Below are 47,000 nucleotides of genomic sequence, written 5' to 3'. Positions count from 1 at the left end.
ATCGTTCAAGCGCTGATCATCTGGCAGCCGGGGATCCCACGCGAGCTGCGGGCGGCCGAACAACACATCACCGAATCGATTCGCGCAGAGCATGCGGAGATATGTCAGCAATACGAAGTGCCCGGACTGTGAGGCTGATGGCCCCCTCTTTCTGGGGCACCGGTCGCACAACTTGCTGTTAACGTTTTGCCCGAAGGTGCCCGGAGCAGGGGGTTTCTGGCAGGGCTGCGGCGAACTGTGTTGAACTGCAGCCGATTACAGAGATTCTCGCCGATGCTGTTGCGTAACGGGGGCGGACACGGCTCGATGTGCAGCTTGCGTACGAACGGTTGCAGTATCGAACTCGAGGGGATCTCATGCGGATCAAGTCAGTGATTGTCGCCTGCGTCGCGGCGGGTATCGCCTTCACCGCCAGTGGTTGCGATCCGACCTCCACGCCCGGGTCGACACCCACCACCCCGGCGGCCAAAACCTCGCAGCCCACCGCCCAACCCGGGCAACCCACCCAACCGGGGCAGGCGACCGAGCCCGGCGGCAGCACCTCCGAAACCACTGCCGCGACCGGAAGTCCCGTCGCCGACCCGGCGACTCCCGCCGACACCGCACCCCCGAAGTGCGTGACCGCCCAACTCCGGCTGGACAAGGGAGTCGGCGGCCCGGTGGGCGGGGACTGGTTCCTGAGGTTCATCAACAACAGCTCGCGAACCTGTGTCCTGCAAGGATTCCCGGGCATCTCGCAAACCAACGGCCCCAGCGGTGACCCGGTCGGTGAGCCCGCCGATCGGGACCAGGGTCCGCAGGCGCCCGCGGCTGCCCCGGTCACGCTCGCACCGGGCGGAGCAGCCCAATTCGAGTTCATCACCTATCCCAAGCAGATCAATGACTGCGCGGCCGTGCGCACCTCCACGCTGCGCGTCTACCCGCCCGACAACACCGAGTCGCTGTGGCTGCCCTGGGACAACCTGATCTGCCCGAGCCCGCAGCGCATGCTCGTCGTCCGGGCCATCACGCCGATGTGAGCGCGGGATCAGGGGCGGTCAGCTCGTTTCCCTGGTGAGGGCGATGGTTGTCCAGCCGCCCACATGGATTCGGTCACCCGGCTGCACCGGGACGGGGGTTTTGGCGGGGATCGGGGTCGAGCTGTCGTTCATGCAGGTGCCATTGGTGGACCCGAGATCGGTGACGGTGACGGATTCGCCGTTCACGTGCAGGATGGCGTGTGAGCGCGAGACTGCGATATCGGCCGGAGCGATGGCCAGATCGATCTCGGGATGCAGGCCCTGCGTGGCGCTGTGCTTCCCGATGAGAATATCGCTGCCGTGCAGTGGGATTCGGCGCTCGGGGTAGTAGTCGGGGAAGTCGACCCGATCGACATCGGGCCCGTTCTGGGCGATCATGCGGTTGTAGTGCGCGAGGTCTGCGGTGACGATCGCGACCCAGATTGCCGCCGTGCCCTCGGCATTTCCCTCCGGAACGGTGCCGGTGGCCGCGGCGCCGACCTGAGGCCCCGGTGCGGGCAACGCCGAATCGTGGCCACAGTCCTCGCAGAAGCGGCCGTCGATCGCCGACCCACAGGCCGGGCATTGTCCGAGTTGTGGTGTGGCGGAAGGAGTCCCGGCTTCCGGTGCGGCGCCCGTCAGCGGTGACCCGCAGATATCGCAGTAGTCGGTCGCCGTCGAGGCATGTCCTTCGGGGCAGGTCGCCATTACGAACCTGACTCCTTGCGGACGCGTGCGGTCTTGCTGGAGCGCACATCGAGTGCCATCTCATCGGCCGCGTCGATATGGGCGCGCAGCCGCACCGTCCCCGTCCGATCATCTACCTCGACAACGGCTTTGAGCAGTTTCGCGGTGTTCTCATTACCGGATTCGCTGGCCAGCTGCACGGCCTGCCGCAATTTGGCGGTCGCGGTAGCGAGATCGCCCACCTTGCGCGCGGTCAGCCCCTCCTGCACGGCCTGAGCCAGCTCGGCCTGGCCGGTGTAGTGGGCCACCCGCCGGCTGATGCGCGCCGAAAGGTCGGTGTCGGTGGTCCATACCGCCTTCACCAGCCCCTGCCCCAGCACCTCGCCGTCGGCCACGAGACTGATTCGGGCAGCGAGCTTTTCGCGCCCGGCAGGGGCAGGCTCCACGTCGATCTGAATGTGATAGCCGCGTTCCTCGGCGCCCCAGGCGCCGAGCGGATACTCCCCGATCTGGGCGGAGGTCGCCATCCGGCGCGCGGTGAAGTCCGTGATCGACGGATCCACCTGTTTGACCATGCGCACCGACGCCCCGACCGGCGTCCACACCCGCAGCGTGAGTTCCGGAATCGTCTTCGCCATCGACGTCTGCATCATGGCGGCGAAGTCGGCGGCCAGCAGGTCCGGCGTCTTCACCACATCCAGCGTGCCGTGCAGTGCCGCCGCAATGGCCCGCAATTCATTGGGCTCCCAATCGGTTCCGACACCGCGGCAGTCGCAGGTGAACAATCCCTCCGAGGCCTGGATCTCCGCGGCGAGCTGCTGCGGCTTCTCGTGTTCGTTGCGGCCGTCGGTGAGCAGGATGGCGTGCGCCATGGCGGTCGGATGGTGCTGCGCGATCATTCGCGAGAGCCCGAGCCAGGTGCCCATGGCGGTGCCGCCGTGTGGCTTCAGTTTGTCCAGCGCGTGTCGGGCTTCGACGCGAGACCTGTTGTCCGCCACCGCGGTGACGCCGCCCTTCGGGTAGACGACCTCGGCCTTGTCGGTGCCCTCGACAATGGCGAACCGGGTCCCGTCGGCGATGACCTGCAGCGCGGCGAGAGTGGCATTGCGCGCGCCCGCGAACTTGTCGCCCGAACCCATGGAGCCGGAGCAATCGATGATCAGGATCTCGACCCGCTCGGCCGGGGGCGCGGCGACCATCAGCTCATCGGTGGTCTCGACCGAGATGACGGCGTCCACGGTGCGCACGCCCTCGGCCAGATACTCGTTCTGATCGACGCTGACCGAAATGCCTTTGACGGCAGGGGAACTCATGGTGCTTCTCCTGGTTGCTCGGAGAACGGAACGGGGATGAGCGCGACGGTGATGTTGTCCTTGCCGCCGGCGGCCAGTGCGTAGTCGACGAGGGCGCGGGCGGCGGGCATGGGTGCGTCGCCGGTGGCGATCTCCGCCAGCGCCGGGGAGTCGGCCAGGTAGTTCCAGAGTCCGTCGCTGCACAGCAGCAGCACGCCGGGCTCGCGGGCGTGCAGGGTGCGTACGCAATTGTCCGACCACGGCTCGGGTTCGCCGTCCGCGCCGAGCCAGCGCGTCAGCACGTGCGCGTGCGGGCTGTCCATGGCGCCTTCCGCATCCAGCGCGCCGGTGTCCACCATGGCCTGGGCGAGGGAGTCGTCGAGGGTGAGGCGCTGCGAACCCTCGGGGCCGGTCTGCAGCCAATAGGCCCGGCTGTCACCGACATTCGCGATGGTCAGGTGCGCACCGCCGGATTCGTCGAACTGCACCACGGCTCCGACATAGGTGCACGACGGCGACCGTCCTTCGCCGCCGATATCGCGTACCGCCTGTGCGGCCGCGCTGAGTCCGGCCATGACACTGTCCTCGGCGGGGTTGCCCGCGGCCAGGGCGGTCAGGCAGGCATCGACTCCGGTGCGCGCGGCCGTGCCCGAGGCGGCCTGCGGATCCTCGGAGGTCGAGACCCCGTCGCAGACGGCGATGACCAGAGCCGGTGGAGTACCGGGGTTCGAGCTCTCCAGCACGGCCACGGCGACCGCATCCTCGTTGTGCGCGTGCACATTTCCGCGATCGGTGACCAGGGCGACCGAACCGAGATCGGCCTCGAAGCGATCGTGTTCCGGGCCGCGCTGCCCGCAGACCAGGCAGAAACCGTCCGCGTCGAAATTCTCACCGCCGCAACCCTCACAGGCCGGCGCCGCCTCCGAGTCGTAGGTCAGCGTGGTGCCGGTGTACCGCTGCACGGTGGCGACGGCCGGGCGCACCAGACTTGTCGGACGGGTGTTGTCGCTGTTGGCCGTGGGCGCGGCCGTCGGCGGCAGGGCGATGCGCTGGATCCCGAGCTGTCGCCCGCACTCCTCACAGAAGCGATCACTCACCGCGGCGAAGGTGCCGCACGCCGGGCAGCGGGCGGTCACAGCGCGGTCCTCGGGCGAACGGCATTGGCCTGCTCCACAAGGGCGATGCGCTCCCACATGTCGTCGGTTTCGTGCGCGAGATCGCGATAGCAGCGTTCCAAACCGGTACGCACCCCCTGTAGATCGAGTGTCACCCCCAGCAGCGGGGAGTGATCGGTGGGTACGCGTCCCAGGCGCAGCCAGTACAGCGCCGCCTCGAGTACGCGCAGCCGGGCCTGTGCGGCCCGGCGTCGGGAATCCAGCGTGAGTCGTTCGATCCGCCCGCCGGCATCGCGCAGCAGGTGTTCGGTGAGCTCGCCCGGGCGTTCCACGCTGAGCAGCGTATCCACAGCCGCCACACCCGCTTCGGTGTGCACCGCCGAAGCCGGGTCCACCTGATCGAGCACGGTGACCGCGCCGTCGCGGTCGCGAGCCGAACGCCGCAGCCGCGCCAGCCCGAACGCGGCGCTGGTGTAGGAGTGGTCGGTCCGCCACACCGCCTCGTAATACCGGGTGGCATTGCGCAGCGCGGGCTCCGGATCCGGTTCGTCGCCACCGCGCGCCAGCAGTTCCGAGGTGACGGCCAGCGCCAGCTTGGGCGCCGGATCGCCGGGCAGCGCGGTGTACAGCGCGTCGAATTCCGCTGCGGCCGCGAACCAATTGCGGCGCAGCAGCATGGCCTGGCCGCGGAACCAGATCAGTCGCCAATCACCGGCGAGGGTCTGCTCCATCTCGTCGATCCGGCGCAGGGCGTCGGTGGCATCACCGAATTCCAGTGCGGCGCGGATCAATCGGAGTGGAATCTCCACCGATTCGTCCTTGCCGGTCACCACCGACAGCAGTCCCGCGGTCAGCTCACGCTCCAGATCCGCCGGTGTGATGGCGGATGTGCTCGCCAGCAGGGCGGCCCCACTGTCATTCGGGTCGATCATCGGAACCGGCAGTGCCGCAATGATGCTGCCAGGATCGTCCGGCAGCGCCTCACCGATGCCGAAGACGGCGCGTGGCGGTCCGAAGCGGGCGGAGAGTCCCGGCCGGGCGCGGCCGTCGTCGGTGGAGAGCACCTCCCGCAGCACACCGGTGAGCTGATCGGTCATCTCGTCTGTGCCGCTGAAGCGCTCCCGCGGATCGGGATGTGTTGCGCGCAAAAGGAATCGGTACAGCGACTCGTACCGCGCCAGCACCGGCTCGGTCTCGGGGCCGGGCAGCGGGCCCAGCTGCCCGTGCTCCTGCGGCACCTTGAGCAGCAGTACCGCCAGGGTCCGGCCCACGGTGTAGACCTCGGAGGCCACGGTCGGGCCGGTCTCGGCGATCTCCGGAGCCTGATAACCGAGCGTGCCGTAGATGGCGCTGTGCTCATCGCTCATGGCGATGACCGCGCCCAGATCGATGAGCTTGAGCTGCTCCTCGGTCTGCATCACATTGTCGGGCTTGAAATCACAGTAGGCCAGCCCGCGCGAATGCAGATAGCCCAGCGGCGGCAGCATCTCCAGAATGTAGGCGATGGCCTGCGCGGCGGGCAGCCACCCGCCCTCGGCCTCGCGCCGCCGGCGCAGCAACTGTTTGAGCGAGGTGCCGCCGACGTACTCCATGACGATGTACCCGGCCGGTTCGCCATCGGCGCCGATATCCTCGGCGAAGTTGTAGATGCGCACGATATTCGGATGGTCGACCTGCGACAGGAAGCGCCGCTCCGCCACCGCGGCCCGCATGGCATCGGCATCACCGGTATTGAGCAGCCCCTTGAGGACCACCGGCCGCCCGTTCACCTTGTGATCGAGCGCCAGATAGATCCAGCCGAGCCCGCCGTGCGCCAGCGGCCCCAGCACCTCGTACTGGCCGCCCACCACATCACCGCGAACCAGCTTGGGCGTGAAGGAGAATCGGGTGCGGCAGTGCCCGCAGAACCCCTCGGTGCGGCCCTGCTGTTCGCCTCGGCTGCGCCCGACCGGCCGATCGCATTTACCGCAGAACCGCTGGTTCTCCGGCACCACCGGATCGGCCATGACCGCCGAGGCCGGATCGATCGGCGCGACCGGCGGCACCGCGACCATGCCCGCCCCGAGCCGCCCGCGCGTACCGCCGGAGGAACTCGACCCGGTCCGTACGGAACGAACAGTGCTCCGCCTGGACCCGCCGACCGAAAGGGACTGGGAGCCCGCGGAACTACGGCTGCTCTGCGCGCCGGACACGGCCGTGGGTGCGGCGCTCGGCGCGGTTCCGCAGATCTCGCAGTACCCGTCGGAGACCGTGCCGCCGCACCCGGGTTCTGCGCAGACCAGCGGACCGTCAGGCGCGCTCGGCGACTGCTCGCCCCCGGGCGCCGCCGGTGCGGTGCCGCACACCGCGCAGTAACCGTCCTCAATCGTTCCCGTGCAGCCGGATTCGGTGCAGTTCACGGTCGTCTCCCCGATTTCTGAGCGATGAGCTGCCGGTAGTCGGTAATGGCCCGGGTGACGGCCGCCAGATCACACGGCTTGCGGGTCAGCAATCCGGCGGCAATCCGGTGGGAGGCCAAGACCTCTCGTTCCTCGCTGACACCGAGGCGTGCGGCCTTGGCGCTATAGGCGGACAGCCGTCCCCGGAGTTCGGCGCGGCGATCCAGCAGCCCCTGGGCCAGCTGCTCGGACTCGGTGGCGGCGGTCAGCGCGGTGGTTATGCGACCGCGCAACTCCCACAGTGCGGTGGGATCGCCCGGATCGGCCGCCAGTGCGGACAATTGCGCACCGAGTACCGCGCTGGTGTCGGCGTGCGCGGGCAGCGGGCCGGTGAGGATGGTGCGCTCCACCGCGATGCGGGCGAGGTGTGCTCGCTCGTAGGTCGTGCGCAGTGTCTCCACCTGCGTGCGCATACGGGTTATCGTCCCATCCCGGTCCGCGGCCATGGCAGCCAGCTCGCGGCGCAGCACCGCCGCATCCCGCATGCGGAGGGTGATCTCGGCGAGCCGGCGGTCGATCTCGGCCGGCGTGAGCGTCAACGGATCGGCGGTCGCGCGCGTGCTGAGATCATCGATATCGGCTGCGAGGGAACGCAGTTCGGGCACTCCGGTGCCGATTCGCCCGAGTTCCGCCCGCACCGGCGCGATATCGGTCATGACCCGGCTGTTCACCGCCTCGACCGCGTCGAGCACCTCCACGATCTGTGGGAAGGACTCCCGCATACGTGTCACGAGCTCGGTGAACCCGATGTGCACCACCTGCTCGCGCGGCCCGATCAAGGTCCGCTGCGCCAGCGGAATCGCGGTGCGCGCCACCTCCATCGGCTGCCCGCGCAACAGGATGGTGAGCTCCTCACGGTCGAGTGCGTCGAGCCTGCGCCGGGTGCGCGCCGCATGCGCCTGATCGAGAATCGTGCGCAGCCGGCCGAAGTCCTCCCACATCAGGTCCAGCGCCTCCTGCGCGGGCGCCCAGCGCTGTGCGGTGACGCCGGTGGGCGGGAATCGGCGCAGCAGGACCAGCCCGGGATGCTTGTCCAGATCGAACAAAGTGGAAGCGATGGCGTCGATTTCGCGTTCTCGCGCGGCAATGTCGCGGTCGATCTCGGCGACGGAGAGAATGTGCAGGGGATTCTCGGTCATTGCCGCTCACCCGATGTAGCGGGGCGCGGGCGGTGCGGGCACGGGGCCGAGCGCGGTCAATCGACTGTTGTAGAGCCGCTGCCAGGTACCGTCGCCGCGGATCCGCTCGAGGACACCATTGACGAAGCGCACCAGATCCTTCGAGTCCTGCTGTATGCCGACCGCATATGGGTCCTGCGCCAGCGCATCGCCCACCATGTCCAGATTCGGATCCTGCTGCTTGAGGCCGTACAGGATTGGCGTGTCGGTACTGACGGCGGCCACCTGCCCCTGCTGCAGGGCGGTGAGACAGTCGAGCCAATTGCTCATACCGATAACTGTCGGCCGTTGCGGGAGCGTGAGGATCGGATTGAGCGTAATGGTGCCGACGACGCCGCAGACCTTCTTGCCCGCAAGATCCGCCGTGGACCGGATTCCCGAGTTGTTCGGCACCAGCAGGCGCTGGTCGGAGACGAAGTAGGCAGAGGAGAACTCGATGCTCTTACGGCGTTCGCAGGTCGGAGTGAGGGTCTCCACCACGATGTCGACCTGCTTCTGCTGCAACGCGGTAATACGGTGCGCGGAGTCGAGGGGGTCCAGTTCGATGCGGTCCGGGTCGCCGAAGATGTCCTTGGCGATCTCCCGTGCGATATCGATATCGAAGCCCTCGATCCGCCCGGTCGCCGGATTCCGGAAGCCGAACAGGAACGAATTCTGATCCACGCCGACGCGCAGCGTCCCGCGCTTGAGGATGGTCGCCATGGTCGACCCGTCCGGCATATCACCGGGACGCGGCTGGGCGCCCGGGCGCAGACTCGCATTGGCATCGCAGGTATCGCTGCCGCGCTGATCGGGCGTGCTGGTGATCTCGGTGGCCCCCGGCGGGAGCAGGGTCTCGGCGGGCAGTTGCATGGGCTGCGAACTCGGGGCGTGCGCACCGCAGGACGTGACGAGCGCGACGACGCCGGCCACCAGCAGCATTCGAAAGCGCCTGCTCACAGGAACTCCTGTAGTCGCGGCCAGACTCCGGCGGCGACCGAGCCGGCCGCGACGAGCAGCAGGGCCAGGGTGCCGATCGGGCTCAGGAGGAAGGCATCGCCCGCGGCGTCCACACCGTCGCGCACCTGCTGACGCGTGGTATCGAGTTCGGCGCGCAGCGAATCGTCCAGCGCGCCGAATCGGAAGGCGGAGCCGTCGGGGCTGGTGCCGATGGCCTGCCGCACCGCGGCGCTGTAGTCATTGCTCCGATTCGAGGCGAGCTGGGTGTGATGCCCGTCCTGCCAGCTGGAGAAGGTCTGTGCGGCAGGTGATTCCGCGGTGACGACGGTCAGCAGCTGGTTCCGCAATTCCGTGGTCTTGGTGGTGAACACGCCTTCGCTCGTATCGATATCGCTGCGGGTGATGAGCTGCATGGTCTCCTCGGTGCGGGCCTGCTGCGCGAGAATCCGTGCCCGCGCGAGGGTTTCGAACCGCACGGTCGCACCCTTGGAGCCGGTGTCGATGACGCTGGTCGCGGCGATGCTCGCGGCGCCGATCCACACCAGCGCCACCACCGTCGCGACCGCCGCGGTGACCACACCGAGATTGAACCGGCGATTGGTGCGGCGTAGCAGTACTACCGATCCGGCGGTGAGCGCGATCAGCAGCACCAGTAGGGCCGCAACGCTGAGCAGCGGCAGCGTGGAGATATCACGCTGATCCTCGCGCAGCTGGGCGAGCCGATTCTGTTCCAGCTGCTGGGCATTGGGCAGTACCGACTGCTGCATGAGTACCGATGCCTGCCGCAGATACGCCGAGCCCACCGGCAGCCCCTGCCGATTATTGGCCCGGGCCGACTCGACGAGTCCGGTATAGGAGGGCAGTTCCGCGGAGATACGGGCCACGATCTCCCGCGTCTGGATATCGGAGGCGCCGGTGGTGGCATCGGCGAGCGCTGCCGCCGCGTCGGACAGAGCTTGCCGGTATTGCGTACGCACCCCGGGTGATTCGATGCCGCCGGACAGGAAGGCCGTGGAGGCGGCCGCGTCGGCCGCGGAGAGCGCTACATACAGTCGCTGCGAGGCATCGGCGAGCGGTTCGGTATGCCGCAGCACCGTATCGCGCCGAGTCTGCTTCTCGCTGAGCTGATTCGCGCACACCATACCGGCGGCCAGCGAAAGAATGACGAGTCCGGCGACCACCGCACTCAGAACGCCCGGCGCAGTGCGCGCGAAATGTCGCGCCCACTCCGCTCCATTGCGGACGGTCGTCGGTAGACGACTCCTGCGCACCCTGCCCCCGTTCACCGGCTCTGCTCTCCCCGTAGGGCGATGGTACGGGAGCCTGCCCGGTCGTGTCGATCGCGTTCCGACCAGTTGGAATTGCATTGTCGAGTCATGCATTTCGTGTGCTCGGACAATGTCGAACGGACCGTGAAATCCAGATTTAACCGCGCGTAATAGCCGGGAAACGTTGTGGCACAACACTTGGTTCACCAAATGTGACGCCAGACACCATTCGTCACAGCGATTTTAGTGCCGGAAGCGGATTGGTGCCTGCCCGCTCCCGCGGTGAGGAAGCGCTGAATCATGTCACCGTATCCCGATTGGCTGAACCCCGGCGACAATGCCTGGCAGTTGGTAGCTGCCACGCTCGTCGGACTCATGAGCATTCCCGGTATCGCCATCCTCTACGGCGGTATCGTGCAAAAGAAATGGGCCGTCAACACCATACTCATGGCCTTCACCGGGTTCTCCCTGGTCCTGGTCGTCTGGGTGCTCTGGGGCTTCAATATGGGGTTCGGCGAACCCGTCAAGATAGGGCCAGGAATACTGCGGGCCGCAATCGGCCACCCGCACACCATCCTCGGCTCGAATAATCAAGATCAGGCGGTGATTCCGCTACTCGACGGATTGATGCCGAAATTCCGTTTCTCTCAGACAACACTGGCGTACTTCCAGTTCGTCTTCGCCGGTATCACGCCACTATTGTTCCTGGGCAGCGTGATCGGCCGGATAAGTTTCAAAGTGTGGTTGATCTTCGTACCGCTGTGGACGACGCTGGCCTATTCGGTGAACGCCTTCCTGCTGTGGGGCGGCGGCTGGTGGTCGCAGATGGGTGCGATCGACTACTCCGGCGGCTACGTCATCCACTTGGCCGCGGGCACCACCGGATTCGTGGCGGCAGCGGTCATCGGCCCGCGGCTGGCACGGGACCGGGAGCGCGCTGTCCCGAACAATCTGCCCATGGCGGCGGCCGGCGCGGGCATTCTGTGGCTGGGCTGGAACGGATTCAATGGCGGGGACCCGTATTTCTCGGGCGCGGATGCGTCGCTGGCGGTGCTGAATACCAACCTGTGCACCGCGGTGGCAGTGTTGGTCTGGGTGCTCTGGGACATGTTCGCCGGCCCTTCGCGGCGGCCGAACTTCCTGGGCGCCATCAACGGAATGATCGCGGGGTTGGTCGCTATCACTCCGGCAGCGGGTTTCATCAACAGCTTCGGTGCGATGGCCATCGGCGTCATCTCCTCCACCCTGGTGTGGCTGTCGTGGAACAAGCTGGGGCGCACCCGGCTCTTCCGTAAGGTCGACGACACCCTCGGTGTGGTGCACACGCACGGTGTGGCCGGACTCGCGGGCGGTCTGCTGGTGGGTGTCTTCGCGGACCCGCATATCAAGGTGTATCTGGGCAATGGTGCGGATGTCTCCGACGCCACCTATGGTGGCTGGCTCTACGGCCACAATCCGAAACTCCTGCTGTGGCAGGCCGGAGCGGCGCTGACCATCATTGTGTGGGATGCCTTCATCACGGTCGCGATCCTGAAATTCCTGGGCTTGTTCATGAAACTGCGCATGCCCGACGATGTGCTGGAAATCGGTGACGTCGCTGCTCACGAAGAAGAGGCGTACCCGGACGAAACCCTGGTGAGCTCGCGGGCGGTGCTGAAGCAACCTGTCCGACAAGTGGAACCGGAGCCCAGCCAGGAGTCGTGATGACGGCACCGCTGCAACTCGGCGGCATGATCGGTTACTACACCATGGATCCCGGCGCGGAAAGCGACGCCAAACTGATCACGCTGGTGCTGCCACCCGGCTTGTTCGACGAGATCAAAAGAGCCCTGGCGACCTTCGGGGTACAGCGGATGGTGGTCACCCAGGTGTATCGCGTGGACGACCGCGACAACAAGGTGGAGAGCTATCGCGGCCGCCGGTTCGAGAGCGATGTCTCGTCCGGGCTCCGGATCGAATTGCTGGCCAGGACGGAGGATGTCACCGATCTGGTGCGAATGGTCAGCCGGATCGGCGCCAACTACGAATTCTCCAATATCCAGATCTGGATGATCGACGCCAGGCGACTGTGAGCCGAAAGCCGATGGGGCCGTGCACATCTGTGCGCGGCCCCATCGGCGTATCGCAGCTGCGTCAGGCGTTCACGGCGGCGACCTGAGCGCTCAGTGCATCGAGCACGCCCTGTGTGGTGGATACCAGGCCCAGGCGGGGGAAGATCTTCCCGACCGCGTGCTCATGGGAGGCCAGATCCCGGTCGGCGATGGCGTCCTCGACGACCACGACCGAATATCCGTGCTCCTGTGCGGCGCGAGCGGTCGATTCCACCCCGATGCTGGTGGCAATGCCGCCCAGCACAATCCCGGTGATGCCCCGCCGGCGCAATTGCAGATCCAGCTCGGTGCCGTAGAAGGCTCCCCACTGCCGCTTGGTGATCTGAATATCGGTCGGCTGGATCTCGAGGTCGTCGACCAGCACGTCCCAGCCCTCCGGCGGATTGAAGCCCTGGGTACCGGAATCGGTGGTCCGGCCCGGTGCGGCGTCCGCCCGATCGGCCGAGAACGAGACGCGCACAAGCACAACCGGCAAGTCCTGCTTCCGGAAGGCGCGGGCCAGCGCCACCGAATTCTGCACGACCTCGGCGGCGGTGTGCGGCAAGGTCTGCATGCCGACAACGCCCTGCTGCAGGTCGATCAATACGAGCGCGGTGCGCGGTTCCAGAATCGTCGAAGACACGAAGCGAATCCTTTTCTACGGATGCGAAACAGTGGTCACGGCTCGACCAGGCGATCGAGCAGCGGAATAGCGCCGAGCAGTGCATCCTGTTCGGCCGGAGAGAGTTTGGTGGCGATGGCGGTTGCGAGCCAGTCCTCTTTGGCCTCGTGCGCGCTTTCGAGCAGCCGCGTTCCCGCAGGGGTCAGTGACATGAGCACCTGACGCTGATCGGAGGGATGCGGTGACCGCGTCACCAATCCGCGCTCCTCCAGCGCACCGAGTGTGGTCCGCATGGACTGCGGCCGCACCTTCTCGGCGCGCGCGAGATCGGCCACCGACATGAATCCGTCGGTGCCGAGGCGGCTCAAAACCACGGCTTGGGAGGGGGTCACATCGATCTCGCCACGGGCGGTGCGCAGATGCCGCAGTAGTCTGCTGGTGACTACCCGCAAATCGGCAGCAGCTCCTGCCAGCTCCTGCGCTGACCTGCGTTTGCCGAGTTCATTCACCTGGCCAGCTTGCAGTACATCAGCAAAACTTGCAAGTTAACCTGTTCAGTTTGCGGAGAATGTCACGTCCGAACTCCGCCGGTCCCGTGCACGGGGCTCGGGCACAGTAGGGGAATGGTCAGGACGAATCCGCGAAGCGGCGATCGATGACGGCGCGCACCGAATTGCCGGCCGTTCGCGCCGCCCGCATCGCCGCACAGGATTGGCCCGCGCTCGCCGCCGAGCTGCACGACTACGGCCACGCGCTGATGGGCCCGCTGCTGACGGCCGCGGAATGCCGCAGTCTGGTGAGTCTCTACGACCAGGCGGATCGCTTTCGCTCCACCATCGATATGGCCCGGCACCGCTTCGGGTCCGGCCAGTACCGCTACTTCAACCACGATCTCCCCGAGCTCGTCCAGGAGCTGCGCGCCGCGCTGTACCCGAAGCTGCTTCCCATCGCCCAGGATTGGGCGACCCGCCTGCGCCGGCCGGGAACCTGGCCCGAGCGACTCGACGATTGGATCGCGCAGTGCCATGCGGCCGGGCAATCGAAATCCGCCCAGATCCTGCTGCGCTACGGCCCGGGGGATTGGAACGCCCTGCATCGGGACCTGTTCGGCGACATGATCTTTCCGCTGCAGGTGGTCATCGGTCTCGACGTGCCCGGCGTCGACTACGACGGCGGTGAATTCCTCATGGTCGAACAGCGCCCACGGGCGCAATCGCGAGGCGCCGCCGTCCGCCTCCCGCAAGGCCACGGCCTGATCTTCACCACCCGAGACCGCCCCGTGCGCAGCGCCCGCGGCTGGTCCGCCGCCCCCATGCGCCACGGCGTGAGCCTCGTCCGCTCCGGCCGCCGCCACACCCTCGGCCTCGTCTTCCACGACGCCTGATCCGCCACGATATTCGCGATGGTTTCCGGTACCTCACGCGAGGTACCATGAGCTGGTAATGGGTTACTACTGGTTACATCGAGCCTTACGAATGGCCGCCGAGCTGGGACTGTCCCGGGATGACATCACCGATGTCATTTACGGCCGACGTAAGAAGGTCGTTCCCGCCGGTGGGAACGACGTCGTGGCGCTCACCTTCTGGGGCCGCACCCGCACCGGGCGGGCGGTCATTGTGTGGACGCGGCGACTACTGGCCGACGACGACGATGCCTCGGCCGTCGCCGACCATCAGATCATCGGTATCACCGACATGACGCCGCAGCAGTTGAAGACGTTCACCGAATGGGAGGGCGAACAATGACACGCGAAATCCCCAGCACTGCAAATGAGTTCGCGGCCTGGACCGAAGGTATGGAATTCGATCAGGACGCGCTCGCCCCCGAGGGGCTACCGGGCCCGGCCGACAAGCCGGCCGACGGCATCCCGGTGAAGCGGTCCGTCAAGTGGTCGGTCGACCTCGACGAGCGGTTGAAGGCCACCGCCGAGGCGAAGGGCATCACGCAGTCCGAACTCATCCGCCAATACATGGAAATGGGTCTGGCCGCCGAGGGTTCCGGCATGGTCGTCAACCTCGCCGACGCACTGCGGGTACTGGCCACCGTCGCCCATCGGCCAGCCGCCTAGCTCAGCGCGCGATGCGGCCGTTCGCCTGCCGTATCCACGTGGGCTCCGGTCGTGGCCACACCCTGGACCTCGTCTTCCACGACGCCTGATCTGCTGCGGCACTCGCCCGAATCACGCACAGGGCTTCGGGTGAGTTGGCTCATCTCGGCGATCCGATTGCTGGAAGGTGTCTGATGCCATCCCTAGGGTGGTGGCATGTTGACCACGCTTGCCGTCGAGAACTACCGGTCGTTGCGCCGGTTGGTGGTGCCTCTGGGGCAATTGAATGTGGTCACGGGTGCCAATGGCAGTGGCAAGTCGAGCCTCTACCGGGTGCTGCGGCTGCTGGCTGATTTCTCGCGCAACGGTGCGGTCGCCGGGCTGGCTCGGGAGGGCGGCCTGGATTCGACGCTGTGGGCGGGGCCCGGGCGGACCGCGCGCGGGGGACCACTGGCCTTGCGGCTCGGGTTCGCGGGCGACGACTTCGGTTATGCGGCGGATCTGGGTGTGCCGGTGCCGGACGCGTACTCGATGTTCAATCGGGATCCGGAGATCAAGGCCGAGGCGGTGTGGGCCGGACCGGTGCTGCGGCCCGCGACCATGCTGGCCGAGCGTGGCGGTCCGGTGGTGCGATTGCGGGCGGACAAGGGCGGCTGGGCGATGGTGCCGCATGCGCTGAAACCCTTCGACAGCATGCTCGCCGAATTGGCGGACCCACAGCACGCACCGGATCTGCTGGTACTGCGCGAACGCATCAGAGGCTGGCGTTTCTACGACCATCTGCGCACCGATGTGGATGCGCCCGGCCGCACGCTGCAGATCGGGACCCGGACCATGGTGCTCGCGCACGACGGCTCCGATGGCGCGGCCGCGCTGCAGACGATTCGGGAGATCGGTGATGCCGAGGGCCTGAATCAGGCGGTGGACCATGCCTTTCCGGGCAGCGAAATCGAAATAGCCGGTCGGGACGGGCGTTTCGAACTACTGCTGCACCAACCCGGACTGCACCGCCCGCTCGGCTCCGCGGAACTCTCGGACGGCACCCTGCGCTATCTGCTGCTGGTGGCCGCACTGCTGTCCCCGCGCCCGCCGGAATTGCTGGTACTGAACGAGCCGGAAACCAGTCTGCACCCGGAACTACTCGGCCCGCTGGGCGAACTCATCGCCAAGGTCGCCGAGGACACCCAGGTGATCGTGGTGACCCATGCGCGGGAGCTGCGCAATGTGCTGGCCGCGCACGCCCCGGACCTGCACACCATCGAACTGGTCAAGGAAGACGGCGCGACCACGGTGGACGGGCTGCGACCATTGGCGGAACCACCGTGGCACTGGCCCAAGCGATAGCCGGGCATCGGCGGGCGTCGGAAGGCCATAGTGTGGGCGAGGTGAGTGTGGAGGGTGTGGGGGCCGCGGGACCACTGCCGCGTGGGCGGCACGGGCTCAGCCGCGAGCAGGTGGAGTCCTCCCAGTATCAGCGACTGTGTTCCGCCGTACTGGAGGCGGTGGGGGAGTTGGGGTATGCCGCCACCACGGTCGCCGACATTGTGAGCCGGGCACAGGTGGCACGCCGGACCTTCTACGCCGTGTTCGGCGGCAAGGACGAATGTTTCGCCGCCGCTTACGATCTCGCGGTGGGCAAGGCCCTGGACCAATTGCGGGACACCGTCACCGGAATGGTCGGAGTGAGCTTCGCCGACCGGGTACGGATTTCGTTCGAGATCTACCTCCGGGTGCTGGCCGCACAGCCGGCCGCCGCTCGCGCGCTGTATGTGGAGACCATGGCCGCCGGGCCCGGCCTGGTGGCGCATCGGGCCCGGGTGCACCGCCGATTCGCGGAATACATCATTGCCGTGGTGCGCATCGGTGTGCGGGACGGTGAACTCGCCGCGGAGCCGGATCCGGAATTGATCGATATGCTGCTCGGCGGGATCGATGATCGGGTGCGGTCCTGCCTGAACGAGCGCGATGCCTCGCACCTGCCGGAATTGGCCTCCCTGTTCACGCGCACGGCCATCGCCATCTCCCGCCCGCCCGCGTGATCGGGCTGTCCCACACCACAATCGGCGACCCGCTGACGGCGGGGAACCTTGTCATCTGACACAGAGACAGCGTCCCCGGTGGCACCGTACCCATACTGTCGCAAGCGAATTCGACGTAGTGGAAGAGGTTCTATGAGGCCGAAGGTGCGAGCGCTCGGCGGCGCCGTCTGTGCCGGAGTCACCGCGATGGGGTCGGCGCTGTCCGGTGGTGATGGACATCTCTGAGCCGCAGCTCCCGGGCGACGATCCGTTCTACCACTCACCGATACCGCTCGGCCGCGTCGCCCCGGGCACGATTCTGCGCTCGCGGGAGGTCCGGCTGGGCCTCTTCGGGCTGGTGCCGCAGAAGATCGCGGCGTGGCAATTGCTGTATCGCACAACCGATCTGCGCGGCGCTCCGGAAGCGGCGGTCACCACGGTGCTGCTGCCCTGGGGCGCCGACCCGGCCGAGCGGCGGCCGCTGGTGTCGTTCCAGTGCGCGATCGATGCCGTCGCCCCGATGTGCTTCCCCTCCTACGCATTACGGCACGGCGCTCGTGCACTCGGATCCATCCCACAGGTGGAGCTACCGCTCATCGCCAGTGCACTGACCCGCGGCTGGGCGGTGTCGGTGCCCGATCACGAGGGCCTCGGCGGGCACTTCGGCTCGGCCCGCGAACCCGGCTATCGGGCCTTGGACGCGGCGCGCGCCGCATTGCGATTCCCGGCCCTGGGGTTGGCCGCCGACACTCGAATCGGCTTGTGGGGCTACTCGGGTGGCGGTCTGGCGACAGCCTGGGCAGCGGAGCTTGCCGCTGGCTACGCCCCCGAACTCGATATCGTCGGCGCGGTCGCGGGATCGCCTGTGGGAGATCCCGCTTCGGCCTTCGTGCGATTGAACGCCTCGCCGTACGCGGGCTTCGCCATGGTGTTCACCGCCGGACTGCGGCGGGCCTATCCGCAACTGCGTGAGGTGCTGCGCAGTCATCTGTCGGCCGAGTATCTGGCATTGCTGGATACGGCCGAGCGCACCCCCACCCTCCCGCTGCTGGCCCGCTTCGCCGGACGCGATGCCGACCGCCATGCCCGCGAGGGGCTCGCGGCCATGCTGGACCATCACGAACTCCGCATCGTGCTCGACGAAATACGGCCCGGCGCACAGGCTCCCGCCATGCCCATGCTGGTATTGCAGGCGGTGTACGACGAGGTGATCGCGGTGGCCGATATCGATGCGCACGTTGGCCGGTATCTGCGCCGCGGCGCGCATGTCAAATATCTGCGGGACCGGCTCAGTATGCATCTGCCACTGCAGTTCCTGGGTGCGCCCACCATGATCGACTGGCTCGCCGATCGATTCGACGATCAGCCGCTCGGTCTGCCCGGTAGTGAGACGGTCTGGTCGGTGGCGCTGTCGCAGCGGTCGCGGGCACAGCACCTGCCGTTCCTGGCGTTGCTGGTGCGCATGCTGTGCGGCCGTCCGGTGCGGGGCCGCGCCGGCAGCGAGGAATTACAGCGCCGGATCGCGGTATGAGTATGTGTCCGAAGTAATCGCTAGCTGAGCGTGTGCTCGAAGTGCCTGTGCTGCTCCGCGTTTCGGTAGGTGCGAGCCACCAGCGCGGAGCGCAGGTACCACAGCCCCGCCGATTGGGCGGGATCGAAACCGGTGAGCTGCCCTATGCGCTTGAGCCGATAGTCGATGGTATTGGTGTGCACGCCGAGCCCGCGCGCGGTGCGGCGGCGGTTCAGATCATTGCCGAGGTGCCGGCGTAGGGTCTCCAGCAGCTCCGGGTACTCGTCGAGCGGATCCAGTAGCGCCCCGAGGTATTCGCGGCCCGGACCCGGCCGGGTCAGCTGATACTCCATGGCCAGATCGTCGAAGCGGTACAGACCCGGTTCGCACTGCAGCCGGTGCACCATATCCAGTAGTTCGTGCGCCTGATCGGCCGCCGCCGGAATCGCCTGTGTCGCAGCGTGCATGACGGTCGCCGTGACGGGCACCCGCGCCGTGGCGGACAGTCCGGCAACGAGGTCATCGAGAGTCGCAGGGTCGGTGCAGGATTCGGGCAGCAGCACGGTGCCGCCCTCGGTGCTCAACATCGGCAGCGCCCGTCCCGCACTGTGCACGGCCAGTCCGGATTGCAGGCGGCGCAGCGTGCGCCGAGCCAGCACCGCCGCATCGATGGCCGGTACGGCACTGCGTGGATGCGGCGGAATGTGCAGGGCCAGTACGAAATACGACTCCTCGATCTCGATTCCCGCCGACCGCGTCTTGGCCGTGGCGGGCTGCCCGCCGAGCAGCGCCGAGGTCACCGCTTGCACGGCGTTGTGGTGTTCGGTCAGCACCGCGGAGTCGACGGCCGCGAGCACCTCCAGCAGTCGCTCGAGGACATCGGCGGTGAGTTCGAGACAGGTCCGGGTGACGACGGTCGCGGGGGCTGCGGTGGTCGGCACAGCGGTGGTGGGTGTTGGCATGTGCGACTCCATATTTCAGGGAACGCTGGAGTTCCTACTGGAGGGTAACTGTAATGCCGGTCACCTATCGGGGCAAACAACTCAACTCTTGTGACATGGATACGTACGGCCGTATGCTTAATTCATGACAGTGATGGTGCACCCACTCATCGAGGCGACGGATCCCTATTGCCTGTCGCCCGTAGCGGCGGCCGCCCTGCTCCACGACGCGCCATGGCGGCGTTTCGCGTCGATCGGCGACAGCCTCTCGGTCGGTGCGGGCGATCCGACCCCCGGCTATCTGAATCTCGGTTGGCCCGAACGAGTTCGGCAGATTCTGCTGCGGGTGCGGCCGGACCTCGAATACCTCAATACCGGCCGGATCGGGGCCACGACGCAACAGGCGCTCGACGAGCAGAGCGCGCGGATCCTCGAATTCCGCCCGGATCTGCTGATCGTGCCCAGCGGCGCGAACGATATCGTCCGCCGCGAACCCGACTGGGCACAGATCGAGCGGACGCTGCGCCGCATGTGGGAACTGGCGGCCGGGACGGGAGCGCAGCTCGCCGCCTTCACCCTCGGGCGCGCCTTCGTCATCCCGGTGTTCCCTGACTGGCCGGACCGGCTGCGCACGCTGAACGCGATCACCCGCACGCTGGCCGCGGAGTTCGGCGGCGTCATTGCCGACTGCGAGGACCACCCGTTCAACGACCGCCCGAACCTGCTCAGCGCGGACCGGATTCACTTCTCCACCTCCGGCCAGGCGGTGATTGCGACCCTGGTGGTGCAACAGCTGGCCTACGTTCTCGGGTCGAAGTAGCCTCCCGGAGTACGATCGACCGTATGGACATTCCGCCGTCCGCCGATCAGATCACCGACAAACGCCTACTCCGCGGCGCGCGGACCCGGCAGGTGGTTCTCGGCCGAGCCGTGGACATCGCCTCGCTGGAGAATCTGGAGAGCCTCAGCTTCGGCCGGCTGGCCATGGATGTCGGACTCAGCAAGGCCGGCATCCAAACCCTGTTCCGCACCAAGGAAACGCTGCAGCTGGCCACTGTCGACCACGCGCGCCGCATGTTCATCGACGCCGTCGTCCGCCCCGCCCAATCGAAACCACACGGCGCACAACGCCTTCGGGAACTGATCGAACGCTGGATCGACTACGCCGAAACCCCGCTGTTCGCCGGAGGCTGCTTCCAGGCTGCGAATCTGAGCGAATTCGACAGCCGCCCGGGCCCGGTCCAGGATGCCCTCGCGAGCTATCAGCAGGAATGGATCTATGTCCTCTCGCACGAACTGCGCCAAGCCATCGTCGCCGGCGAAATCGCAGAACTGGACGCCGATCTCGTAGCCTTCCAACTCGACGCCATCCTCCGCTCCGCCAACACCGCCCTCCGCCTCGGCGACAAATCCGCCGTCGAGAAGATCCGCCGCACGGTGGACGGCGTCCTCGGGTGACCTGCTCGAGTTAGGGCGGCGAGTTCGAAGGGCGCGAACGTCTCGGTATCCTGTTAGGCGGTGGTGCGGCGAAGCCGCTGCACTGCAACGGATCCGGCGGATCGTCGAGAGGATCTGCGCGTCCGGACAGGCGGCGCAGCCGGTATTCCTCGTGCTCTGTAAGGCCGCTGTTGATCGGCCGATTATCTGGCTTGAATTAACTATAGTTAAGTGTCTACAGTCTGACTATGGTGAATTCAAGTCAGACTGTGGTGGGTGGATCCGCCGATCAGTCACAAGGTCGGGACAGGTCCGATCTCATCCTGCTCGTGCTGTGTGCGGCGGCCTTTATGGCCATGCTCGACGTATTTGTTGTGAATGTCGCGTTCACGGCCATCGGTCGCGGCTATCCGGGCTCTTCGCTCTCGGATCTGAGCTGGGTGTTGAACGGGTACACCATTGTGTATGCCGCACTGCTGATTCCAGCGGGGCGCATGGCGGATCGATTCGGTCGCAAAGCTGGATTTCTCGCTGGTCTGGCCGTTTTTACGCTCGCCAGTCTGGCGTGCGCCTTCGGACCGACGCTTTGGTGGCTGGTGGGCTTTCGTGCGCTGCAGGCTGCGGGGGCGGCGGCGCTGACGCCGACCAGCCTCGGTCTGCTGCTGACCGCCATGCCCGCGGCGCGTCGTGCTTCGTCCGTGCGGGTCTGGGCAACTTCGAGTTCGGTGGCCGCGGCGCTCGGGCCGGTCATCGGCGGAGGGCTGGTCAAGATTTCGTGGCAGTGGGTGTTCCTGGTCAATGTGCCCATCGGGGTGCTCGCTCTGATCGGTGCGATGGTGCTGCTGCCCGAGTCCAAAGATGCGGCCATCACTCGGATTCCGGACATACTCGGTGCGATCGCGCTCGCGCTGGCCTTCGGATCGTTGGCGCTCGCGCTGGTGAAGGGGCAGGAGTGGGGCTGGTCCGGTAATGCGACACTGAGCGCATTCGCCTGTGCTGCAATCGCGTTCGCCTTCGTGGTGCTTCGCGTGCTGCGCCACTCCGCTCCCATCGTGGATCCGGCCCTGCTGAAGGTGCGTTCCTTCTTCTATTCCAATGTCACCGCGCTGCTGTTCTGCACGGCGTTCGGGGCCGTCCTGCCGAGCGTGGTGCTGCGGCTGGAGAGCAGCGCCCACTACAGCGCTCTCACCACGGGTTTGGCGGTGGCGCCCGGTCCGGTGATGGTGCCGATCTTCGCCGCGGTGGGCCAGCGCCTGGCGCGCCGCGGCGTCTCCTCCGGCGCGCTGGTCGCCATCGGTAACCTACTCGTCGCGGTGGGCGCCGCGGTCATGGCGATCAGCGCCTCCGAGAATGTGTGCTATGTGACCGATCTGCTGCCCGGCTGGCTCATTATCGGTGTGGGCGTGGGCTTCTCACTGCCGAATCTCCTTGCCACCGCCACCGTCGATCTGCCACCGGCGCGGGTCTCGACCGGCAGCGCCGTGGTCAATACCAGCCGCCAGCTCGGCTACGTATTCGGCGTCACCATGCTCATCGCGATTCTCGGCACGGTGACGGCCGGCAGCGCCGACGCGCTGACCGGGTTCACCCGCAGCTGGTGGGCGATAGCGGCGGTCGGGCTGTGCAGTGCCGCTACCGCGCTCGGCATCGGCTCGATGAAACGCCCGGCCTGATCAGCAAGCCGGGGCGAGTTCGAAGAGCGCGAATATCTCGGCATCCTGGTAGACGGTTGTGCGGGCGATGCGACCGTCGGCCAGGGTGAAGATCTGCAGGGTGTGCAGGATGTAGTCGCCCGCCGGGTTCCGGACGTACGCCGCGACGGCGGGTTGGCCGTTGGCGGCGACGGGGAGCATGCGCCAATCGGTGCCGCGCAGTGCGAAGGCTCTGGCGAGGAAGGCGGTGTAGAAGGCGGGGCCGCGGTACCAATTGACGTAGGGCGGCATCTCCAGGATTACGTCGTCGGTGAGGAGTTTTTCGATCGCGGCCAGATCCGCGTTCCGGAAGGCGATGACATAGCGGTCGACCACCGCTCTCCGGTCGACCGGCTCGGTGATGTCATCTTCGTGAATACCGCTTTCGGACAGCGTCTTCCGGGCCCGCTGCAGGGCGCTGTTCACGCCGGCGGGCGTCATCTCCAGGGCCTCGGCGATCTGCGTGGCGGGCCAGTCGAGGGCCTCGCGCAGTACGAATACCGCGCGCTGCCGAGCGGGTAGATGCTGCATCGCGGCAATCAGCGCCAGGCGCAGACTGCCCTGTCCCGCAGCGACTTCCGCCGGATCCCCGATCATGGCATCCGGAATCGGCTGCAGCCACGGCACTTCGCCGCCGTGCACCAGTGCTTCGCGCGGGTCATCGCCGGGCGGACCACCCAACCCGGACGGGAGCGGCCGCCGGTTTCGCTGTTCCAGCGCTGTCAGGCAGGCATTGGTCGCGATCCGATGCAGCCAGGTGCGCAGCGAGGCCCGGCTCTCGTCATAACTGTCGCGGGCGCGCCAGGCGCGCAGCAGCGTCTCCTGCACCAGATCCTCGGCATCGTGCACCGATCCGAGCATGCGGTAGCAGTGCGCCAGCAACTCCCGGCGATAGGGATCGGTGCGGGTGATGAAATCCTCGGCCACCTCCCTGTTGTACGCGACCGCGGTGACAACTACGCGGCATCGATGAGTTTGTCCGCGCGCGCCGGTAGGTACTCACGAGCCGCTGAATCGGCGGCGCGGATTCGAGGAGGATCACCATGAACGACATTGCAGTGCAGACCGATGAGCGGGCCGCCGTACTTGCTGTGATCGACGGTATCTACGACGCCTGGGTGAACAATGACGCCGATGCGCTCGCCGCCAATTTCGATGTCGATGCCAACTCGGTGACACCGGGCTGGCTGGGCGTGGGCCGCGAGGCGGTCCGAGCGCGGTTCGCCGCCGCTTTCGCCGGGCCGTGGCAGGGTTCGCGGGTCGTGAACGAGCCGCCGACCGTGCGATTCCTGAATCCGGATACCGCAATTGTGCTGGGCCACAGCGCGGTACAGCTGGCCGGCGGGACCGATACCGAACCCCCGGTGCGTGGCACCTGGGTGCTCGCCCGCCCATCCGGGCAATGGCTGGTGCACGCATTCCACAGCTGCCCCGCCTGAGCGCCGAAAAGCCCCCTCCCCGCAGTGCGGGGAGGGGGCTGGGTCGAAATAGATCCGAACAGATCCGACGACTTACGGCACGACCTCGACCACGTCACCGGGGTTGAGGTAACTGAAGAACTGCTTGGCGCCGTCGGGCGTCATGCGAATGCAGCCGTGCGACTTCTTGTCCGTCGGCCCGATGTGGAAAGCGATGTCTCCATTGAAGAAAATCGCGTACTCCATCGGCGCCTGGTGCATGGTGCTCCAGTGGAACGGCTCCTTGAACGCCACCCGGAAGACACCCGGTGGGGTTTCGAAGCCCGGCATACCGTGGGAGATCGGGGTCGGGCCGAAGGTGACCTTTCCATTGTCCATCAGCCACGCCTCATTGGTGCCGAGCCGCAGGCAGGCGCGAGCCTGCGCCGAGCACGGCGCCACGGCCGGAAGTGACGGAATGATCGCCGGCACGCCCGGGACATCCGGACCGCCCGGCCACAGTGGATCGGCCTGTGCGGGTGCGGCCGTCAATCCGGCAGCCGCGACACCCACGAAGACAACTGAACGCGCTGCCAAGCCGAGGGAACGCTTGCTCATCATCGAGACATCTGACCTCTCTAGCCTTGCCCGCCACCCTGTCGACGCGGCTGCCAGGGCGAGGGGACATCACGTTGGCACAGCATGGGACCCGTTCACATCACGTGCACTACCGTCCTGTGACCCGATGAATTGCTCCATCAGGGTTGGCCTGTGACCGAAGTCGCAGGTCTGCTCGTGGCAGTACCGCCGCCCGCCAGCGACGGCAGGTCTTACATGGTTTCCATCGAGCTTTTAACGTCCGACGCAACTCGCCTAGACGGCACCACGGTTATCAATGATGGTCGGCAGCTTGGTTTTCGCCGCAGACCGATTTGAACAGATTATCAACGCTTCTCACGTTCTGATCCAGAACGCCACGTGATCATTCTGAAGGTTACAAGGCGAGATTTGGGGGACAACTCGCGACGGCGCGCCGACACGCGTGCGAATCACCGAACCGGCGGCAGGGTGCGTTCGTTCGGATCGGCCCAGGTGGGCATTTCGGCGCCATTGTTCGGAATGTCCGGTCGCGGGGCATTGCCGGACCCGCGAATCTGCTGTCCGGGCGGGGGATTGGTGCAGTAGGCCCAGCGGGCGAGGGTGCCGTCCTGCACCACATAGGGCGCGGTGTCCTTCGCCGAATAGTGGCACCACGGCCGGGGCCAGATATCGACGATCGTGTAGAACTCGTTGTCGTGCGCCGGCGCACCCATGGCCGAGGTCCCGATCACCAATGCCGGGAACAGCGCGTGGATGGCCGGAATCCGCAGCATCGCGGCATTCACGATCGCCGCGAGGGTGGTGGTGAGGCTCTGGATCGGGTCCGCATCGCGATCCAGTGTTGCCGAGGCGACGGCCAGCTGGCCCGGCGCGTGTTCCAGCAGCTGCCGCAATTCGGCATTGGCTGCATTCGCCTGATCGAACAGCAGCTGCGAATTACGGGTCAGTGTGCCCAGATCGGGCTGTGCGTGCGCGGTCGTGCCCGCGATCAGGCGCAGATTCTCGATGAGGTTCTCGGTCTGTGGCAGCAGCCGGTCCAGACCCGCCGTGGCCAGGCTGATGCTGTCGATGAGATGCCGGAGTTGATCGGGCCCGCCGCTGAGTGCGGTGTCGAGTTCGGTGAGGATGGTGCCCAGCTTGTCCGGATCGATCTGGGCCAGCAGGTCACTGGTATCGATCAGCGTCTCCGAGATCGGGGTCGGTGTGGTGATCCGCTTCGGATCGAAGTGAATGACCATGCCGTCTTTCAGAAATGGCGCGCCATCGGAGTGCGGCATGAAGTCGATGTACTGCTCGCCGGCCCCCGACAGCGCCGCCACCTTGATATCGGAATCGGCCGGAATCTGGTACCGGTCTTCGATTTCCGCCACCGCGGCAACCTGCGCGCCACTATCGATGATCGAGACGGATTTGACCTTGCCGACGCGATACCCGCGCCACGTCACGTCATTACCGGCCTGCACCCCGCCCGACCGATCCAGCTGCACGGTCACCGAGTACGAGCCACCCGGCCGTACCCGCGCGATGTCGAACGCCAGGTAACTGGCTCCGGCCAGCATCATCGACACCAGCGCGACATTCGATACGAGTGTCTTGTGGTTTTGCAGAATGCCCACGGGCCCGCCTTCATCGCCGATCACGGACAATTTGGTTCGGTGCACTGTGCTACGCACGCAGAGAGGCGCAGCAAACTCTTGGCGAAACTGCGGCAATACTATCCACGGCGGGGTCGCAGACCGAACCGGCACGGCGGGCGGCCGCTCGGGGATTGAAAATGGCTGGCGCGCTCGGGTAGTCGTCGGGCACTCTGGTCCGCATGTTCACGCAGCCCATCACCGCAACGCCCGCATTCGCGGGTGCGATGGCCGCTGCATACGTGGTCTCCGCATTCGGCGGCGCACGAAGCTGACCTTCTCCGGGATGTCCCGGGACCTCAGGCGGGGAAGGTCGCTCGCCGCTGAGGTCCCTCGAATCTCGCTGCTTCATCCAGCAGCCGCCAGACGGAGAAATCATCATGGCCAAGCAGGCCTACGTCCGCACCAAGCCGCATCTGAACATCGGCACCATGGGGCACGTCGATCACGGCAAGACCACGCTGACCGCCGCCATCACCAAGGTGCTGGCCGAGCAGGGCGGTGGCGCGTTCATACCGTTCGATCGCATCGACCGCGCCCCGGAGGAGATCGCGCGCGGTATCACCATCAATATCTCGCACGTCGAATACGAAACGGCCACACGGCATTACGCGCATGTGGACATGCCGGGTCACGCCGACTTCGTGAAGAATATGATCACCGGGGCCGCCCAGCTGGACGGGGCGATTCTGGTGGTGTCGGCGCTGGACGGCGTCATGCCGCAAACGGCCGAGCATGTGCTGTTGGCCCGGCAGGTCGGGGTCGAGCACATTGTGGTCGCCCTCAACAAGGCTGATGCCGGGGACAGCGAGCTGCTGGAGCTGGTCGAGCTCGAGGTGCGGGAGCTGTTGTCCGCCAACGGGTACGACGGCGCCGGGCTGCCCGTGGTCCCGGTGTCCGGGCTGCGTGCGCTGGAGGGCGACGCGCAGTGGTCGCTGGCCCTGCTGGGACTGCTCGATGCGGTGGACGAGTACATACCGATGCCCGTCCGCTACACCGACGCGCCGTTCCTCATGCCGGTGGAGAACGTGCTCACCATTACCGGTCGCGGCACCGTCGTGACCGGCGCCATCGAGCGCGGGCGCGTCCGCATGGGCGACCGGGTGGCGGTGCTCGGATACGGGGACAGCCTCGAATCCGTGGTCACCGGTGTCGAAACCTTCGGCCGGACAATGGAATCGGCGGAGGCGGGTGACAATGTGGCGTTGCTGCTGCGCGGTGTGCAGCGGGGGCAGGTCACCCGCGGGCAGGTGGTCGCGGCGGTCGGCAGCATAACCGTGCACACCGAGTTCACCGCTCGCGTGCATCTGCTCACCGCGGCGCAGGGCGGGCGGCGCACGTCCATCGTGACCGGATACCGGCCGCAGTTCTATCTGCGCACCGGCGATGTGGTCGGCGATGTGGTGCTGCCCGACGGCCGGGCGCAGCCGGGCGAGAGCGTCGATATGGCGGTGACCCTGGGCCGTCCGGTCCCGCTCGAGCCCGGTCTCGGCTTCGCGATTCGCGAGGGTAGCCGGACGGTTGCGGCGGGTACGGTTCTCGCCGTGCGCGAATAGTGCGGTTCTAGGCCCCGGGCAGCTGCCCGGGGCCTAGAATCCGTCGACCACCGCCCGCGCCGTCAGGGTGGTGTGTCTTGGCGTGCAACCGCACTCAGCAGATTCCATATTTGTTCACAGAATGCACATTTCGGACATTTGATCGAAATATTCTGTGAAGTCATCGCGAGTCACACCGCCCCCACCGGCGGTTCCGGCGTTTCCGACCAGGCGTGAGTCGGTTCCCGTACGGCTGGAACGCCCAGGTGCGCAGGTCAGCGGCCACCCATATCATCGGTCCTCGAATGCTGTATGAGATTTGAAGGGTCGGCGGAGGTTTGGTTTCGAGGACAAGCGGATGGATTGCTGGGGTGGGTGTCGGTCTGACCGCGCTGATTCTCGGATCCGCCGTGGCACATGCGGATACGGCAGTGCCGCTGCCGGACGGTCGAGAGGCACTGACGACCGCTACGGGCGTGCAAGTGGATCTGACCCGGACGAATGAACAAGCGGTAATCGCTCCCTCGCTGGCTGCCAATGGCACCTCGCGGACGGCGAGCGTGACGGGAGTGGTCTTCGCCAAGGTGGACAACGCCACCAAGGGCGCACTGGTGACCGGCTACCTGGTCGGTTGTCAGGTCGATCTGAGTGGGGGGCTCTCGCTCGGCGGAGATGTGTGGGTCTCACCGAGTTCCGTCACCCCCGAGCTCGCACCCAGCATCAGTCTGGTTCCGGGCGGGGTATCGGTGGTGAAGCTCGATACCAAACAACTCGACCCTGCGGCGAGCGCTGTCGGCATCGCGTATTCCGGTCGCGGCATCCAGATTTCGGGATGCGCCGGCTATGCGCAGGCACGCGCGTTCAGCACGTTGACAGTGCAAAACCAGCAGGGTTCGGCCGAAGTGACGCTGTACGGCGATCCGTTCAGTGTCGGGTGAGTAGGACAGGCACAATGCGGAATTCGATAGGAATCGCGATCGCGGCGTGCGGTTTTCTGCCCACGGTCCTGATCGCGGCCGGTCCGGCCGGAGCCGACACCCAGGTGGCGCTGCCGGATGGTCAGGGTCAGTTCACCGCTCCCGATGGTGTGCTCGTCCAGGTGGCCCGCAGTGGCGAGCAGGCCACACTGTCGGGATCGATGGCCGCGAGTCCGTTATCGCGTAATGCCATGGTGTCGGCCGTGACCTCGGTGACGGTCACGCCGCCATCCGGCGTCACCGTCACCGGTGGTCATATCGAGACCGGCTATCTGGTGGGTTGCCAGGTCGATCTCAATAGCAAGGTGACCACCGAGGGCAGCGGCAATACCGCGGGCAACGCGACCAAGCCCGGCCAGGGCGGTGGTGGCAACGCGGCCCCGGCCACCCCGGATGCGGGTGGCGGTGGCGGCGGTGGTGACAACGGCGGTGGCGGCGGCGACAACAGCGGTGGCGGGGGTGGTGGCGGCGGAGGTGGCGGCTACTCCGGCGGTGGCGGCGGAGGTGGCGGTGGGCTCACCGTCGGTACCGGTGACCTCGGCGCGGGAATCGCTCCCTCCGGAATCAGCCCGTACGCCGACCCGAATATGACGCTGTCGCTGAAGCCGGGCAAGGTCGCCACCAAGGCGATCCAGACCTACACCTTCACCGGCACCTCGGGCATCACCCAGTACGTGAACCACACGATCGCGGTCGACGGCTGTGCCGGATATGCCGAAGCCCGTTCGTACACAACGATTCTGGTGCAGGACAACGTCATGGACGTCACCCAGACGCTGTGGGGTCAGCCCTTCAGCCTCGGGTAGAACGCACCTCAAGCACGCGATCGCGGCGCCGCGGGAACCTCCGCGGCGTCGCGATCGTGCACGACGATGATCACCTCCGCCCGCTGCGCCGAGATCGAGCGCAGCTGATGCGGTGTGTCGGCGTCGAAGTAGAGGCTGTCGCCCTCGTTCAGCGTGATCACATTGCCCGGGATGGAGACCTCCACGGCGCCCCTGTGCACGAAGACGAATTCATCGCCGTGATGATCCACATGACTGGCGCCCGGTTCGGTGCTGGGCGTGACGACGAAGGGCTGCATCGCCTTTCCCACGATCTGGGTGGCCAGGGGCTGATAATTCGCCGGCCCGGTCGGCGCGGGCTCGGCGCGTTCACTGCTGCGCCCGATAGCCAATAATGCGCTGCGATCCGGATTCTCGGAAAACAGCTGGCTGACATCGGCATTCAGGACGTGTGCGATGCGTAGTGCCACCGCGATCGACGGTGTGCTCAGGCCGCGTTCGATTTTGGAGATGTAGCTCTTCGTCAGACCCGTGCGCTCGGCGAGGGCGTCCAGCGACAGACCCATTCGGCGGCGATGCGATCTCAGGAACGCGGACACATCCACTCCTCGTTGTCGTGCGCCCGGTTGCGCAGCAGGAAACTCAGGGTATCGTGATGACACAAGGTGTCCTATTGTGCACTATGTGTCCTGAAGGAGCTGGCTGTTGGCTACAACGATGAACCTCGGCAAAGCCGAACTGATGGCGGCCGCCGAGCGCGCCATGCGCACCGAAATACCGATCAGCGGCTGGACCGACCGGCAGAAGATCGCCCTGACCTGCCGGGCCCTGTCCGATGCCGGTCACGATTCGGCGCTCGCCGGGCAGATCTCGACCCGCGGACAAGCGCCCGGAACGTTCCTCACCCAGCAGCTGGGCCTGGGCTTCGACGAGATCACCGACGCCAATCTGCTGCTCGTGGACGAGGATCTGACCGTGCTCGAGGGTGCGGGAATGGCCAACCCCGCCAACCGCTTTCACAGCTGGATCTACCGCGCCCGGCCCGATGTGCACTGCATCGTGCACACCCATCCGCTGCACGTCGCCGCGCTGTCGATGCTCGAGATTCCGCTACAGATCTCGCAGATGGATATCGCGCCGCTCTACGACGACTGCGCCTTCCTGCCGGATTGGCCCGGCGTGCCGGTCGGCAATGAAGAGGGCGAAATCATTTCCGCGGCCCTGGGCGACAAGCGGGCGATTCTGCTCGCCCATCACGGGCAGCTCGTGGTCGGCGCCACCATCGAGGAGGCGTGCTCGCTGGCACACCTCATCGAACGTGCCGCGCAACTGCAGCTGCTCGCCATGGCGGCGGGCGAAATCAAGCCGCTGCCGCCACGTCTGGCCGCCGAAGCCCATGACTGGACGCTCCGCCCCAAACGTAGTGAGGCGAATTTCGCCTACTATGCGCGCCGGGTGCTCCGGCGTCATCCAGATGTGTTCGAGCTCGACAATTCGGAGTGATCAATGCCTGCAACTGTTTCTGGAATCGTGGCGTACCCGGTGACGCCGTTCTCGGGCGACGGGGAGAAGGTCGACGCCGCCGCCCTGCACATACTGATCGATCGCATGATCGACGCCGGCGTCGATGCGATCGCACCGCTGGGCAGTACCGGCGAGAACGCCTATCTCGACGATGACGAATGGACGGTGGTGGCAAGCGAATCCATCGGCCACACCGCCGGCCGGGTGCCGACCGTGGTCGGCGTCTCGGAGCTCACCACCGCGGGCACCATCAAGCGGGCCAGGATCGCGGAAAGCTGTGGCGCCACCGCGATCATGGTGCTGCCCGTCTCGTACTGGAAGCTCACCGAACGCGAACTGCGGCAGCACTTCACCGCGGTCGCCGAGTCGGTCGGGATTCCGGTCATGGTCTACAACAACCCGGGCACCACGGGCATCGATATGTCGCCGGAGTTCCTGGTCGGGCTGGTCGCCGAGGTCGACAACATCACCATGATCAAGGAGTCGACGGGCGATATCGGCCGGATGCACCGGATCGTCGAACTGGGCGGCGGCGAGGTGCCGTTCTTCAATGGCAGCAATCCGCTGGCGCGCAGCGCCTTCCAGGCCGGTGCGGCCGGTTGGTGTACCGCCGCACCGTGCCTGGTGCCCGAGCAGGTGGTGCAGTTCTGGAAGTTGCTGCGCGACAATGAGATCGAGCAGGCCGATGCGCTCTTCGCGCGGCTCGAGCCGCTGTTGCGCTTGCTGGTCAGCCGCGCCCTGCCCGCGACGGTGAAGGCGGGGCTGCGCGGACTGGGCTTCGAGGCCGGCGACCCGCGCCGCCCGTTGCTGCCACTGGAGACCGAAGTCGCCGATGAATTGGAGATTTTGGTCGCCGCCGTGCGCGATTGATGTCGGGCTCGAAAGATATATAGCGAAAATAGGGTCCGCCGATACGAATTCGACTTTCGTATCGGCGGCCCTTCGGCATGTCCTTTTCGGAATTACCCGGCGAAATTCCCGCGTGAGATCCTATTTACGACTCCTTAACGGCGAGCTGCTTGCCGGAAATGCGATGTGGTCACACTCGTGTGTGCCAGATATTCCCGGGGGAATGAACAAGGAAACGTCGCATGAGCTATACAGAAATCGAACCGTCGACACCGGTGACCGCACCGGCCACCGGACTTCGGACGGGAGCGCTGGGATTTCCCGCACTGCTGGCCCAGTCGGTGGCCCTGATCTCGCCGACGATGACCGCGGCCCTGATCATCCCGCTGGCCTTCTCCTCGGCCGGTTCCGGGACCTGGATGGCCTACCTCTTCGGCACCGGCATGCTGCTGTTCGTCGCCTACAACCTCAATCAATTCGCCCGGCGCTCCACCTCGCCGGGATCCATGTACGCCTATATCGGCCGCGGCCTCGGACCGGTCAGCGGTGTGCTGTCGGGCTGGACGCTCATCTGGTGCTATTTGTTCATCGGCATTGCCGGAATGACGGGATTCACCATATTCAGCCGAGAAGTTCTGAGCCTGCTGGGTATTCACTCCGCAATTCCCTCGGTCGTCTTCTTCGTCATTCTCGGAGTGGCAGCATGGGCACTGGCGGTGAAGGATGTCCGCCTGTCGTCGATGCTCACCCTGGCGCTCGAGGGTATTTCGGTCGTCTGCATTCTGGCCCTGGCGGTTGTGGTGGTCTTCGCGCACGGCGTGCACGTCGATACCGATCAATTGACCCTGCACGGCACCTCGCCGCGGGGGATGAGCCTGGCCGTGGTCGCCTGCATCTTCAGCCTCGTCGGATTCGAGAGCGCCACCGCGCTGGGCGGCGAGGCGCGCAGTCCGCTGCGCAATATTCCGCGCGCGGTGGTGTGGAGCCTGGTCATCGCGGGGTTGTTCTTCGTGGTGATGAGCTATGTCGAGGTCTACGGCACCCGCGATTCGAGCGCGAGCCTCGACACCCTGGCCATGCCGCTGAACACCCTCGCCGATCTCGACAATGTGGGCTACTTCAAACTGCCGATCGCCCTCGGCGCCATGATCAGTTTCTTCGCGCTGTCGCTGTCGTGCCTCAATGCCGGTGCGCGGCTGATCTATCCGATGGCGCGGCACTCGGTGTTCCCGGCGGCGCTGGGAAAGGTGCACGCCGCCAATGCGACACCGTCGGCCGCGCTCACCGGCTACATCGTGCTCATGGTGGCGGTACCCGCACTCTGGTCCTCGCAGACCGATGTCCTGACGATCTTCAATGACGCCGGCACGCTCGCCGCCTTCGGGTTCCTGCTCGCCTATTTCATGGTTGTGGTGGCGGCGCCGGTGTATCTGCGCAAACTCGGTGCACTCTCGCGGTCCGCACTGGCCGGCTCGGTGCTGGCCTTCGTCTTTCTGCTGGTGCCGACGGTCGGCAGCTTCTATCCGCTGCCGCCGTGGCCGGTCGATCTGTTCCCCTACATCTTCCTGGCCTACCTGATGGTCGGCGCAGCCTGGCTGTGGCTGGCCGCCCGGCGCCGTCCCGGCATTCTGGCCGAGATCGAAGCCGATCTCGAGGCCCCGGCCTGAGAGTCAGTGCGCACCCAGCGCATCGAGGATCATCGGATGGGCCGTTGTGAGGGCTTGTTGCCAATAGGGCCAGGTGTGTGTGCCATTGCCGATGTCGATGCGCGCGCCGATTCCCAACGCCGCGAGTCGATCTCCGAAAATCCGGGTGGCGGTCAGCGCCATCGCCTCCAGGCCCATCGCATTCACAGTATTGACGATTCCGTACGGCACGTCGGGCAGGCCGGGCACCCCATTGCCCGACGTGACGTATATCGGCAGGCCGCGTAGCGATTCGGCCTGGTCGGTGGCGTCATTGCGGGTCCAGGCGGGATCCCCGGACGGACCCCACATATCGTCGACATCGAAGTTGCCCTCGTCCCGCATGGCCGCGCGCATCGCTTCGCCCCAGAGCGGATACGTCGGATGCAAGAAGCCCGAGAAAGATCCGGCGAACCTGAACTGGTCGCGATGGTGGGCGGCAATTGTCAGTGCCGCATTGCCGCCCATGGAGGCCCCGACAATGGCGTCGTTGGTGCGCGACACCCCGTACTTCGCCAGGAAGGCCGGCAGCTCCTTCGTCAGGAAGGTCTCCCACTTGTAGGTTGTCGCCTGACGGTTGGTGCTGCTCGGCCGGTACCAATCGGTATAGAAGCTCGAGTGGCCACCGACCGGGAACACCAAAGTGACATTGTCACCGGCGAATTGGCGCAGCGCGTCGGTATCGGAGGTCCACTGACTGTGGTCGTTCGGCGCCCGGAGACCATCGAGCAGATAGAGGGCCGCGCTACCGCCGCGAGCCGCCCACTGCACCTGCACTTTGATAGGTCCCATGCTGGACGGCACCCAGAGATCCTGGGTACCGCCCGCCGGAGAGCGCAATATCGGTGCACGGTCCGGCGCCGCTGCGGCCACCGCCGCACCGACAGACGCCACCAGCACAGCTGTCGTTATGACAGTGACGGTCTTCCTCAACCAGCGATAAACCACCCGCTGTTTCCCGGTCAGTGCAGCTGTATCCACCCGTATACCTCCCACCTGCCTCTCTCAAAGTAACCGACAACACCCGAATCCCGCTGTCGCTCAGGCAAAGTCGCTGCTCTTCCGTGTCCCGACCCGAAAACGGCCACAAGCCGCCTATTCTGGCGCGATGCCTACCAGTTGCTGGAAGTTTGCTGCTGTTCTCGGGGTGGCTGCTCTCGCCTTGACCGGGTGCGCCGGAGATTCGACGAGCAACTCCGACAAAGTCGAAGTCGGGGTGCTGGTCATCACCATGTTCGATCCGGAACACGATGTCTGGCTGCAGCATGAGCAGTTGCCCACCACGGTCGAGGTGCCCGGCGCCTACCAGCCGGTGCGCTGCAATAACGATCACCTCTGCGTGGCCGAGACCGGCCAGGGCAAGGCGAATGCCGCCGCCACCATGATGGCCATCCTCGGCAGCGACAAGTTCGACTTCTCGAAGGCGTACTTCCTGACCGCCGGAATCGCGGGCAGCCCACCCGATCAGGCCACACTCGGCTCGGCCGTCTGGGCGCACCGGCTGGTCGATTTCGACCTCGGCAACCACCTCGACCCCGCCGAAGTCCCCGATGTTCCCTACGGCTTCCGCCCCGTCGAGGACTACAACACCGCCGCCTATGAGCTGAATGCGGGACTGGTGGACAAGGTCTTCGACGCCACCCGCGCTGTCGTTCTCGCCGACAGCCCCGAAGCCGCCGCCGAGCGCGCCGCCTACCCCGGCCAGGAAGGCCGCACCCCCGCGGTCATGAAGTGCGACACCATGACCGGCGACGACTTCTACTCCGGAAAACTCCTCTCCGATACCGCCCGCTACATCATGGACATCCGCACCAAATCCCAAGGCACCTACTGCACCACTCAAATGGAAGACAACGCCACCGCCACCGCCCTGAAGGCCCACGGCCACCTGAACCGCTACCTCTCCCTCCGCACGGTGAGCAACTTCGACCAACCGCACCCCGGCCAATCTGTCCTCGACCACCTGGACCATTCCACCGCCGGCTTCAAACTGGGCCTCGACAACGCCTACACGGTCGGCCGGGCGGCCACCGACTACCTCCTGAAGAACCCACCCCGGCAGTAGCGGTGAGCGGTCGATGGTGGCCGCGATTGTCTGGTATCCGAGCCTGTGGAACCCGGACGATGAGGGTATGGAACGTGGGCATTACGAGGATGATCACCGCGCCTTCGCGGAGTTGGCGCGGGGGTTCGTGCGCAAAGAGGTTGCGCCGCACTATGTGGAGTGGGAGGACGCGGGGATTGTGCCGCGGGCCGTGTTCGCGCGGGCGGGGGAGCTCGGGCTGGTGGGGTTTGCGGCGCCCAGGGAGTACGGGGGATTGGGGGTGGCGGACTTTCGGTTCAATCAGATCCTCATCGAGGAGTTCATGGATGCCGACTGCGCCGGGGTGGGGCTGAATCTCGCTCTGCACAATGACATCTGCACGCCGTACCTCACCCAGTTGACCACGCAGGAGCAGAGGGAGCGCTGGGTGCCAGGATTCGTCGCGGGCACGACGATCGCCGCCATCGGGATGACCGAGCCGGGCGCGGGCTCCGATGTTGCCGGAATCCGCACGGCCGCAGTGGATATGGGCGACCACTTCGTGGTGAATGGCGCGAAGACGTTCATTACCAATGGAATCAACGGCGATCTTGTCATCACCGCGGTGCGCACCTCGCCCGACCGGCATCGAGGTGTGACCCTGTTGGTGCTCGAACGCGGCATGCCGGGATTCGAACGCGGTCGCAATCTCGACAAGCTGGGCCTGCATTCGCAGGACACAGCGGAGCTCATCTTCACCGACGTCAAGGTGCCGAAGGAGAATGTGCTCGGTGAGGTGGGTCGCGGGTTCGAGTATCTGATGCGGAATCTGCCGCAGGAGCGCATGCAGATCGCCGTGGCATGTTTGGCACGAGCCCGCGCCGGACTGCGCACGACCATCGAATATGTCAGCGCCCGAACAGCTTTCGGTCAACCCATCGGCGGATTCCAGAACACCAAATTTGTCCTGGCGGATGTGGCGACCGAGGTCTCGGTGGCCGAGGCCTTCGTCGACAAGTGCGTCCTGGAACTCAACGCCGGTCGACTCACCCCCGCCGATGCCGCGAAGGCCAAACTCTGGGCCTCGGAGATGGAATTCCGCTGCCTGGATCGCTGTCAACAACTGTTCGGCGGCTACGGCTATATGCGCGAGTACCCGATCGCCCGCGCCGCCGCCGACGCCCGCGTCACCCGGGTCTACGGCGGCACCTCCGAGATCATGCGCGAAATCATCGGCCGGGACCTGAAACTCACGTGAGAAACCGGTTCAGCGCTTCAGCCCGTAGGAGGCCGCGATGAGCCGCTCCATCACCGAGCGCGGCAGCAGCCGGCGTACCGCGAACATGAGCGGCGCATTGCTGCCCACTGCATACAGCGGCTTCGGCCGATCGGCCTCGACCGCACCGAGAATGGTCTCGGCGACCTTCTCCGGCGTAATGCCCTGTCCCTGCTTCTCATCCATTTTGGCCATGAAGCGGGCGAAATCCGTTGTGTGCGCGGAACCTTCGTCGATGTACTTGGTGCGCCGCTCGCGCAGTCCGGTATCGATCTGCCCGGGCTCGATGGTGGTGAGCCACACGCCGAACGGCGACTCCTCGAAGCGCGCCGCGGTCGCGAACCCGCGCAGCGCGGCCTTGGCCGCCGCATAGGACGAGCGATACGGCATGGGGAAGCTGCCGAGCATGGACCCGACCATCACAACCCGCCCGTAGCCGCGTGCGCGCATACCGGGCAGCACCGCCTGGGTGAGCGTCACCGCGCCGAACACATTGAGCTGGAAGAGGCGTTCGATCGCGTCGGTCGGCAGCTCTGCGAGCGGTCCGGCCTGGCTTTCACCGGCATTGTTGATCAGCACGTCCACCGCACCCAGTGCGGCGGTGAAGCTTGCGATCGATTCGGGATCGGTGAGATCCAGGGCCCGGTAGTCGACGCCCGGCACCCGGTCGGCCTCGGCGAGGGAGCTCGGATTGCGACTGGTGCCGATGACCTTGTGCCCTCGCGCCGCGAAGGCTGTGGCAGTCGCCTTACCGATACCGGACGATGCGCCGGTAACTACCACCGTGCGGGTCGAATTCGCGCTCATGTATCAGCACGGTAGCGGGTTTGCTGTCGGCACGTCTTCGGGCTCGCTCGCAGATGGTCGAGCGAATACCGAGCCACACACCGATTCCGAAGGCCGCGAGGATCAGAACAGGCATTAACAGGAGAGTGTGTGAATTCATGCTGGAGCTTCCCTCGGGTAGTCACCGATCCGGCAAACCGGATGCGTATCCCATCGCGAGCCGAAAATCCTTTGTTACGTGACGAAACGAGACCACTGGGAGGGTATTGCCCTAGTTGGGCAGGGGATAGGTCTGCGCGGGGAGGTCCGTTGCGGTCACCGTGATCCGGCTGAAGTAGCCGTCGACCGGGTCGGTCAGTTCGACTGTGACCGGTAGCGATTCGTGTGTGCCAGCGGCGCACGAAGGTTCGCAAGTATTGCGATTTTGTGTGCCCTTCCCGCGTGCCGAATCGCCGGTCCAGCTCTCCCAATCGATTCCGGCGACGGACAGATTGGCGTCGGCGCAGGTGATGGTGATGTCCTTCGGATGCGACTCCGGTTGGGACAGACAGTCCTTGACGCCCACCACGGCGGCGGAGGCAGTTGTCGTGGTGGCCGGCGCCGAATCGGAGCCGGACGAACAACCGGCGACCGTGAGCCCGAGTGCGGCAATGGAAACAATGCTGAGCAGTCGCATACCTACCGAATCTAGCCCAGCCGGTACCGAACTCCCCGCAGGCGCTGCGACGCTCAGGAGACTGTGGGCAGGCCCTCTCGGCGGCTCCAGCGTAGAAATTCGGCCCACCCACTGGAATAACTGACCCAGACACGGCAGGATCAGCAAATGGTCCGGCGGCCGGGATCACACCCGATACCGCCGGGAGCACTTGTTGTTGTGGAGTCGATGAGGACTACAGGTATATGTTCGATTGGGATCTGCTGAGGAATACGTCCAGCGTGCACGTGATGACGCAGCTCGCCGAGGAACGTGGAATGCCTGCCGCGGCGTGTCTGTCCGGGACAGGTCTGCCACCGGCGGCCGTGATCGACCCGAATTCCGAGGTCACCGCGCGTCAGGAACTCACCGTGGTGCGCAATCTGCTCGCTCGCTTCGGCTCCGAACCGGGGCTCGGCGTCGAAGCCGGCAGCCGCTACCACATCTCGCTGTATGGGCCGTGGGGCCTGGCGCTGCTGGCCAGCCGCACCCTGCGCGATGCGGTGGAGGTGGCACTGCGGTACGTCGGACTCGCCTTCGCCTTCGGGCAGATCTCCTTCGAGGAGTCCGGCGGTGAGGCACGGCTGATCTTCGACGATCACGAGCTGCCCGAGGATGTTCGGGCCTTCCTCGCCGAGCGGGTACTGACCGGAATTCAGATGATCGGCCGGGAACTGTTCCCGACGGGCGTGCCGTTCCACCGGGTCACCTTCCGGCACCAGGGACCGGCCGATACCCGCCGATACCGGGAGGTGTTCGGCGTCGAACCGATTTTCGGCGCTTCCGCCAATGTGGCCGCCTTCGACAGCGCCTATCTGGATATGCCGCTGCCACAGGCGAATGAGTGGGCCCGCGGCACCTGCGAACAGCTGTGCCGTGACCTGCTGGCCCGCCGTCAGGCGCGCACGGGCGTCGCCGGAGCGGTGCGCGATCTGCTGGTGCGCAATCCCGGTGAAGTACCGGACCAGGCCGCGGTGGCGACGGAACTGTTCATGAGTCCGCGCACGCTTTCGCGCCGGCTCAATGAGGAGGGCACCTCCTTCCGTGCCCTGCTGGACGAAGTGCGGCAATTGCTCTCCGAAGAGCTGCTGGACCACACCGATATGACCACCGAGCAGGTGGCGGCGCGGCTCGGCTATGCGGAGGCGGCGTCCTTCATTCGTGCCTTCCGCCGCTGGAAGGGTTGCCCGCCACAGGAATACCGCGCCCGCGGTCTGCGCGCTCGGGTGCCCGAACCGGTATGACGGAGGCGGACATGACGCACGTGCCCGCCTGCGGGACAATCCCGGCGCCCTGACACGCGGCTACGATTCCGGCAGCAGCCCGCCGCCGATCCGTTCAGGAGACCGTCCGTGACGAAGTCGTCGCAGCCCACGCACCACCCCGCCGTCGTCAATCTGCGTGAACAGCGCGCCGCGAATCTGCAACTGCGCATCGCGGATTGGATCACCAAGTTCGCAGGCTCCATGCTGTTCGTCTACATCCACGCGGTCGGATTCGCCCTCTGGATGATTCTGGTCGAGAAGTCGCCCTGGCCCACGCTCACCCTGGTCGTATCCCTGGAAGCCATCTTCCTGTCGACCTTCGTCATGATCGGCCAGAACCGGCAGGCCGAATTCCAGCAGATGAAGGCCGACCACGACTTCACCGAGCAGGAGCTGGAACTCAAGACCAATACCGAACTCACCCGGGCCATCCACCAGATGACCACCGAACTGCACCGCCGCCTCATCGATCAGCCGAACGGCAACCAGTAGCGGTCGCGCCCGTGCAGGGCGCAAACTGAGAGGCGTGAAAGCTCTCGGGCGGAACAGGTTTCGACGGGCCCACGCCGAGCAGTTCCTGGCAGGCCACGGTGCGGACCGCATACCGCACCCGGGCGGTACCCTGCTGGCGCATCTGATCCGGGTGGCCGATGTCCTGGCCGACTGGGATGCGGACGAGAACATCCAGCTCGCGGGGCTGTGTCACGCCGCGTACGGCACCGACGGCTTCGCGCAGTCCCTGCTCGATCTGCCCGAGCGCGCCACTCTGGCCGCGCTCATCGGCAACCAGGCCGAAGCCCTCGTCTACTTCTACGGCAGCTGTGACCGAGCCTTCGTCTATCCGCGCCTCACGACTACCCCCGTGCTGTTCCGAGACCGCTTCACCGGCGCGGATTCTCGTCCGCCCACCCCTGCCCTGAATGCCTTCTTGGAGATCACTGCCGCCAACGAGCTGGACGTGATGGCGCACAATGCCGCCCTCGCCGCTCAACACGGTGCGGCACTGCACGCTCTCTTCGCCGGTGCCAAGCAGTACCTCTCCCCGAAGGCCTGGCAGGCCTGCGACTCGCAGCTCGAGCCCGGGTAGCGCCCAGCGCTGCGGCCTTCCGGAATTCGTCGTCGTCGAGGCTGAAGGTGCGGCTGTCCCACCAGGCTTCGAGCGCCGAGGACGGCCGCAGAATCGGCGAATCGCCGTGTTTGTCTGAGCAGTTGACGATCCCCGCCAAGCCGTTTCGCGGCCCGCGCGAACTCAGGCGGGGAAGGTGAGGCGGAACTCGGATCCCCGGCCGGGCTCGGAGACCACAGTGACCGCGGCGCCGTGCAGTTCGGCGACCTGTGCCACGATGGCCAGGCCGAGGCCGTGGCCCGGAGTGGTGCGGGCGGTGGGGGAGCGGTAGAAGCGGTCGAAGACGTGCGGCACATCCTGGGCGGCAATGCCTGCGCCGGTGTCGCGAATTGTCAGCTGCCGGTCGCTCGATCGCACGTGGACGGCCGCGCCGGGTGGACTGAACTTGGCGGCATTGTCGAGCAGATTGGTGACTGCTCGGGCCAGTCGGGCGGCCGCGCCCTGGACCGTGGCCGGCTCGAGTTCGGTGTCGAAGGTGATTGCGGGCCAATGCCTTCGGGCCGCCTCCACGCGCTCGGCGACCAGCGTATCCAGCCGCAGATCTTCCAGGATTTCGCGCGGCGCGCCAGGATCGTCCGCACGGGCGAGATCGATGAGATCGGTGACGAGCCCCGACAGCTCCTCCGACTGCACCCGCAACGCGGCGACGGTGTCGTCGAGCTGCTCCGGCGTCAAACGCGCAGACCGGCGCAAGAGGTCGATATTGGTACGCAGCGAAGTGAGCGGCGTGCGCAACTCGTGTGAGGCGTCGGCGATCAAACGCTGTTGTGCCGCACGGGAATCCCGCTCACCCGTGAGCGCCGCGTCGAGTTCGTCGAGCATGGTGTTGACACTGGTGCCCAGCCGGGCCAGCTCGTCGGAGCCGGTAATCGTGATGTGCTCGTTGGGATCTCGTGTGCGCGCCACCCGTTCGGCCGCCTGGGTCAATGCCGCGACCGGAGCCAGCGCCCGTCGCGCGAGCACCGTGCCGATGGCCGCCGCCAGCAGCGTCCCGGCCGCCGCCGCGGCGAGCAGCGCGAGGCCCACCCGCCGCAAACCGGTGTCGACCGTCTCGGACCGCTGTGCCACCTGCACGGCGCTCCCGGCCCGCAGCGGCGCGGTGTACATGCGCATGCGATACCCGGCGAGCGTGATATCGGTGAAGTACCCGTCCGCCGATCCCGCTGCCACAGCACGTGTTCCGGCGTCTATCGGCAACGTGGCATCGGGCGCATGCTCGGATTCGATGGTGCCGTCGGCCGCCACCACCTGCACACAACTCGGTGCGGCCAGGTACTCACAGGGCCCCGACATCGCAGCCACCTGCGGTTCGACCGGAAACTGCCGGGTGATCCGGGTGGCCTGCCGCCGCAACCCCAGATCCAGCGCGCTGTTCAGCTCGTGCCCGGTCACTATGTAGGCGGCGGTGCCCATGCCCGCCAGCGCCAAAGCCATTGCCAGCACGAAGAATACGGCGATGCGCCCGCGCAACCCGAGCCGCTTCACGAGGCGCCCAGCCGGTAGCCCACCCCGCGCACCGTGTGGATCAGCGGCGGTTCTCCCTCAGTTTCGATCTTGCGCCGCAGATAGCGGATATAGACCTCGAGCGAGTTCGACGAATTGTGGCCCCAGACCCGGTCGATCAGCGTCTCACGCGGCAGCGCCTGCCCCGCATTGCGCAAGAGCACCTCGAGAAGTGCGAATTCGGTTCGGCTGAGCTCGATCTCACGCCCGCCGCGGCGCACGGTATGCGCGGTGGTGTCCATGACCAGATCCGCCGCCGACAGCACCGCGCCGTCCTCGGGATAGGTGCGCCGCACCAGCGCCCGGACCCGAGCCAGCAACTCATCCAGATCGAACGGCTTGACGAGATAGTCGTCGGCCCCCGCGTCCAGACCGGCAATGCGGTCGGCCACGGCATCACGCGCGGTGAGCATGAGAATCGGCGTGCGATCACCACGACCGCGCAGCGTGCGGCAGGCGGTCAGCCCGTCCATGAACGGCATCAGCACATCCAGCACCACGACCTCCGGCTGCCACCGGGCAATCGCCTCCAGTGCAGCACCGCCGTCGACTGCGGAATGGGTCTCGTAGCCCTCGCTGTCGAGGGCGCGCACCAGCGCTTCCCGCACTGCCGCTTCATCGTCGACCACCAGTACCCGCACTCCCCGGACTATACGTAATACCTCTGCCTGCGCTTTCTCATCGGACTCTCATCTCGGGCCGACATGGTGGCGACCATGAGACTTCGGAGATCGCCTCGAGCCGTAGCCGTGATCGCGCTGCTGAGTCTGACGGCCGCCGGGCTCACGGCCTGCGGTGACAACACGTCGAGTGCCCGGCCGAAAGTTGAGGGCAATCGCGTGGTTATCCCGATGGGTGGTGGCAGCGCGGACGTGGACACCACCTCGCTGGCGATCACCGCGACTGCTGACGGCCGCAGCTTCGAACTGTCCGCTCCGGCAGCCGACAAGCTGGGTGCGCCCGGTCCGGTGCAGATCGACGGAACACGGGCGCATTGGGCATACCCGGACAAGGCATTGTCGGTGACTGCGACTACCGAAGACGGCCGCCTGCGAATCACAGTGCACAGTGACCGCGACTCGAAACTCACCTGGCCGATCACCGGCGGCGATACCAGCGCGACCGCGCTACAGATCCCCCGCGGCGAGGGCCTGTCCCTGCCGGTGCGAGACCCGTTCTGGAACGGCCCCGACACCGGACTCATCGGCGAACCCCTCGCCCTGACCTCCGGCCTGACCATGCCGTTCTGGGGCTACACCCTCGGCGGTCGTGGCGTCAGCTACATCGTGCCCACCGATATCGGCAGCAGCCTCACCGTGAATTCCGATGCGGGGAAACTCCTCGCCGGCGCCGAACACGACTTCGACGAGCGCGCGGGCACCCGCGACTACTCGGTGACCTTCGCGCTCACCGACGGGTCGCCGGTCGCGGCAGCCGAGGACTACCGCGATGAGCTGATCAAGCACGGCCAGTTCGTCTCGATACAGGACAAGATCAAGCAGAATCCGCAGATTGCCAAGCTGCTGGGCGCTTTCCACGCCTACCTGTGGGGCGACGGCCGCAGTCCCGAGGCCATCGCCCAGATACGCGACCTGGGCCTGAGTCGCATGTGGCTCGGCTACGACGCTGATGACCACCCGATGACCACGGACGCGATCGACGCCGCGAAGAACGCCGGATACCTTGCCGGACCCTACGATTCGTGGGACAACGCCCAGGACCCCGCCACCGCCGACAACCCCGGTTCGCGCTGGCCCGGCCGGATCTGGCCCGACGGCTGCGTCCACGATGCCGAGGGCAAGCCAGAGAACGGCTTCGGCGGCCGCGGCTGCTATGTGAGTTCGCAAGCGCTGAAACAGGATCCGACGCTGTACCAGGACCGCTACGCGCAAATGTCCGCCAATGGCGCGAACACCTACTTCCTCGACGTCGATGCCGCGGGCGATTTCTTCGACGACTACACCGCCGCGCACCCCATGAATCAGCAGCAGGACCGCGCCAACCGACTCGACCGGATGCGCTGGCTCGCCGAGCGCGGGCAAGTGCTCGGGTCGGAAGCGGCCGGCGCCTGGGCGGCCCCCGTACTCGCCTTCGATCACGGTGCGCAGAACCCGATTTCGGATGAGATCTGGAAGTTCCAGCGCAACCGCCAGGTCTGGGGCGCCTACTACCCGGAGAACGAGCCGCAGGTGTTCTTCAAGCCGGTCGACCTGCCCGAGAACCTGGTGAGGTCGATGTTCGACCCGGCGTACCGCGTCCCGCTGTACGAAACCGTGCTGCACGACTCGCTGGTCAATGTGGACCGCTGGGAGCTGTCGTACTACAAACTCCCGCAACAGCAGACCATGCGCGCCCTCACCGCGATCCTGAACAACACCCCGCTGAACTTCGCCTTGGACCGTGCCACCCTGACCGCCCACGGCCCCGAAATCGCCCGCCTGCAACAGTTCTTCGCCCCGCTGCACCAGGCGGCGGGCACCCTGCCCATGACGGACTTCCGCTGGCTCACCGATGATCATTTGGTGCAGCGCACGGTCTTCGGAGACGACGACCTCACCGTAACCGCCAATTTCGGCGCCACCGGCGTCAACGGTCTGCCCGGCGGGTGCGTGGATGCTCAGCTGAAGGGCGACAAGACGCCGCGACGACTGTGCCCGGCCCAATGAATCAGCTGGACGTCGTGAGCAGGCGGACCGGAGTCGGCAAGACTGCCGTATTCGCCAGTGCAGCAGCCCTTCTCACTCTGCTGCTGGTCGGCCACACTTGGATACCCGATATCGGAGGCTTCGGCGTTGCCGTCGATACGGCAGCCCCATGGTTGGGTGCGCTGATCCCGGTGCTGGCGGTGGCGGCTGTCCTGTGCCGCTGCCCGGTCGGCGCGGTCGCTGCCCTGATTCCACTGCTGGCATGGGCCTACCTCTTCGGATCGTGGTGGGCACCCGGTCCGCCGGCCCGAACGGCCGCAGCATCACACACAGTCCGAGTCGTATCGCAGAACCTGTTCGCCGCCAACACTTCTCCCACTGCCACCGCCCGCGCACTCGCGGCCACGAATGCCGACATCATTGCGGTGCAGGAGCTCGGCGGCACCAATCGCGAATCGGTGCTCCGCACGTTGGACGAGGACTACCGCTACCACGACGAACTCGGCACCGTCGGCCTGTGGAGCCGATACCCGATCTCGGACACCAGCGCGGTCGATGTCGGAGTGGACTGGCATCGGGGGCTGCGCACCCAAATCGCCACCCCTCATGGACAGCTCGTTGTGTACGTCGTGCACCTGCCGTCGATTCGCCCGGGCGACACCACAACCCGCAACAATGGCCTGGGTGTCTTGTCCCGAGCGCTGAGTGAGGAGAATGCCGACCGGGTAGTGGTAGCCGGTGATTTCAATACCTCCAGCACCGACCGGCGCTGGTCCGGCTTCGCCCCCGGCTATCGAGACAGCCACTCGGGCGCAGGTTTCACCTGGCCCGCATCGTTCCCGCTGGCCCGCCTGGACCACATTCTCGGTCGTGGTGTGACGGTCACCGATCCCTCCGTCCTGAGCGTCCCCGGCCCCGATCATCGTGCGGTATCAGCGGTCATCGGGCTGGGCTGAAGTCGTGGTGACCTGCGCGTGATCGCCCGGCCCCGAAAACTGACCTACACTGTCTGAGACGGGGGTGTCGGGCGAGCCAGAGGCAGCGCACCGGAGGAAAGGATCGGCAACGTGGCCGGACTGAGACGAAAAGGCATCGCCCGCATGGCCAAGGTGGCGAGCATTCCCGCGACGCTCATGGTGCAGCGGGTAGCCGCCACCGGGCGCGGACTGCTGGCAGGCGCGGAACGCGGCAGCATTACCGACGAGATGCTCGACGCCGCGGCCGATCAGGTCTTCGCGGTGCTGGGCGAACTCAAGGGCGGAGCCATGAAACTGGGCCAGGCGCTCAGCGTGGCCGAAGCCGCAGTCCCCCCGCGCTTCACCGATCACTTCCGCGACGCTCTCACGCGACTACAGCAGGAGGCCCCGCCCATGCCGGTGGCCGATACCCACCGCATGCTCGACCTCCAGTTGGGCACGGCCTGGCGCAAGCGCTTCACCCACTTCGAGGACCAGCCCATTGCCGCGGCCAGTATCGGCCAGGTGCACAAGGCGGTCTGGCACGACGGCCGCGACGTCGCGGTGAAGGTGCAGTATCCGGAGGCGGAGGAGTCGCTGCGCGCGGATCCCAAAATGTTGCAGATGGTCTCGGGCGCCTTCAACACCCTGCTTGCCGGAACCAATGCACGCCAGCTCATCGAAGAGTTCCTGGCCCGCACGGACGACGAACTCGACTACCGCATCGAAGCCGCCTACCAGCGCCGCTTCGCCAAAGCCTTCGCCGGCGACCCGCAATTCTTCATTCCGCGGGTGGTAGCCGCGGCACCCAAGGTCATGGTCTCCGAATGGATGGACGGGGAGCCGCTGTCCCGCATCATCGCCAATGGTGCGCGCGCGGACCGCAATCGCGCAGGACTGCTACTCGCCGAGTTCGCCCTCTGCTCGCCCTCCCGGGTCGGTCTGCTGCACAGTGACCCGCATCCGGGGAACTTCCAACTCCGCCCCGACAACCGTCTCGGCATCATCGATTTCGGTGCCTGCGCGGTGACTCCTAACGGGATTCCCCGTGCCGTAGGGCGATTGGCCCGCTGCGGCCTGGCCGAGGACTACGTGGCAATGGAACAGGTGCTGCGGGAGGAGGGCTTCGTGAAGCCCGGTGCACCCATCGAGATGGCCCCACTTCAGCGCCGCATCGCGCCTGTACTAGCCCAGATCGACGGCAGCGACTTCCACTTCACCCGCGCGTTCCTACAGGAAGAAGTCGCGCGCTCCCTGGAACCGGAGAACATCTCTCTAGCCAATGCTCGTGCCATGCGGGCCCCTGTAGACCGGCCTGAATACGCAATGCTCGGAAGGGTTCTCGGTGGGGTGGTGGGGATCTGCGCCCAACTCGATGCCGAGGGGCCGTTCATTGCGCTGGCAGAAAAGTGGATTCCGGGCCTGGGGGATGGAGAGTCTGCGGCCTCGTGAAGGTGCTGCTTCGCGGG

47 protein-coding genes are annotated in these 47,000 nt (G+C 66.3%); 28 read left to right on the top strand and 19 right to left on the bottom strand.

The features are described from left to right. Window positions 1–356 precede the first annotated feature (356 nt). Entirely contained in the window at window positions 357–1,019 is a 663-nt protein-coding gene (locus JWN03_RS13130; protein WP_297614137.1) for a DUF4232 domain-containing protein, read from the top strand. An 18-nt stretch (window positions 1,020–1,037) separates the two neighbouring features. Here the strand turns inward: JWN03_RS13130 and JWN03_RS13125 are convergent, their stop codons facing one another. From JWN03_RS13125 to JWN03_RS13110, 4 genes are read right to left on the bottom strand one after another with little or no spacing between them, the layout of a single operon-like run. Next, window positions 1,038–1,706, bottom strand: coding sequence for an FHA domain-containing protein (locus JWN03_RS13125; RefSeq protein ID WP_297614136.1), 669 nt, complete (start codon window positions 1,704–1,706; stop codon window positions 1,038–1,040). After that, on the bottom strand, window positions 1,706–2,998 hold the full coding sequence (locus JWN03_RS13120; protein ID WP_297614134.1) for a VWA domain-containing protein: 1,293 nt from the start codon (window positions 2,996–2,998) through the stop codon (window positions 1,706–1,708). The genes JWN03_RS13125 and JWN03_RS13120 overlap by 1 nt, the downstream gene beginning before the upstream one ends. Beyond that, window positions 2,995–4,113 carry a protein phosphatase 2C domain-containing protein gene (locus JWN03_RS13115; RefSeq protein ID WP_297614132.1) on the bottom strand — a complete coding sequence of 373 codons (1,119 nt, stop codon included), beginning with the start codon at window positions 4,111–4,113 and terminating at the stop codon, window positions 2,995–2,997. Before JWN03_RS13115 ends, JWN03_RS13120 begins: the two co-directional genes overlap by 4 nt. Beyond that, window positions 4,110–6,146, bottom strand: a complete 2,037-nt coding sequence (locus JWN03_RS13110; RefSeq protein ID WP_441342980.1) for a tetratricopeptide repeat protein — start codon at window positions 6,144–6,146, stop codon at window positions 4,110–4,112. Before JWN03_RS13110 ends, JWN03_RS13115 begins: the two co-directional genes overlap by 4 nt. Here JWN03_RS13110 and JWN03_RS45800 point away from each other — a divergent pair. Beyond that, complete coding sequence (locus tag JWN03_RS45800) at window positions 6,097–6,447, top strand: hypothetical protein (protein WP_441342979.1); 351 nt, start codon at window positions 6,097–6,099, stop codon at window positions 6,445–6,447. The two genes, JWN03_RS13110 and JWN03_RS45800, sit on opposite strands and share 50 nt — an antisense overlap. Window positions 6,448–6,487: 40 nt before the next feature. Here JWN03_RS45800 and JWN03_RS13105 read toward each other — a convergent pair whose 3' ends face one another. Genes JWN03_RS13105 through JWN03_RS13095 form a run of 3 tightly spaced genes read right to left on the bottom strand, consistent with a single transcriptional unit; the run spans window position 6,488 to window position 9,918 of the window. After that, window positions 6,488–7,669 (bottom strand): hypothetical protein, encoded by a 1,182-nt coding sequence (locus JWN03_RS13105; RefSeq protein WP_297614130.1) that lies wholly within the window; start codon window positions 7,667–7,669, stop codon window positions 6,488–6,490. A 6-nt stretch (window positions 7,670–7,675) separates the two neighbouring features. Beyond that, complete coding sequence (locus tag JWN03_RS13100; RefSeq protein WP_297614128.1) at window positions 7,676–8,647, bottom strand: glutamate ABC transporter substrate-binding protein; 972 nt, start codon at window positions 8,645–8,647, stop codon at window positions 7,676–7,678. After that, on the bottom strand, window positions 8,644–9,918 hold the full coding sequence (locus JWN03_RS13095; RefSeq protein WP_297614127.1) for a hypothetical protein: 1,275 nt from the start codon (window positions 9,916–9,918) through the stop codon (window positions 8,644–8,646). Before JWN03_RS13095 ends, JWN03_RS13100 begins: the two co-directional genes overlap by 4 nt. A gap of 297 nt (window positions 9,919–10,215) precedes the next feature. On the opposite strand from JWN03_RS13095, the gene JWN03_RS13090 reads away from it, so the two are divergent. Together JWN03_RS13090 and JWN03_RS13085 are read left to right on the top strand one after the other, a co-directional pair. Beyond that, a complete protein-coding gene (locus JWN03_RS13090) occupies window positions 10,216–11,619 on the top strand; it encodes an ammonium transporter (RefSeq protein WP_297614126.1) in 1,404 nt (467 codons plus the stop codon). Further along, complete coding sequence (locus JWN03_RS13085) at window positions 11,619–11,987, top strand: P-II family nitrogen regulator (RefSeq protein ID WP_297614124.1); 369 nt, start codon at window positions 11,619–11,621, stop codon at window positions 11,985–11,987. The genes JWN03_RS13090 and JWN03_RS13085 overlap by 1 nt, the downstream gene beginning before the upstream one ends. 61 nt (window positions 11,988–12,048) lie before the next feature. Here JWN03_RS13085 and JWN03_RS13080 read toward each other — a convergent pair whose 3' ends face one another. Together JWN03_RS13080 and JWN03_RS13075 are read right to left on the bottom strand one after the other, a co-directional pair. After that, entirely contained in the window at window positions 12,049–12,648 is a 600-nt protein-coding gene (locus JWN03_RS13080; RefSeq protein WP_297614122.1) for a hydrolase, read from the bottom strand. A 35-nt stretch (window positions 12,649–12,683) separates the two neighbouring features. Then, the gene (locus tag JWN03_RS13075; protein ID WP_297614120.1) at window positions 12,684–13,136 is read right to left on the bottom strand and encodes a MarR family winged helix-turn-helix transcriptional regulator; all 453 of its coding nucleotides are present in this window, start codon (window positions 13,134–13,136) and stop codon (window positions 12,684–12,686) included. Window positions 13,137–13,282: 146 nt separating this feature from the next. Between JWN03_RS13075 and JWN03_RS13070 the strand changes: the two genes are divergently transcribed. From JWN03_RS13070 to JWN03_RS13045, 6 genes are all read left to right on the top strand, one after another. Next, on the top strand, window positions 13,283–14,011 hold the full coding sequence (locus JWN03_RS13070) for a 2OG-Fe(II) oxygenase (RefSeq protein WP_297614118.1): 729 nt from the start codon (window positions 13,283–13,285) through the stop codon (window positions 14,009–14,011). A 91-nt stretch (window positions 14,012–14,102) separates the two neighbouring features. Beyond that, the gene (locus JWN03_RS13065) at window positions 14,103–14,372 is read left to right on the top strand and encodes a hypothetical protein (RefSeq protein ID WP_297614116.1); all 270 of its coding nucleotides are present in this window, start codon (window positions 14,103–14,105) and stop codon (window positions 14,370–14,372) included. After that, a complete protein-coding gene (locus JWN03_RS13060; protein ID WP_297614114.1) occupies window positions 14,369–14,695 on the top strand; it encodes a hypothetical protein in 327 nt (108 codons plus the stop codon). Before JWN03_RS13065 ends, JWN03_RS13060 begins: the two co-directional genes overlap by 4 nt. 195 nt (window positions 14,696–14,890) lie before the next feature. After that, window positions 14,891–16,018 carry an AAA family ATPase gene (locus tag JWN03_RS13055; protein WP_297614112.1) on the top strand — a complete coding sequence of 376 codons (1,128 nt, stop codon included), beginning with the start codon at window positions 14,891–14,893 and terminating at the stop codon, window positions 16,016–16,018. 41 nt (window positions 16,019–16,059) lie between these two features. After that, window positions 16,060–16,713 carry a TetR/AcrR family transcriptional regulator gene (locus JWN03_RS13050; RefSeq protein ID WP_297614110.1) on the top strand — a complete coding sequence of 218 codons (654 nt, stop codon included), beginning with the start codon at window positions 16,060–16,062 and terminating at the stop codon, window positions 16,711–16,713. 211 nt (window positions 16,714–16,924) lie between these two features. Beyond that, window positions 16,925–18,223, top strand: a complete 1,299-nt coding sequence (locus JWN03_RS13045; RefSeq protein ID WP_297614108.1) for a lipase family protein — start codon at window positions 16,925–16,927, stop codon at window positions 18,221–18,223. Window positions 18,224–18,243: 20 nt separating this feature from the next. Here JWN03_RS13045 and JWN03_RS13040 read toward each other — a convergent pair whose 3' ends face one another. After that, window positions 18,244–19,164 (bottom strand): PucR family transcriptional regulator, encoded by a 921-nt coding sequence (locus JWN03_RS13040; RefSeq protein WP_366914392.1) that lies wholly within the window; start codon window positions 19,162–19,164, stop codon window positions 18,244–18,246. Between the two features lie 124 nt (window positions 19,165–19,288). Here JWN03_RS13040 and JWN03_RS13035 point away from each other — a divergent pair, with 124 nt between their 5' ends. The 3 genes from JWN03_RS13035 to JWN03_RS13025 all read left to right on the top strand — a co-directional run bounded on the left by JWN03_RS13035 (window position 19,289) and on the right by JWN03_RS13025 (window position 22,253). Continuing rightward, window positions 19,289–19,963 (top strand): SGNH/GDSL hydrolase family protein, encoded by a 675-nt coding sequence (locus tag JWN03_RS13035; protein ID WP_297614106.1) that lies wholly within the window; start codon window positions 19,289–19,291, stop codon window positions 19,961–19,963. 23 nt (window positions 19,964–19,986) lie between these two features. Continuing rightward, window positions 19,987–20,601, top strand: a complete 615-nt coding sequence (locus JWN03_RS13030) for a TetR/AcrR family transcriptional regulator (protein WP_297614104.1) — start codon at window positions 19,987–19,989, stop codon at window positions 20,599–20,601. Between the two features lie 227 nt (window positions 20,602–20,828). Beyond that, a complete protein-coding gene (locus JWN03_RS13025; RefSeq protein WP_297614102.1) occupies window positions 20,829–22,253 on the top strand; it encodes an MFS transporter in 1,425 nt (474 codons plus the stop codon). On the opposite strand, the gene JWN03_RS13020 is transcribed toward JWN03_RS13025, so the two are convergent. Then, on the bottom strand, window positions 22,254–23,198 hold the full coding sequence (locus JWN03_RS13020; protein ID WP_297614100.1) for a sigma-70 family RNA polymerase sigma factor: 945 nt from the start codon (window positions 23,196–23,198) through the stop codon (window positions 22,254–22,256). 116 nt (window positions 23,199–23,314) lie between these two features. Between JWN03_RS13020 and JWN03_RS13015 the strand changes: the two genes are divergently transcribed. Beyond that, window positions 23,315–23,710 (top strand): SgcJ/EcaC family oxidoreductase, encoded by a 396-nt coding sequence (locus tag JWN03_RS13015; RefSeq protein ID WP_297614098.1) that lies wholly within the window; start codon window positions 23,315–23,317, stop codon window positions 23,708–23,710. A gap of 72 nt (window positions 23,711–23,782) precedes the next feature. On the opposite strand, the gene JWN03_RS13010 is transcribed toward JWN03_RS13015, so the two are convergent. Continuing rightward, window positions 23,783–24,289 (bottom strand): L,D-transpeptidase, encoded by a 507-nt coding sequence (locus JWN03_RS13010; RefSeq protein ID WP_297614096.1) that lies wholly within the window; start codon window positions 24,287–24,289, stop codon window positions 23,783–23,785. A gap of 428 nt (window positions 24,290–24,717) precedes the next feature. Continuing rightward, the gene (locus JWN03_RS13005; RefSeq protein ID WP_366914391.1) at window positions 24,718–25,884 is read right to left on the bottom strand and encodes an MlaD family protein; all 1,167 of its coding nucleotides are present in this window, start codon (window positions 25,882–25,884) and stop codon (window positions 24,718–24,720) included. 398 nt (window positions 25,885–26,282) lie between these two features. Here JWN03_RS13005 and tuf point away from each other — a divergent pair, with 398 nt between their 5' ends. From tuf to JWN03_RS12990, 3 genes are all read left to right on the top strand, one after another. Beyond that, the gene (gene tuf / locus JWN03_RS13000) at window positions 26,283–27,458 is read left to right on the top strand and encodes an elongation factor Tu (RefSeq protein ID WP_297614094.1); all 1,176 of its coding nucleotides are present in this window, start codon (window positions 26,283–26,285) and stop codon (window positions 27,456–27,458) included. 350 nt (window positions 27,459–27,808) lie between these two features. Then, window positions 27,809–28,375 (top strand): MspA family porin, encoded by a 567-nt coding sequence (locus JWN03_RS12995; protein WP_297614092.1) that lies wholly within the window; start codon window positions 27,809–27,811, stop codon window positions 28,373–28,375. Between the two features lie 14 nt (window positions 28,376–28,389). Next, on the top strand, window positions 28,390–29,220 hold the full coding sequence (locus JWN03_RS12990; RefSeq protein WP_297614090.1) for an MspA family porin: 831 nt from the start codon (window positions 28,390–28,392) through the stop codon (window positions 29,218–29,220). 8 nt (window positions 29,221–29,228) lie between these two features. Here the strand turns inward: JWN03_RS12990 and JWN03_RS12985 are convergent, their stop codons facing one another. Beyond that, window positions 29,229–29,798: a helix-turn-helix domain-containing protein gene (locus JWN03_RS12985; RefSeq protein ID WP_297614088.1), complete on the bottom strand. Its 570-nt coding sequence runs from the start codon at window positions 29,796–29,798 to the stop codon at window positions 29,229–29,231. A gap of 118 nt (window positions 29,799–29,916) precedes the next feature. Between JWN03_RS12985 and JWN03_RS12980 the strand changes: the two genes are divergently transcribed. The 3 genes from JWN03_RS12980 (at window position 29,917) to JWN03_RS12970 (ending at window position 33,239) form a co-directional block, all read left to right on the top strand. Next, window positions 29,917–30,702, top strand: coding sequence for an aldolase (locus JWN03_RS12980; protein WP_441342981.1), 786 nt, complete (start codon window positions 29,917–29,919; stop codon window positions 30,700–30,702). A 3-nt stretch (window positions 30,703–30,705) separates the two neighbouring features. Further along, window positions 30,706–31,593 (top strand): dihydrodipicolinate synthase family protein, encoded by an 888-nt coding sequence (locus JWN03_RS12975; protein ID WP_297614084.1) that lies wholly within the window; start codon window positions 30,706–30,708, stop codon window positions 31,591–31,593. 221 nt (window positions 31,594–31,814) lie between these two features. After that, entirely contained in the window at window positions 31,815–33,239 is a 1,425-nt protein-coding gene (locus tag JWN03_RS12970; RefSeq protein ID WP_297614082.1) for an APC family permease, read from the top strand. A 3-nt stretch (window positions 33,240–33,242) separates the two neighbouring features. On the opposite strand, the gene JWN03_RS12965 is transcribed toward JWN03_RS12970, so the two are convergent. Continuing rightward, window positions 33,243–34,238 carry an alpha/beta hydrolase gene (locus JWN03_RS12965; protein ID WP_441342978.1) on the bottom strand — a complete coding sequence of 332 codons (996 nt, stop codon included), beginning with the start codon at window positions 34,236–34,238 and terminating at the stop codon, window positions 33,243–33,245. A gap of 127 nt (window positions 34,239–34,365) precedes the next feature. Between JWN03_RS12965 and JWN03_RS12960 the strand changes: the two genes are divergently transcribed. Together JWN03_RS12960 and JWN03_RS12955 are read left to right on the top strand one after the other, a co-directional pair. Then, window positions 34,366–35,322 (top strand): purine-nucleoside phosphorylase, encoded by a 957-nt coding sequence (locus tag JWN03_RS12960; protein WP_297614080.1) that lies wholly within the window; start codon window positions 34,366–34,368, stop codon window positions 35,320–35,322. A gap of 67 nt (window positions 35,323–35,389) precedes the next feature. Beyond that, entirely contained in the window at window positions 35,390–36,538 is a 1,149-nt protein-coding gene (locus tag JWN03_RS12955) for an acyl-CoA dehydrogenase family protein (protein ID WP_297614139.1), read from the top strand. A 9-nt stretch (window positions 36,539–36,547) separates the two neighbouring features. On the opposite strand, the gene JWN03_RS12950 is transcribed toward JWN03_RS12955, so the two are convergent. Both JWN03_RS12950 and JWN03_RS12945 read right to left on the bottom strand, forming a co-directional pair. Next, window positions 36,548–37,363 (bottom strand): SDR family oxidoreductase, encoded by an 816-nt coding sequence (locus tag JWN03_RS12950; protein ID WP_297614079.1) that lies wholly within the window; start codon window positions 37,361–37,363, stop codon window positions 36,548–36,550. Between the two features lie 250 nt (window positions 37,364–37,613). Then, entirely contained in the window at window positions 37,614–38,018 is a 405-nt protein-coding gene (locus JWN03_RS12945; protein WP_297614077.1) for a hypothetical protein, read from the bottom strand. Between the two features lie 269 nt (window positions 38,019–38,287). On the opposite strand from JWN03_RS12945, the gene JWN03_RS12940 reads away from it, so the two are divergent. The 3 genes from JWN03_RS12940 (at window position 38,288) to JWN03_RS12930 (ending at window position 40,388) form a co-directional block, all read left to right on the top strand. Then, window positions 38,288–39,280, top strand: coding sequence for an AraC family transcriptional regulator (locus tag JWN03_RS12940; RefSeq protein WP_297614075.1), 993 nt, complete (start codon window positions 38,288–38,290; stop codon window positions 39,278–39,280). 108 nt (window positions 39,281–39,388) lie between these two features. Further along, entirely contained in the window at window positions 39,389–39,793 is a 405-nt protein-coding gene (locus tag JWN03_RS12935) for a DUF1003 domain-containing protein (protein WP_297614073.1), read from the top strand. A 34-nt stretch (window positions 39,794–39,827) separates the two neighbouring features. Next, window positions 39,828–40,388, top strand: a complete 561-nt coding sequence (locus JWN03_RS12930) for a DUF6817 domain-containing protein (protein WP_297614071.1) — start codon at window positions 39,828–39,830, stop codon at window positions 40,386–40,388. A 162-nt stretch (window positions 40,389–40,550) separates the two neighbouring features. Here the strand turns inward: JWN03_RS12930 and JWN03_RS12925 are convergent, their stop codons facing one another. Both JWN03_RS12925 and JWN03_RS12920 read right to left on the bottom strand, forming a co-directional pair. Next, window positions 40,551–41,912 carry a HAMP domain-containing sensor histidine kinase gene (locus JWN03_RS12925; RefSeq protein ID WP_297614069.1) on the bottom strand — a complete coding sequence of 454 codons (1,362 nt, stop codon included), beginning with the start codon at window positions 41,910–41,912 and terminating at the stop codon, window positions 40,551–40,553. Further along, on the bottom strand, window positions 41,909–42,571 hold the full coding sequence (locus JWN03_RS12920; RefSeq protein WP_297614068.1) for a response regulator transcription factor: 663 nt from the start codon (window positions 42,569–42,571) through the stop codon (window positions 41,909–41,911). Before JWN03_RS12920 ends, JWN03_RS12925 begins: the two co-directional genes overlap by 4 nt. Window positions 42,572–42,646: 75 nt before the next feature. On the opposite strand from JWN03_RS12920, the gene JWN03_RS12915 reads away from it, so the two are divergent. From JWN03_RS12915 to JWN03_RS12905, 3 genes are all read left to right on the top strand, one after another. Further along, window positions 42,647–44,596, top strand: coding sequence for a glycoside hydrolase (locus JWN03_RS12915; RefSeq protein ID WP_297614066.1), 1,950 nt, complete (start codon window positions 42,647–42,649; stop codon window positions 44,594–44,596). Between the two features lie 14 nt (window positions 44,597–44,610). Continuing rightward, a complete protein-coding gene (locus JWN03_RS12910) occupies window positions 44,611–45,531 on the top strand; it encodes an endonuclease/exonuclease/phosphatase family protein (protein ID WP_297614064.1) in 921 nt (306 codons plus the stop codon). A gap of 111 nt (window positions 45,532–45,642) precedes the next feature. After that, the gene (locus JWN03_RS12905) at window positions 45,643–46,983 is read left to right on the top strand and encodes an ABC1 kinase family protein (protein WP_297614062.1); all 1,341 of its coding nucleotides are present in this window, start codon (window positions 45,643–45,645) and stop codon (window positions 46,981–46,983) included. Window positions 46,984–47,000 lie beyond the last annotated feature (17 nt).

It is taken from the genome of Nocardia sp. (assembly GCF_025465275.1).
Lineage (GTDB): Bacteria > Actinomycetota > Actinomycetes > Mycobacteriales > Mycobacteriaceae > Nocardia.
The sequence above is the reverse complement of the archived record's forward strand: the minus strand, read 5'-3'. Positions and strand labels throughout refer to the sequence as shown.

What these genes read in the sequence shown, in the direction of transcription:
- JWN03_RS13130 (WP_297614137.1), top strand. Translation starts at nt 357, where the DNA reads ATGCGGATCAAGTCAGTGATTGTCGCCTGCGTCGCGGCGGGTATCGCC.
- JWN03_RS13125 (WP_297614136.1), bottom strand. Translation starts at nt 1,706, where the DNA reads ATGGCGACCTGCCCCGAAGGACATGCCTCGACGGCGACCGACTACTGC.
- JWN03_RS13120 (WP_297614134.1), bottom strand. Translation starts at nt 2,998, where the DNA reads ATGAGTTCCCCTGCCGTCAAAGGCATTTCGGTCAGCGTCGATCAGAAC.
- JWN03_RS45800 (WP_441342979.1), top strand. Translation starts at nt 6,097, where the DNA reads ATGACCGCCGAGGCCGGATCGATCGGCGCGACCGGCGGCACCGCGACC.
- JWN03_RS13110 (WP_441342980.1), bottom strand. Translation starts at nt 6,146, where the DNA reads ATGGTCGCGGTGCCGCCGGTCGCGCCGATCGATCCGGCCTCGGCGGTC.
- JWN03_RS13105 (WP_297614130.1), bottom strand. Translation starts at nt 7,669, where the DNA reads ATGACCGAGAATCCCCTGCACATTCTCTCCGTCGCCGAGATCGACCGC.
- JWN03_RS13090 (WP_297614126.1), top strand. Translation starts at nt 10,216, where the DNA reads ATGTCACCGTATCCCGATTGGCTGAACCCCGGCGACAATGCCTGGCAG.
- JWN03_RS13085 (WP_297614124.1), top strand. Translation starts at nt 11,619, where the DNA reads ATGACGGCACCGCTGCAACTCGGCGGCATGATCGGTTACTACACCATG.
- JWN03_RS13070 (WP_297614118.1), top strand. Translation starts at nt 13,283, where the DNA reads ATGACGGCGCGCACCGAATTGCCGGCCGTTCGCGCCGCCCGCATCGCC.
- JWN03_RS13065 (WP_297614116.1), top strand. Translation starts at nt 14,103, where the DNA reads ATGGCCGCCGAGCTGGGACTGTCCCGGGATGACATCACCGATGTCATT.
- JWN03_RS13060 (WP_297614114.1), top strand. Translation starts at nt 14,369, where the DNA reads ATGACACGCGAAATCCCCAGCACTGCAAATGAGTTCGCGGCCTGGACC.
- JWN03_RS13055 (WP_297614112.1), top strand. Translation starts at nt 14,891, where the DNA reads ATGTTGACCACGCTTGCCGTCGAGAACTACCGGTCGTTGCGCCGGTTG.
- JWN03_RS13045 (WP_297614108.1), top strand. Translation starts at nt 16,925, where the DNA reads ATGGACATCTCTGAGCCGCAGCTCCCGGGCGACGATCCGTTCTACCAC.
- JWN03_RS13040 (WP_366914392.1), bottom strand. Translation starts at nt 19,164, where the DNA reads ATGCCAACACCCACCACCGCTGTGCCGACCACCGCAGCCCCCGCGACC.
- JWN03_RS13035 (WP_297614106.1), top strand. Translation starts at nt 19,289, where the DNA reads ATGACAGTGATGGTGCACCCACTCATCGAGGCGACGGATCCCTATTGC.
- JWN03_RS13030 (WP_297614104.1), top strand. Translation starts at nt 19,987, where the DNA reads ATGGACATTCCGCCGTCCGCCGATCAGATCACCGACAAACGCCTACTC.
- JWN03_RS13025 (WP_297614102.1), top strand. Translation starts at nt 20,829, where the DNA reads ATGGTGAATTCAAGTCAGACTGTGGTGGGTGGATCCGCCGATCAGTCA.
- JWN03_RS13015 (WP_297614098.1), top strand. Translation starts at nt 23,315, where the DNA reads ATGAACGACATTGCAGTGCAGACCGATGAGCGGGCCGCCGTACTTGCT.
- JWN03_RS13010 (WP_297614096.1), bottom strand. Translation starts at nt 24,289, where the DNA reads ATGATGAGCAAGCGTTCCCTCGGCTTGGCAGCGCGTTCAGTTGTCTTC.
- tuf (WP_297614094.1), top strand. Translation starts at nt 26,283, where the DNA reads ATGGCCAAGCAGGCCTACGTCCGCACCAAGCCGCATCTGAACATCGGC.
- JWN03_RS12990 (WP_297614090.1), top strand. Translation starts at nt 28,390, where the DNA reads ATGCGGAATTCGATAGGAATCGCGATCGCGGCGTGCGGTTTTCTGCCC.
- JWN03_RS12980 (WP_441342981.1), top strand. Translation starts at nt 29,917, where the DNA reads ATGAACCTCGGCAAAGCCGAACTGATGGCGGCCGCCGAGCGCGCCATG.
- JWN03_RS12975 (WP_297614084.1), top strand. Translation starts at nt 30,706, where the DNA reads ATGCCTGCAACTGTTTCTGGAATCGTGGCGTACCCGGTGACGCCGTTC.
- JWN03_RS12970 (WP_297614082.1), top strand. Translation starts at nt 31,815, where the DNA reads ATGAGCTATACAGAAATCGAACCGTCGACACCGGTGACCGCACCGGCC.
- JWN03_RS12960 (WP_297614080.1), top strand. Translation starts at nt 34,366, where the DNA reads ATGCCTACCAGTTGCTGGAAGTTTGCTGCTGTTCTCGGGGTGGCTGCT.
- JWN03_RS12955 (WP_297614139.1), top strand. Translation starts at nt 35,390, where the DNA reads ATGGAACGTGGGCATTACGAGGATGATCACCGCGCCTTCGCGGAGTTG.
- JWN03_RS12950 (WP_297614079.1), bottom strand. Translation starts at nt 37,363, where the DNA reads ATGAGCGCGAATTCGACCCGCACGGTGGTAGTTACCGGCGCATCGTCC.
- JWN03_RS12945 (WP_297614077.1), bottom strand. Translation starts at nt 38,018, where the DNA reads ATGCGACTGCTCAGCATTGTTTCCATTGCCGCACTCGGGCTCACGGTC.
- JWN03_RS12940 (WP_297614075.1), top strand. Translation starts at nt 38,288, where the DNA reads ATGACGCAGCTCGCCGAGGAACGTGGAATGCCTGCCGCGGCGTGTCTG.
- JWN03_RS12915 (WP_297614066.1), top strand. Translation starts at nt 42,647, where the DNA reads ATGAGACTTCGGAGATCGCCTCGAGCCGTAGCCGTGATCGCGCTGCTG.